The organism is Rhodococcus sp. 06-1474-1B (genome assembly GCF_002258885.1).
Taxonomy (GTDB): Bacteria; Actinomycetota; Actinomycetes; order Mycobacteriales; family Mycobacteriaceae; genus Rhodococcoides; species Rhodococcoides fascians.
Genome location: NZ_NOYR01000019.1, coordinates 228496 through 285091 on the forward strand (window position 1 = coordinate 228496; position 56596 = coordinate 285091).

Genomic DNA, 56596 nt, shown 5'->3' on the forward strand with positions numbered 1-56596 from the left:
GCTCGTCGCTGTTGCCCTCCTCGGCGGCGCGGCACTGTTCGCCGCACTGGCGTTGATCACGTCTGCCTTCACCCGTAATGCGGAAGCAGCGCAGATCACCAGTCTGCCGGTCATTCTGGTCGCGATGGCAGGGTCGTCACTGCTCCGCGGTGTTCTTCCGGATTCGCTGAGCAACGTCATCGACCTGACTCCCATGGCCGCGGTGTCGGACCTGTTGAATCTGGGCTGGTTCGGTACCACCACCCCCGGCGACGCGTCGGTCGGGTTCGCCGCCACCTTCGGCGAGGCCGCCATGCCGGTGGCGGTGATGCTGGCCTGGATTCTCGGCAGCCTGCTGATCGCTCGCACCCACTTCCGCTGGGAACCGCGGTCCTGATCGCACTGTCGTCGTCCGTCTGCAAGGCTGGAGATCATGAAGCTGTACGAGTACCTCAATCCACTGCACGGCTGGAACGACAGCAGTGCAGTGGAGAAGGTACGCGTCTACACCCGCCAATCGTTCCTGCTGATCACCGTCGGTGTCGCCGTCGGCGCGATGCTGACGACGCTTCAGTACGACGACTATCGATCGACGGTGGCGGCAACGGTGTGTGCCGCCGCCGCTTTCGTGGTCGTTCAGCGCACCCCGGCACTCGGCGGCGAGTCGACGGCCAACCCTCGAATCCCGTTGGCGATCATGGCCGTCGCCGCTGTGGTGCTGGTTGCCGGAGGGACGACGAGCAACGCACTCTGGGCCGCGGTACTCGTCACCACCGCGGTCGCGACCCTGATTCGATTGCGCTGGTCTCTCGCGGCAGCCGTGGCCGCCGCCGCGATTGCCGCGGCCGTGGGAACCCCGGCGCTGGAAACGGTCGTACTCGGCGTCTTCATCGCTTTCATGGCCTTCACCGTGCAACTGTCGGCGTGGCTGCTGCGCATCGTGACCGAACTCGACGCCACCCGCGACGCAGCCGCAGCTCTCTCCGTCGCCGAGGAGCGCCTGAGGTTCTCGCGCGATCTGCACGACGTCGTCGGACGCGCGCTCTCGGCCATCGCGGTCAAGAGCGAACTTGCCGCAACGCTGGCCCGTCGGGGTGACGACCGCGCCGCGACGCAGATGGACGAGGTGCGCGCGTTGGCGCAGGAATCGATGACCGACGCCCGAAAGCTGGTGCGCGGCTATCGATCGGTGGATGTCGCAGGCGAACTCGACGGTGCCCGCTCGCTCCTGTCGGCGGCCGGGATATCCACCGAGCTCACCGGCGAGACCTCGGCACTGTCCGAGCGCGCGGCCGAGGCGGCCGCCTGGGTGGTTCGCGAAGGCGTGACGAACATACTGCGTCACTCCGCGGCCACCTATTGCCGAATCGAACTGACCGACAGCAGTATTCGACTGACCAACGACCACCCCGGTGCGCCGAACGGCCGCAACGACGGCACGGGTCTGAGCGGCCTGCGGGAACGCTTGGTCGCGGTCGGAGGGGAACTGCGCACGGAGCAGACAACCGAGAAATTCACCCTCATCGCAGTGTTGCCCACATCGCCCCAGAACCCGAGGACCACACCATGATTCGAGTTCTACTGGCCGACGACGAGAACCTGATTCGATCGGCGCTGGCGACAATGCTGGATCTGGAGGACGACATCGAGATCGTCGGACAGGCCGATTCGGGCGAGAAGGCCCTGACGGTTGCCGCGGCCCTGGCACCCGATGTGGCAGTGCTGGACCTGCAGATGGGCGGGATCGACGGCATCGAGACGGCGCAGAAAATTGCCGAGACACTGCCCACCTGCGCGTCGATCATCGTCACCAGCCACGGTCGGCCGGGCTACCTGAAGAAGGCGCTCGAGGCCGGCGTGCGCGGGTTCCTCCCCAAGACCACCTCGGCCGCCACCCTGGCCGAGGTGGTGCGCACCGTGCACGGCGGCGGGCGGTACGTCGACCCGACGCTCGCCGCGGAAGCCATCGGGGCCGGGGACTCACCGCTCACACCGCGGGAAGCCGATGTGCTCGAGTTCGCCGCCGACGGCGCATCGATCGCGGAGATCGCGCAGCGCGCGCACCTGTCACCCGGGACCACCCGCAACTATCTGTCTGCGGCGGCAGCGAAACTCGGGGCGGCGAACCGGCACGAGGCCTGCGCACTGGCCCGACGCCACGGGTGGATCTGAGGAGCGTCAGACCTTGGCGGCTGCGGCCACCGTGTCGAGGGTGGGCAGCCGGTGCCCGTCGGCGGGCGGCACCACGGTGATCCGCAAGTTGTTGTGCCGCAGCAGATACACGGCAGCGAAGAGTCCCGTCGCCAATGAGATGACACCGCCGAACAACAGCGGTGCGCGTGGATCGAGGGCGTCGGCGAGCCAGCCGAGCACCGGGCTGCCCAGCGGAGTTCCGCCCAGGAAGCACAGCATGTAGATGCCCATCACGCGGCCGCGCATGTCGGACGGCACCGACATCTGCAGAATGTTCATCGCCGACGTCGTGAACGTCAGCGTCAATGCGCCGGTGGGCACCAACAGCACTGCCACGAGAACGTAATTGGGCATCAATCCCACGAGTAACTCGAACAGACCGAACGCGATGACCGCACCGATGAAGAGCCGCAATCGAGGGGCGGTGGCGCGCCGGGCCGCCAGGGTCGCTCCCGCGAGCGTGCCGACCGCGAGGGTGGTCGACAGCAACCCGTATGCGTCGGCTCCGCTGCCGAACGTGTTGCGCGCCAGCACCGACAGACTCAGCGGAAAATTGAGACCGAACGTCGAGACCATGAACACCGTCGCCAGCAACACTCGTAGGTCTCCCCGCCCCCAGACGTAGCGAAAGCCCTCCCGTACCTGCCCTTTGGCGCGCGGTGCCGGTTCGACACGGAAGAGTTGACCGACGTTCATCGCCAGGAGAGCACCGAACACCGCGGCGAACGACACCGCGTTGATCAGGAACACCCAGCCGGTACCGACGAGGGTGATGAGCACTCCCGACACCGCAGGCCCGACGATCCGCGCCATGTTGAACGTCATCGAGTTCAACGCGATCGCGTTGGACAGAGTTTCCTTGCCCACCATCTCGATCGTGAACGATTGCCGCACCGGCGCGTCGATGGCAGACGAGCAGCCGAGGATGAAGGCGATGACATAGACGTGCCAGAGCTCGACCATGTTGCCGACATCGAGCACACCCAGCACCAGACCGCAGACTGCGGCGAACACCTGGGTGATCATGAGGAGTTTGCGCTTGTCGTACCGGTCTGCGAGTACTCCGCCCCACACCGACAGAAACAGCGTCGGCCCGAATTGCAGGGCCATGACGATGCCGACGGCAAAGCCGTTGCCGCCGGAGAGCGTCAGCACGAGCCAGTCCTGGGCCACCCGCTGCATCCACGTTCCGACCAGCGAGACGATCTGCCCCGACGCCCACAATCGGTAGTTGCGAGTCTTCAGAGCAGCGAACATCGTCGCGCCGGACGTACGTGAAACTGGAGCCACAGGTCAAATAATAAACCTAGGTAACTACTCGGAGTCGCTGACCAATGCGCTGATGATGCTCACCGCATCTCGCAGCGTCGCGAGCTGCTCGGGTCCGAGGCCTGCCAGCTGTGCGGTCATCCACGCCTCGCGAGCACTCGCCTCGTCCGCGATCAGTTCCTTGCCGGCCGCCGACAACGACACGATCACCTGACGGCCATCGGTGGGATGCGGCGTGCGCTCCACCAGACCCAGCTCGGCCAACGACGCGATCACCCGCGTCATCGACGGGGGTTGAACCCGCTCCCGAGCCGCCAACGCGCCAGGCGTCATGTCGCCCTCCCTACTCAGCGTGGCCAGAGCCGACAGCTGAGTGAGCGACACTTGCGAGTCCACTCGCCTACCTCGAAGGTGGCGAGTCAACCTCACCACCGCAAGCGACAGGTCGCTTGCCAATTCCCGATTGTCTTTCACACTGTTTCCCGACGTCACAGCGCAGAGAATACGCCCTGGTACCGACCCAGCATCAGGTAACCGCATCCGTGATGGGACCGACTGCGAAGAACGCCACGAACAGCAACGCGACGACCCATAACAGGGGATGTACCGTCTTCGCCCGGCCCGAACCGACGGCGAGCACGACCCAGGTGATGAAACCGACGCCGATACCGTTCGCGATGGAGTACGTGAACGGCATCACCAGGATGGTGAGGAAGGCCGGCAGCGCGTAATCGAAGCGCTTGAAGTCGATGTGGAGCACCTGACCGATCATCAGTGCACCCACCACCACCAGCGCCGGAGCAGCCGCCTCGATGGGGACGACAGCCGTGAGCGGGGTGAAGAACATTGCCAGCAGGAACAGCAGGCCGGTGACGACGTTGGCCAGTCCGGTGCGTGCGCCTTCCGCGATTCCCGAGGCCGACTCGACGAACACCGTGTTCGACGATGCGGACGCGCCGCCGCCCGCAATTGCTCCGGCACCTTCGACGACCAACGCCTTGCCGATGTTGGGCAGCGTGCCGTCCTTGTCGAGATTCGCTTCTTTACCCAGACCCGTCATCGTTCCCATCGCGTCGAAGAAGTTCGCGAGGACGAGCGTGAACACCAACAGACTCGCGGCCAGCACACCGATGCGGGTGAACGCACCGAACAGGTCGACGTTGCCCACCAGCGACAGGTCCGGCGACTGTACGAGAACGCTGGGCAGCTGCGGCACGGACAGGTTCCAGCCCTTGGGGTCGACGCCGTTCGACGGCCCCACGTCGGTGACCGCCTCGATGATGGCCGCCAACACCGTCGTGACCACGATGCCGATCAGCAGACCGCCACGAACCTTGCGCACCACGAGCACACCCATCAGCAACAACCCGAACACGAAGATCACCGTCGGCCACGACGCGATGGACCCGTCGATGCCGAGGCCGACGGGAACCGTCGTGCCTGCGGCGTCGGGGATCCGGCGTACGAAGCCGGAATCGACCAAGCCGATGAACGCGATGAAGGCACCGATGCCTGCGGCGATCGCGGCCTTCAGTTCGGGCGGAATCGCGTTGAACACCGCCGTCCGGAAGCCGGTGACGGCCAACAGAACGATGATGATGCCGTCGATGACGACCAGGCCCATGGCCTCGGGCCAACTGACCTGAGGAGCGATGGTGACGGCCAAGAGAGTGTTGATGCCGAGGCCGGCCGCGATACCGAAGGGGTAGTTCGCGATGATGCCGAACGCGATGCTCATGAAGCCGGCGACCAGTGCCGTCACGGCGGCAACCTGGGCGACGGGCAGGATGTTGCCGAGCACGTCGGTCTTGGCAGCCGCGTCGTCGGCGGAGAAGCTACCGAGGATGAGCGGGTTGAGCACGACGATGTAGGCCATCGCCACGAAAGTGACGACACCGCCGCGAACCTCGGAACCCACACTCGAGCCGCGCTCGGTGATCTTGAAGTAGTTGTCGAGTAATCGCGACGACATAGGCATGAGTGAAAGATAAAGCACACCGCGAGGGTTGGCGAAATATGGTGGCGTAGCGTGAATTCGTGGCCGACGTCCCGCAGATCCCGCCCCGCCTCACCGATCCGGTGCCGGTGTTGACGATCGGCATCCTCGGTTGGATCGTCGCGCTGTTCGTGTTCACGGCCACCGGCGACCGCAGCGACGACGCGGTGGCGACGTGTTGGTCCGGTATCGCGGTCGGCGCTGTCGGGTTCGCTCTGTTCCTCGCGCAGAGAGCCGCGTCACGACGCGGCAGCAGAACCGCCCAACGCGGCCTCGATTGAGATCAGGATCACGTTAGCCCGATCACGAAAACCCTTCTGACGTGGGCAAACTAACCCCTCAGCCGGTTGAGTAACACAGAGTTAACGTGGAGCATAGGTTATGTCAGTTTCGATAACCTTTGATCCACGAAAGCACAGGCCATGAAGTTCGTCGCTCAGTACCGCAACCGCCGCAACCACGTCCGCTCGCTCCGCGCCCTTTACGCACGCGCCAACGCTGTCTCCAGCCCGGCCATGCGTGACGAGCTCCTCGTCATCGCGCAGCGCTCGGATTTCTCGCGCTGATCGCTTTTTCGGCGTAGATCCAACCCAGCCCCCACAGGGCACCGAACACCCAGCCGGCCAGCACGTCCGTCGTCCAGTGCGCACCCAGATAGATCCGAGAGAATCCGATCAGCAGGGCCGCGACCACAGGCAACGTCAGTAGCACCGGCCGATGCAGCCACGGAGTGGACGATCGCAGCATCACCGCGATCGCCACCGTGGCAAGCAACATCGACATCGTCGCGTGGCCGGACGGAAACGAATGGCTCGAAATCTCCACCAGCCGTTCGGGAATCGGTGGACGTTCCCGCGCGAACGCGAACTTCAGCGCATTCATCAGCCCCCACCCGGTGAGCATCGAACCCGCGACCATCCACGCGTCGACAGTCCTCTTGGACGTCAGCAACGCGCCCCACGCCCCCGCGGACAACACGAACATCATGAAGGTGTTCCCCACCGTGGTGATGATCCAGAACATCGTCGTGACCCAGCCGACTCGATGCTCGACCATCCACTCCAACACGGCATGGTCAGGCCCCACGAGGTCGCTCCCAACTTTCCACACAATGCACTGTTCCGTCCGGTGTCACCCACCACGGCACAGCGCGGTCACCGCTGACAGCTCCCGACAACCGCACCACCAGTTCGCGGTGCACCACCACCGAACCTGTCGGCAGCGGTAGCCCGAGCACCGCACAGGCCAGCACGGCCCCGGGCTCTCGATCCCACGAACTGACGCGTCCGACTCCGCGAACCTCGCCGGTGATGGCCTCCGACGCCCGCCTGATGTCGAGGACGTCGGCCAGCGCGGCTGCCGTGGTCATGTCCGAGAGCACCGCCACCTCCGGTGGCACGACCGGTGCCAGCCACGGCGCATCGACGACCAACCCGTCCGACGCATCGGCCACGGTGCCGCCGAGAGTGCGCACGCGATCCGGTGGATCGAGATCCGCCACGTCGATGCGTCGATCCAGGACGGCACTGGCGATCAGCGTGTGCGTGCGCGCGATCACCGCCGCCGTCGGATGTCGCTGCGGGTCCTCGAGTGCACGCAACAACACCCGCGCGCTCTCGACGCTCTCACAGGTCGACGCGGCGAGCACCGCGTGCAGTTCGTCGGCGCGCGGATGATCCAACGGATCGAGCAGACCGGCGAACGTCTCGTCCGACGGCGCCCGGAACGTGATGGGCGAGCGGTTGTCGATCAGCGCATGACGTCGCAGCCACCATGCCGTGTAGCCGTCCCGGTCGGTCAAGGCTGCACGGGTACTCGGTTCGTCGAGCAGAATCGTCAGAGCTTCGGCCCAGGCATCCGACCGGACCAGGTCGAGATCACGAACCGCAACAAGGGTTTCCGGCTCCGTGGCCAGACTCGACCACCAGGCGGGCTCGTCGTCCAGGTCGTGATCCGGCCCCGTCGGACACTCGTCGCGCACCACCGAGAACCCCCAGCCGACGCCCACCGCGCGCAGGGCCCGCTTCCCGAACCTGGCCACGGAGGCCGCCGACAGAACACCGAACGGCGAACCCCGAACCAACAGCCTCGCCAACGGTGCACCGGGCAGCAACAGTTCGTCCGCACTGCGCAATTCGCCCTCGTCGTCTTCGAGTGGCAGACTCCCGAGCCACCCCGGAAGCGCTCCCGCCTCCCCCGCCAGCGCCAGCACTGCAGACACCAGGCCATCCACCTCGTCGCCGTCCCAATCGAGATCGTCGAGGGCCGCTTCGAGGGCGGGATCCGACAACAGCTCGGCCGCAGTGGCCTCCCGCGCACCCAGCCGAATCAACAACGGACTCACCGCATCCGGATGCACCAGGCGTACCCACGTGACCTCGGCCGACGCGTCCGACCCGACGACGGTAGTCCGTGGACCGGTGATCGTACGACCGTCCGCAAGCGGAACCGGCAGCGCAGCAAGTTCTTCCGCTGCGACCCCGTCGACGACGAGCGGAGTCAACGCGTCGTAGAGTCGCCGCCACCAGGCCGGCTCACGGGCCTGCCCGCCGAGCATCTCGGCCAACCGCGCCAACCCGATGCGGTGCACTCCCACCGCCGACAACGCCGACGCGTGCCGCGCGCCCGACAGAGTGGCGTCCACCAGATTCGGGACCACATCGAGCAACACCGCGGCGAGTTCCTCGGTGGCATCGGCCAGAACATGGGCACGTTCGGGTACGAGATCGGGCCCATCGGCAGCGGGAAGCCATGGTGCGGTGGACAATCGGCGAAAGATCAGCTCACGTAGCTCTCCGTCGATCGCACTGCGCGCGAACCCGACCTCGGGTACGAACGACACTCGCGCGGACGCAGGCAACGACGCCACGAAATCGGGATAACCGTGGGCCACCTCGGCGACAGAGACGCCGGGCAACACTCGTCGACGATCCGGCTGCATGGGTACATCGGCAACGACCAACGCGGGCAACGACAACAGCTCGTCCGACCGCGTCGGGGCCCGCAACACATCCGGCGCTGCGGGAACGGGTAGACCGTCGACCATCGGAACGATCCACCGCGCAGCCGAGGTGGTGTACTGCAGCCACGTTCGCGAACCGATGGCGATCTCGACGCGTGCATCGTCGAGTTCCGTTCTCACACAGTCGACGACGACACCATCGATCTCGATGGAATCCAACGCGTCGAGCTCGAGCAACAAGTCGACGGCCTCGTCGAGGAACCCCCCGGCAAAGGATTCCGCTTGCACATCGGGTCGCGGCGTCAACACGATCTCGGTATCGAACCCGGCAGCGGGCGGTGTGGAAGTAGGCCACGCCAACCGAAGCACCGGCACACCCGACTCCGGCACTGTCATGTCCCGCTCGCGCAACGCGGTCAGAGTGCGCTCGGCGCTGAAGATCACCCCGCCACCGCGCGAGCGGACCTCGATCTCGTCGGACGCCGATCGCACCGCGGTGAAGCCGACCCCGAACTGTCCGACACCCGGATCGGCCGCAGCCTTCGCCGACGCCCGCAGCGCGGTGAGAGCATGCACACCCGACACATCCAGCGCGGCACCGGTGTTGGCGACATGCAACGCATCCGCCTCGTCGGTCCACACCGATAGCCGACCCGGGACGCCGGCTCGCTGCGCAGCATCAGCCGCGTTCTGTGCCAACTCGGTCAACAAACGATCGCGGTATCCCCCGCGCACCAGATCTGCCTCGGATGCCGAATCTTCCCGCAGCCGCGTGGGCGAGGAACCCCAGGACGCGAGAATCGACTCGCGAAGCGACCCGGTACCGAAAGGATCGATCAGCTCGGCGATGCCGAATCCTCCTGCTGCACACCATCGTCGACACTGGAATCGGCGACGAGATCGACACCGGCATCGGCATCGACTGCGGGAGACGCGTCGTCAGTAGAAGAGGCGTCGCCAGTGGAAGGGGCTGCATCAATGGAAGGCGCTGCGTCAGCTGCATCGTTCCCGGTCTCGACCACCTCTGGCTCTGCCGGTGCGGAGTCTGCCGACTCGGGTGCTGCCGATTCCGGTGCTGCCGCGTCGGGCTGGGGCTCCTCGGACTCCGCCACCGCTACCGTCTCGGCCGACGAGACGATCGCTTCCGAATCATCCTCTGCAACAGCGTCGTTCGCGGTAGGCTCGTTCGACTGTGCGGCACCGGTCGGCGACGGAGTGACGTCGAGTGCTGCGTCGTCGTACGGCTCGAACTGCGGCGAGCCCGCTCCGGTGGGCAGCTCGGTATCGGAGTGCGCGCCGCAACCGTATTCGACGTGCACCACATGACCGTCGGCGGCGAACTCGTTGCCACACACTCCGAACGCTGCGGAGAGCGATCCCGCGAGGGGTAGGTAGAAACCGCAGAGTCCACACGTGGACGGCGCGGCCTTGGCCATCTCGCTGTCCGGGCCGAAGTCGCCGTCGTGCCATCGTTCGGCGGCATCGAGCCGTCCCTCGAGGCTGGTGACCTGAGTGCGGCCGAGCCCGATCTCGCCGGCCACCTCGTCGATGGCGGGGTCACCGGACGCGACGTATCCCGGCACCAGCCGCGGGTCGTCTCGACGTGGAGAGAGCAGATCGCCCGGCCCGAGATCACCGGGTCGGATGCGCTCGTCCCAGGGCACCCAGGACGGTGCCACGAGAGCATCGGGACCGGGTAGCAGCACGAGTTCGCTGACGGTGGCGTGATCGGCGTCGTCGGGAGCAGCGACGACAACGGCCCACTGCCATCCGCGATAGCCGTCCAGATCGCTAGCGAAGCGGTGGGTGGCAGCACTGTCGTCCTCCACGGTCACGCCGAGGTACTCGCCGACACCGCCCTCTCCCAGCTCGAGCAGAGCCTGCCGCGCGAGGTCCACGGCATCGGCCAAGACGGGGCGGATGGATCCGAGCTCTGGAGAAGATACGACACTCACACATTCAGTTTGCCGCATCAACTCGGTGACGCCCAGTTCGGGCTGCCATCATGGATGCAATGACCGTCCGCGCTCGCACCTTCGCTGCACTCGTGACGTCCCTGTTGACCGTCACCGCCTGCTCGTCGACGTCGGGTCCAGGCGACTCGGCCCCCATCACGTCGGACTCGGTACCCACGCTGGGCGCCGAGGTTCTACGTTCCTACGACCGCGCCGACGACGCCTTCACTCAGGGGTTCGAGATCGACGGTGATGTGCTCTACGAGGGCACCGGGCTGGAGGGCTCCTCCTTCGTCCGCCGCACGTCGCTCGAGAACATGACCGAGCTGGAGCGGGTCGATCTGCCGTCCGACCTGTTCGGCGAGGGCATCACCGTCGACGGCGACACCCTGTGGCAGATCACCTGGCAAGACGGAGTCGCCATCGCCCGCGACCGGGACACCCTGGCCGAACAGCGCCGAGTGAACTACGGCGGCGAAGGATGGGGGCTGTGCACGCAGGGTGAAGGAACCCCGGACGACCGACTGGTCATGAGCGACGGCACGTCCACCCTGACCTTCCGTGACCCCACATCCTTCGACGCCGTGAACACCGTCGACGTCACACTCGACGGCAATCCGGTGGAACGACTCAACGAACTCGAATGCGCCGAGGACGGCTCGATCTACGCCAACGTCTGGCAGACCTTCGACATCATGCGCATCGACCCCACCACCGGCCGCGTCACCGCCGTCGTCGACGGCAAGCCGATGTGGGATTCGATGTCGGCCACCGAGCGAAACGGAGCCGACGTCTTCAACGGCATCGCCCAGATCCCCGGGACCGACAGATTCCTCGTGACCGGCAAATTCTGGCCCAAGATCTTCGAGGTGCGATTCACCGATCCCGCGGCCGTAGGACAGAATTGATCACGTGACCGATCCGCGACTGCCCCACCCCACGCCAGGTGCGGAAAACTCGGGCGCTGGCAACGAAACCGGTCACTCCACTGCTGACGAACAGAGCTCGGAGCATCCCGGTTTCGTCAACTATCCACCGGCCGACCCCCGTGCTGTCCAATCCAGCGCCGGCGGCCACGTTCCGAGCCGCCGCCAACCGTTGCCGCCGCTGCACCCGGCGCGCACGCAGCAGATCACCGCGGCGCGTGGCCGAACCGGCGGGCGTAAGCCACCACCGATGCCCAAGAAGCTCACCGTCACCCGTGTCGCGGCGATGCGTGGGCGTGAGCTGACCGGCAAAGGAATCGCGTCGTTCCAGCGGGCTGCGAAAGCCGATGGGGCGGACAAGTCCGGGCTGACCGCGCTGACCTACGCGACGATGGCGAACTTCGCATCGGACGCTGCCCTGGCGATTGCACTGGCCAACACGCTGTTCTTCTCCGCGGCGACCGGTGAGGACAAGACGAAGGTTGCGCTGTACCTGGTCATCACCATCGCCCCGTTCGCGCTGATCGCGCCGCTGATCGGCCCGTTGCTCGACCGGTTGCAGCACGGCCGACGCATCGCGCTGGCCACCTCGTTCGGCCTGCGTACCGTGCTGGCGGTGGTGTTGGTGTTCAACTTCGACAGTTGGGTGCTCTATCCAGCGGCGCTGGGCATGCTCGTCCTGAGCAAATCGTTTGCGGTACTCAAGAGTGCGGTGACGCCGCGGGTGCTGCCACCGGAGATCGACCTCGTCCGCGTCAACTCGAGGCTCACCGTCTTCGGACTGCTCGGGGGCACCATCGCCGCAGGCGCTGTCGCCGGCGGTATCGCCTTCGTCGCCGATTCGCCCGGCGCACTGTGGTTCGTCGCCGCGATCACCGTGCTCGGCGCATACCTGAGCATGCGCATCCCGTCCTGGGTGGAAGTGACCGAGGGCGAGGTTCCGGCCACCCTCGGCTATCACGCCGACCAGCATCACGGCAGCGATTACCCCGGCAGCGGTGCCCCGACCGAGAAGCTGAGGCGCACTCCGCCGCCTGCCACCGCCGCCAAGAACCGCAGGCAGCCACTGGGCCGTGCGGTGATCGTCGGACTCTGGGGCAACGGCACGATCAGAATTCTCACCGGCTTCCTCACGCTGTACATCGCGTTCGTCGCAAAATCCCGCACCGAACACGAGCCGCTGCAGCAGGCCGCGATGCTCGGACTGGTCGGAGCCGCCGCCGGTCTCGGCAACTTCGCCGGCAACGCACTCGGTGCCAGGATCAAGCTCGGCCGACCATCGGTGGTCGTCCTGCGGTGCACGGTCGCGGTGACGGTCGTCGCCGTCGTCGCAGCCGTCACGGACAGTTTGCTCACTGCCGCCGTGGCCGCCCTGGTCGCGTCGAGCGCGAGCGCACTGGCCAAGGTCTCGCTCGACGCGTCTCTGCAGTCCGACCTGCCTCCGGAGTCCATTGCATCCGGATTCGGCCGCTCGGAAACCGTCATGCAGCTGTGCTGGGTTCTCGGCGGAACGCTCGGGGTGTTGCTTCCCACCGAGTACTGGCTCGGTTTCACGGTCGTGTCGGTGTTGCTTACGATCGGCCTCGTGCAGACCTTCCTGACGTACCGCGGTCGATCATTGCTACCCGGGTTCGGTGGCAACCGGCCCGACCATGTCGAACAAGAAGTATCCGACAGCTCCTACGGCGAAAACGTGACCAAGTGAACCTGGCTCCCCGCACCAAGAAGATCGCGTCGCTGATCGCCGCCGGCCTGTTCGTCATCGCCGTCGCGTTCGTCGGTGTACTCGCCGTCCTGATCGGCAATGCTCCCGACAAGGAACCGGTCGTCACGGCGTACTCCAACGGTCGAGCCGTACAAGTCGAGCCGTACCTGTACTGCGCCGTGAGCGACCCGCTGTGCACCAACGTCGGCGAGACTGCCGAGATCCAGGTGGGTTCTGCCCCGACGGTGCAGTTGTCGATGCCCGAGGCCGTCTACTCCGCGCCGTGGGAACTGGCGTTGGTCTACGGCGACGACAGCGGGGCGGTCGTGGAGAGCAGCCAGTTCAATCAGCCGGGAACCCGGCTGAGCGTCACCGTCCCGACGACGGACGACGGCGGCCGAACCTTGCTCGGAATCGAGGTTCGGCTACCCACGGGAATCATCGACACCGACACCAATACCGAGAGCTTCGTCAGCCACGCGATCTGGTCCATCGGCACGCGTCCGTAACGATCAGCTGTCGAGCTCGCGAGCGACTGCGCGCACCACCTCGGAGATGCGCTGAGCGATCTTGCGGTCCGGGTACTTGCCTTTGCGGAGTTCCGGCTGCACCGTCGCTTCGAGCAGCGTGATCATGTCCTCGACCATGCCGTGCAGTTCGTCGGGTGTGTGCTTGCGCTCGACGGGCTCGCGGCGGGTGCTGCCGCTGTTCTGGCGAATCGACGGGGCAGGCTCGAGAACCTTCAGGCTCAGTGCCTGCGGGCCACGACGGCCCGCGGCCATGCCGAATTCGACGCGCTGGCCGGCTTTGAGGCCGTCGACGCCTTCGGGCAGCGCTGACGAACGCACATACACGTCCTCGCCTTCCTCCTGCGAGAGGAATCCGAATCCCTTGTCGACGTCGTACCACTTCACCTTGCCGGTCGGCACTGAGCTCACCCGTTCATCTGTTGCTGTCGTTGGTTTCGTATCCGCACGCCCGATGTCGGGACCCTGCGGTGTGCACAAGTTTCGCGCCCCACGAAAACGCAGGACGCGAATACGCCAGTCTAGCGCGCAGGCCCCGAATAGGGCATTCCGGTTTTTCGCACGACGCACCGCCGCGCACTACCGTGGTGGTGTGGACTCATCAACTCGCAAGCGAAGTACTGCACTGCTGCGCATCGCGCTGGTGCTGTTCGCGATCGGCCTCGTCGCCATCGTCGCGATCCTGTTCTTCCCGGTCTTCTCCGACGCCAAGCCGCCACTGGGCCTGTACCTGACGGCGATGTTCTCGGCACCCGCCGGATTCGTGCTCGCTCTGGTGTACGCGCTGCTCTCCGGCCGACGGGCGCGATAGATCATGCGACTGCTCCTGAACGTCATCTGGCTCGTGTTCGGTGGACTGTGGCTCGCACTCGGCTACTTCTTCGCGGGACTCCTGCTGTGCATCCTGATCGTGACCATTCCGTTCGGGATCGCGTCGTTCCGCATCGGCGTCTACGCCCTGTGGCCGTTCGGGTCGACGATCGTCGACAAGCCCGGCGCGGGTTCGGGTGCCCTCGTGGGCAACGTGCTGTGGCTCGTCCTCGCCGGGTGGTGGCTGGCGCTGACACACGTCGTCACGGCGATCGCGATGGCCATCACGATCATCGGTATTCCGCTCGCGATCGCGAACCTCAAGTTGATTCCGGTCTCGCTGATGCCGCTGGGAAAAGACATCGTTGCGGTTCGGTGACCTTTCGAGGCCCCCTAGCGTGATGTGACTTCCGTCACATCACGCTTCGGTAACAGACCGGCAACAGCACGGGGTCGATCACCGAGAACAGCCACTAGCTGGGCCTATTCGAGCGACCGGAATCAGACCGTCGGGACGGTCGCTGACACACGAAAAAATCGACAGTTACCAAATAGTGACGTAACCCGGGAATTTCAGTACGGTCAGCAGCGGCCGGAAAGTTCGGCCGAATTCCGGCCCGCAGCGCCAAACCTCGTCCCGCGGGAACCGGAACAACCCTCGACGATCACCCAGGGGACGAGGACGGGGGACCCACGTCCTCCACGGACAACCGGGAACTTGTAGCGACTCACGAAGCCGCACCGAGTTCCCTTGGGGTGAAGCCCAATTGCTCATCCGATATGGAAGAGCAAGAAGGCCGGGCTACCTCTCAGCCCGAACCCGACAGCTGACCTCGCAGGCGCGTGTGGAGAGGATTTCAACTCGTATGAGCGGACGTCATCGCAAGCCGAGCACCACTGGCAAGACCGTCGCAAAGGTCGCCGTCACCGGTGCCATCATGGGCACCGCGGGCATCGCCTTCACCGGTACCGCCAACGCGGCACCGGATTCCGACTGGGATCGCCTTGCACAGTGTGAAGCAGGCGGCAACTGGGGCATCAACACCGGCAACGGCTTCCAGGGCGGATTGCAGTTCTCCCCCAGCACCTGGAACGCACACGGTGGACAGCAGTACGCGGCAACGGCCAACCAGGCCAGCCGTGAAGAGCAGATCGCAGTCGCCGAGAAGGTCCTCGACTCGCAGGGCTGGGGCGCATGGCCCTCCTGCTCCTCGAGCCTCGGTCTGAGCAGCGCACCCACCGAGCGCAGCGTTCCGGCCACTCCCAAGGCACCGGAAGTTCCCGCCCTCCCCGATCTGACGTCGATCCCGTCGATCGATGCGTCGGCCGAGGTCGTCAACGGCATCGTCACCGCCGTCCAGAACATCACCAACGATCCCCAGATCGCGTCGTTCGTCCAGAACGCCGCTCAGGGCATCCAGCTCGATCCGCAGGTCGTCAGCTTCTACCAGGCGAACAAGGCGTTCCTGCCCCAGTAGCAAGAACCGCCGCTATACGAGAAAAGCCCCCGACATCGCGAAGATGTCGGGGGCTTTCTCGTGTTCGGGCGCCGTTGTCAGCGATTGACGACGGTCACCGGATGGGCGTAGGGCAGGTCTTCGACGGGCAGCGGGAACTCGGTGTCCTCACCGAAGGGCGACAAGCCACCCGATCGAGCGGACGAGAGTTCGGTCACCGCGTGGTCACCGCGAGCGGTTTCCGGCCAGCCTGGATCGACATAGGGCTTCTTCGACTTGTTCACCATGGGCCCATTTTGACACCTGCCCTGCGGCGAGCACCAGCCCAGGTCTCTAATCTGATAGACGATGACCGACACGACTGCGCCCCGACACACCGACATGCCTCCCGATCTGCCTCAGTGGATCGCAGCTCGCACCGACGCGGAGCTGATCAAGGCCATGTCGTTGCGTCCGGATCTGACTGCGCCGCCGCCCGCCTCGCTGGCAGTGCTGGCCGGCCGGGCCGAGCAACGCCGGTCGATCCTGCACACTGCGGACACCCTCGACACCCTGGCCCTGACCGTGCTCGAGATCCTGGCCATCGAAGAGGCCTACGAGCGTCCGGTCACCAGGGCCACGCTGCTGTCCGTCATCGCCAAGCGCGCCCCGGCCAAAGCCGTGGACAAAGCGCTGTCCCAACTGCGCGAACGCTTTCTCGTCTGGGGCGACGCCGCCGGGTTCCGGATCAGCGCAACCGCTGCGGACGCCGTGCCGTGGCGCATCGGCCGCGCACTCGACCCGGTGGACACCCTCACCGAAACCCACATCACCACAGCGCTGGCCGCACTCGAGGACGGCGAACGCAATCTTCTCGACACCCTGGCCAGGTCTTCGCCCACCGGCCGTACCCGAGACGCCGCGCCGGGCACCCCACCCGATCGGCCCGTGCAGAAACTGCTCGCCGCAGGCCTGCTGATCTGGTTGGACGAGCAAACCGTCGAACTCCCCGTCCAGGTCGGTCAGATATTGCGCGGCGAGCCCATGACCGATCCCCGCTCACTCGCCGAACCGAAGCTGACGACCACTGCACATGCGCTCGCCGACGTCGACGCTGCCGCGGCGGGCGAGGCACTGGAGCTCGGGCGGCACTGTGTGGCCATCATCGAGGCGCTGTCCGCGTCACCGGCTCCCGCCCTCAAGGCCGGCGGGCTCGGAGTGCGCGAGCTGCGCAAGATCACCAAGGCCACCGGACTCGACGACGACCGCGTGAGCATCCTCGTCGAACTGCTCGCCGCCGCCCATCTGATCTCCAGCGGAACCCCGGACCCTGTCCCCTCCGCCGACACCGGCGACGACTACTGGGCACCGACGCCCGCCGTCGACGCGTGGCTCGCCGCGGCCCCGGCCGCCCGCTGGCACACCCTCGCCTCCGCCTGGCTCGAGACGCCGCGAGCCCCGTGGGTGATCGGCATGCGTGACCCCAACGACAAGCCCATCGCTGCGTTGTCCGACGAAGTCCGCTCGCCTGCCGCGCCCCGCGACCGTCGCATGATCCTGGAGCTGCTCGCCGAGCTCGGCAGTGGACACGCCGCGACGCCCACCGACCTCACCCGCACACTGACGTGGCGTCGACCCCGGTGGTCCGGACGGTTCGGCGTGACACCCGTCGGGCACGTGATCGCCGAGGCGACCGCGCTGGGAGTGGTCGCGCGCGGCGCGATGTCGACGCCGGGACGCTCGCTGCTGCACGACGGTAATGCCGAGGCCGACATGCGCGCGGCACTCCCCGAGCCGATCGACTACGTGTTGGTGCAGGCCGACCTGACGCTGGTGGCACCGGGACCGCTCGAACCGGATCTGCAGGATCGGATCGCGCTCGTCGCCGACGTCGAGTCGGCGGGTGCCGCGACGATGTATCGCATCAGCGACACGAGCCTGCGCCGGGCCCTCGACGTGGGCCTGACGGCCTCGGAGTTGCATTCGTTGTTCGCGACCCATTCCCGCACTCCGGTTCCGCAGGCCCTGACGTATCTGATCGACGACGTGGCCAGGCGTCACGGCCGGCTACGCGCCGGCGTGGCCGCGTCGTTCGTCCGGTGCGAGGATCCGGCGTTGCTCGCCGAGGTGATGGCCTCTCCGGCCGCCGAGTCGCTGGCCCTGCGCGCCCTCGCCCCGACCGTCGCGATCTCCCAGGCACCGCTGGCCGAGGTGCTGTCGGTACTCGCCGGGGCCGGATTCGCGCCCGCGGGTGAAGACTCGTCCGGCACCATCGTCGATCTTCGAGCCCGCGGCTCCCGGGTGTCGGCGCGGCGGCCGCGCCAGACCTTCCGTACCCCGGCCGTTCCCACCGACGAGCAGCTCGGGTCGTTGGTACGCGGAATGCGAGCCGCCGACCGCGCTGCGGGCAACGGCGGTGCGGTGGTGCGCGCCGACGGATCTCGCGCGAGCAGCACCGCGACGATGACGCTGCTGCAGACAGCAGCGAAGGTCAAGCGCAGCGTCAGCATCGGGTACGTCGACGCACAGGGCGTCGCGACCCACCGCATCGTCGATCCGATCAGCATCGGCGGCGGTCAACTCGACGCATTCGACCCCGCCACCGGGGGCGTGAGGCGGTTCACTCTGCACCGCATCACCTCCGTCGCCTTGGTGGACTGAGTCACTGCTCACGTGCACGCGGGCCCCTACCTGTGGACAATGGAGAAGTTGCGCTCTTTCGGGCGCAGCAGAAGTCTCTAGGAGGAACCGTGACCGACGGCCCGCTGATCGTCCAGTCCGACAAAACGCTGTTGCTCGAGGTCGATCACGAACTCGCGGGCGCAGCGCGGGCGGCGATCGCACCGTTCGCCGAGCTCGAACGTGCGCCCGAGCACGTGCACACCTACCGCATCACCCCGCTGGCGCTGTGGAACGCGCGCGCTGCCGGTCACGATGCCGAGCAGGTGGTCGACGCGTTGGTCAACTTCTCGCGCTATGCGGTACCGCAGCCGTTGCTGGTCGACATCGTCGACACGATGGCCCGATACGGCCGGTTGCAGTTGGTCAAGAGCCCGGTCCACGGTCTGGTGCTGATCAGCCTGGACCGCGCCGTGCTCACCGAAGTGATGCGGCACAAGAAGATTGCGCCCATGCTCGGCGCGATGGTGGACGAGGACACGGTCATCGTGCATCCGAGCGAACGCGGCCACGTGAAGCAGATGTTGCTCAAGATCGGCTGGCCCGCCGAGGACCTCGCCGGCTACGTCGACGGCGAAGCGCACCCGATCGAGCTCGATACCGAGGGTGGCAAGTGGACGCTGCGCGACTACCAGGAGATGGCCGCGGATTCGTTCTGGGCCGGCGGCTCCGGCGTCGTCGTGCTGCCGTGTGGTGCGGGTAAGACCATGGTCGGTGCGGCGGCGATGGCCAGAGCCAAGGCCACCACGCTGATCCTGGTCACCAACACCGTCGCCGGCAGGCAGTGGAAGCGCGAGCTCATCGCTCGCACGTCGCTCACCGAGGAGGAAATCGGCGAGTATTCGGGCGAGCGCAAAGAGATCCGCCCTGTGACAATCGCCACGTACCAGGTCATCACCCGTCGAACCAAGGGTGAGTACAAGCACCTGGAGCTGTTCGATTCCCGCGACTGGGGATTGGTGATCTACGACGAGGTACACCTGCTTCCCGCACCGGTGTTCCGCATGACAGCCGACCTGCAGTCACGGCGTCGACTCGGCTTGACGGCCACGCTCGTCCGCGAGGACGGACGCGAGGGCGACGTCTTCTCGCTGATCGGCCCGAAGCGCTACGACGCGCCCTGGAAGGACATCGAGGCGCAGGGGTGGATCGCACCGGCCGAGTGCATCGAGGTGCGCGTCACCCTCACCGACGCCGAGCGCATGTCGTACGCGGTCGCCGAACCCGAGGAGCGCTACAAGCTCTGCTCGACGGCGCACACCAAGATCGCCGTCGTGAAATCGATCCTTGCCAAACACCAGGACGCTCCGACGTTGGTGATCGGCGCGTACCTCGATCAGCTGAACGAACTCGGTGAAGCCCTGAACGCGCCGGTGATCCAGGGCTCGACCAAGAACAAGGAACGCGAGGTGCTGTTCGACGCCTTCCGCAAGGGTGAGATCCAGACTCTGGTGGTGAGCAAGGTGGCCAACTTCTCGATCGACCTTCCCGAAGCGTCGGTGGCAGTCCAGGTTTCGGGAACGTTCGGCTCCCGACAGGAAGAAGCCCAGCGACTGGGCCGATTGCTTCGGCCGAAACACGACGGTGGTCAGGCGCACTTCTACTCGGTGGTCTCGCGCGATACCCTCGACGCCGAATACGCCGCGCACCGACAGCGGTTCCTCGCCGAACAGGGGTACGCGTACCGCATCACCGACGCCGACGACCTGCTCGGCCCGGCAATCTGACGCTTCGTGTCGGGTTCGGCGGCATGCTAGGAATAGCAGTGTGCGCCGATTCGAGTTCCCTGTAGACGTAGCCCACGCGAAGTCGGTCAACGAGACGTTCACCGAACTTCGCCGGCTGCGGATGTCCGCGGCGCTCACGGCAGCGGTCCTGCTGGCACTGGGGATCTGGTTCTTCTGGATCGCGACGCCGTGGTCGTACATCCTCGGCGGCGTGTTCTGCATCGGGGCGGCGACGTCCCTGTGGGTCATGGTGTGGGCACCGAAGAAGATGGGGTCCATCGAATCGCTCTACACCCGGGGCGATCTGGTTCCGGCGGTGGTGGCCGAGACGATGCCGAGCGGCGCGACGTTGCTGTCGCTGGTCGATGTCGCGAAACCAGGAGTCGACGAGCCGCACTACGTCCTGATCACGCGCGTCGTCCGTGCGCTGCCCGGCCACGCCGTCGAACGCGGTGCCGAGGTGCCTGCGGTGTCGGTGCTCGCCGATCGCGGCCGTAACACCGGTGGACGCACCTGGCAGCTGGTGTCGGCGATGCCGATCGCCTGGGGCACCACCGACGCGGCCGTCCTGGCGCGCGCCGCCGCCGAGATCACCGAGGGCGAATGGGCACTGCTGCACGCCAACATCGGACTGTCGGAGAAGGTACGCAAGGCCAAGAACCAGCAGCTGCTCGTGGACCCCGCCGATCTACCCGAGGACCTGACGCGGCCTACCGAAGAGCCGGGAGTGGAGCCTGCGGAACGACCTACCGAAGAGCCGGGATGACCTCGCGCTCGAAGAGTTCGATGCCGGAGCGGTCGTAGGCGGCTTCCGGGAAGTAGAAGATTCCGTACGTCATGCCCTGCTGCTGCAGTTCGGTGAGGTTCTCGACGATCTGCTCGGGTGTTCCGACGCCGGGCATTCCGCGGTATGCGCCCAATGCCTCGTGTGCCTTCTCGGCTCCGACGTGTTCGGTCAGTCGAGCCTCGAGAGCGCGTAGCCGCTCCTGCACCTCGGCCTCCGTGGAGCCGATGGCCACGTTGTAGTTGGCCGAGCGGACGATGGCGTCGAAGTCCGTGCCGACGGTTGCGCAATGATCGCGCAGCAGAGCCGATTTGGAGGCGAATCCGGTAGGGGTTCCATCGAAGTTGGTGTAGTTCGCGTATTTCGCTGCGATCTTCAGTGTCACTTTTTCGCCGCCACCGGCGATCCACAGTGGGATGCCGCCCTCCTGCAGGGGCAAAGGGCGCACCACGGCACCGTCGATCTCGTAGTGCTTGCCGTCGAGATACACCTCGCCGGTGGTCCACGCCTGTTTGAAGATCTGCACGCCCTCGTCGAGGCGGCCCAATCGTTCACCGGCAGAGGGAAATCCGTAGCCGTAGGCGCGGAACTCGTGCTCGTGCCAACCGCCGCCGATACCCATCTCGACCCGACCGCCGGAGATGATGTCCACTGTCGCAGCAACTTTCGCCATATAGGCGGGGTTGCGATAGGACATCGCCGTGCACATCTGACCCAGTCGGATACGCGAGGTGGACGCGGCGAGTGCGGACATCAGCGACCAGGCCTCGTGCGTCGCCTCGTCCGTCGCGACGGGAACGGTGTGGAAGTGGTCGTAGACCCACAGTGATTCCCACGGTCCGGCTTCGGCGGCAACGGCATGCTCGCGCAGCACACTCCACTGCTGGGCCGGATCGATCCCGACCAGATCCAGCCGCCAACCCTGAGGCACGAACATTCCGAATCGCATGACAGGCACAGTACAGACGCAGGCCCGACGCTCGCGCCGGCTGTGTGAACTACGCTGCAGGAATGTCCGAGATGTTGCCGTCGCGCACAGTGACCCGGTTGCGCCCGTTCGCATCGACCATTTTCGCCGAGATGACCGCACTCGCGGTGGCGAAGAACGCCGTCAATCTGGGGCAGGGATTCCCGGACACGGACGGACCGTCGGCCATGCTCGAGGCCGCGCGGGACGCCATCGCGAACGGCCTCAACCAGTACTCCCCCGGCCCGGGAATGCCGGTCCTGCGCGCAGCCATCTCCGACGACCGGCTCGCCCGGTTCGGACTTCGGTACGACCCCGATTCGCAGGTTCTCGTCACCGTGGGTGCCACCGAGGCCATCTCGGCGACGCTGCTCGGCTTGATCGAGGCGGGCGACGACGTGCTGTTGATCGAGCCGTTCTACGACTCCTATGCGGCCGCTGTGGCGTTGGCCGGAGCCACTCGCACGGCCGTTCCCCTGGTCACCGACGGCAACGGATGGACCGTCGACACCGACGCCCTCGAACGGGCCGTGAGCCCACGAACGCGCATGCTGATCGTCAACTCGCCGCACAATCCCACCGGCACCGTGTTCGATCGCGAGACGATGATCCGTATCTCCGAGATCGCGATCGCCCACGACCTGCTCGTGCTCACCGACGAGGTGTACGAGCATCTGATCTTCGACGACGGTGTGCACACCCCGATCGCGACGCTGCCGGGCATGTTCGAGCGAACCGTCACCGTGTCCAGTGCCGCGAAGACGTTCAACGCCACCGGCTGGAAAACCGGGTGGGCGCTCGGACCGAAAGAGCTGATCGATGCGGTGCGCGCCGCCAAGCAGTTCATGAGCTTCGTCGGCGGTACCCCGTTCCAGCCCGCCGTCGCGTACGCACTCGGTCACGAGCAGGCGTGGATCGCCGCCATGCGCGACGGTCTGCAGCGCAAGCGAGACACGCTGTCCGCGGCATTGACCGAGGCGGGTGCGGACGTCAAGCACAGTGCCGGAACGTATTTCGTGTGCGCCGATATCGCACCGATCGGCCGCGGTGATGCGTACGAGTTCTGTCGCACCCTGCCCGATCTCGTGGGCGTCGCCGCGGTACCGGTGACTGCCTTCGTCGACGAGCCTGCGCCGTGGAATTCGTTGGTGCGCTTCGCTTTCTGCAAGCAGGACCACGTGCTCGCCGATGCCGCCGAGAGGTTACGGCGATTGTGACTGCGCAACCGACGATTCCGGCGTACTTCGTCAGGCAAGCCGTCGACCTCGCGGCCAACGGCGGAGTGGACCTGACGTACCCGTTGTCGATGGCCGGGATCGGAACCACCATTCTCGACGACCCGGCGGAGCGGCTCACCACCCGACAGGTCACCGCGTTCACCCAGGCCGTCTGGGCGATGACCGGCGACGAACTCTTCGGACTCGCCGCAGTTCCCGTGCGGCGCGGCAGTTTTCGGGTGGTGTGTCAGACGTTGATACACACGGAGAATCTGTGGGCAGCGCTGATTCGAATGTCCGAGACCATGCGCGTGCTCATTCCGGTGAAACCGATGACGCTGGATCGAACCGAGCAGTCGACGGTCCTGACGGTGCACGTCGAAGCCACGACCGATCTCAGCCCCGAAGCGAACGAGCTCGCCGAGCGATTGCTGACCGACTTCCTGTTGATTCTGCTGCATCGGTTCGCGGCGTGGCTGATCGGTAACCGGGTCAAACTCCTGTCGGTTCAGTTGCCCTATGCACTGCCCGGGCCCGAGGCCGGGAAGATGTACGACACCATATTCGGAACTCATGTGCAGTTCGGATCCGACCGCGCCGCACTGGAATTCGACACCGCGCTCATGCGCGCCCCGATAGTGCAGACCGAGGCCACACTGGCCGAGTACCTCGCGGAGTCACCCAACCTGCTGTTCTCGTCGAGGGACTACGACAGCACTGCGTCGAGTCAGGTCCGAAGGGCCCTGGAGACCGGATTCAGAGGCGGTACGCCGGCTACCGAAGAGATTGCGGCCATGCTCAACATCAGCCCGCCGCATCTGCGCCGCGTCCTTCGCCAGGAAGGCACCTCCATCAATCAGCTCCGCGAGGAGGTTCTGCGCGACGCGGCCATCTCGGGGTTGAGCCGCGGCGACAGCGTGGACGACATCTCGGCCCGCCTGGGCTTCTCCGAACCGAGCGCATTCCGCCGGGCCTTCAAGCGCTGGACCGGGCAAACTCCCGGCGCGTATCGATAGAGCTCAGCGCGATCAGCTGACGCAGAACTCGTTGCCCTCGGGATCGGTCATGGTGATCCAGGTGCTGGGCCCTTGCTGCCCGCGATGCAGTACCGACGCGCCTCGACCTTCGAGTGCGGTCACCACCGCCTCGCGTCCGTCACCGACGCGAACGTCGAGATGGAGTCGGTTCTTCACGGACTTCGATTCGGGTACCGCCTGAAACAGCACCCGCGGGGTGCCCGGAGATTCCGGATCGGTGATGCCCTGGCCTGCTCGCCACACCAGAACGCCGTCGAACACGGTTGCGTCCTCCTCTCGGGCGTGGCCTGCCGCAACCATCTCGCGAATGAACTCCTCGTTGCTGGGTTCGACCTGCCAGCCGAGAGTCTGTGCCCACCATGCCGCGAGCGCATGCGGGTCGACGCTGTCCACGACGACCTGAAATCGGTAACCCATGCGAGAACGATACCGCCGGGAGCTGGCAATGGGAACACCTGTTCGATACAGTCGAGTCATGTCGCTCGCGATGCAAGGTTCGCTGTTCGGTGACGACGACGGTGGCGTCGGGTCGCTGCAGTCCGTCACCCGCCGCGAGCTGACGCTCGGTGCCTGGGTCGATGTGCGGCCGGGCTGGTTGTCCGACAGCGACCTCTTCGATTCGCTGGTCACCGACGTCGACTGGCGCGCCGAACGCAGGCAGATGTACGACCGCGTGGTCGATGTGCCGCGCCTGGTTCGGTACTACGCCGAGCGGGAGCACTGGCCGCATGCGGCACTGTACGAGGCCCGCGATGCACTGGACGACCACTACCGAAGAGAGCTCGGAGAGTCGTTCGCGACCGCGGGACTGTGTTACTACCGCGACGGGTCCGACAGCGTCGCCTGGCACGGCGACAACATCGGCCGCAGCGCCACCGAGGACACGATGGTGGCGATCGTATCGCTCGGTGCGACAAGACAACTCATGCTCCGTCCCCGCGGCGGCGGGACCTCTCTGAAATTCACCCTCGGTCACGGCGACCTGGTGGTGATGGGCGGGTCCTGTCAACGCACCTGGGAGCATGCAATTCCCAAATCGACCCGCGCGGTCGGCCCACGCATCAGCGTGCAATTTCGACCGCGCGGGGTTCGCTAGCGCACGACGCGTCAGCGCGCGGCGTTCGAGGCCCGACGCGTCTCTACGGCCGCCGCGAGAGTGGCCAATTGCGTTGCCGTCGTGTCCCAGTCGAGGCATGCATCGGTGATGGACTGGCCGTACACGAGCTCGTCCCGGTGGCCGAGTTCGAGGTCCTGACGCCCCGCGACGAGGAAGCTCTCGAGCATCAGCCCGACAATTCCGTGCTCGCCGGCCGCGACCCTGGCGGCCACGTCGGTGACGACGTCCACCTGCTTGTTGTGATCCTTACGGCTGTTGCCGTGGCTGGCATCGATGACGACTCGCTCCGGCAGACCCGACTTACGCAGGCGGGCAACGGTATCGGCCACGGACGCGGCGTCGTAGTTCGGTCCGTCGACGCCGCCGCGCAGGATGACGTGGCAATCGGGGTTTCCGACGGTCCTGATCAAGGCCGCCTTGCCGTCGAGATCGGTTCCGGGGAAGACGTGGCTCGCCGCGGCGGCGCGGGTTCCGTCCACGGCGACCTGGATGTCACCTTCGGTCGAGTTCTTGATGCCGACCGGCATCGACAAGGCGCTGCACAGCTGCCGGTGCACCTGGCTGGCTGCGGTCCGTGCTCCGATGGCACCGTAGCTGACCAGGTCCGCAATGTACTGCGGGGTGATCGGGTCGAGGAATTCACAGCCGACGGGCAGGCCGAGCGCCGAGATGTCCAGCAGCAGCTGGCGTCCCACTCGAAGACCTTCGTTGATGTCGAAGCTGCCGTCGAGGTGCGGATCGTTGATCAGACCCTTCCAGCCGAGCGTCGTCCGCGGCTTCTCGAAGTAGACCCGCATGACGATGTGCAGTCGATCGCCCAGCTCGGCTGCCGTGGCGGCGAGGCGTCGGGCGTAGTCGAGAGCAGCGTCGGTGTCGTGCACCGAACACGGGCCGACCACGACGATCAGACGGTCGTCACGGCCGTCGAGAATGTCGACGACACCGGAGCGTCCGGTACGAACACTCGCCGAGATCGCGTCGTCCACCGCGTGCTCGCGGCGTACGACCGACGGCGCGACCAGCGGACTGATGCTGATCGTGCGCTGATCGTCGAGTGACGGGGTGTCGAGGGAGAGCGTCATGAGAGGGTTTCCTGTTCCCAGGCCGGCTCCGCATGCTCCACGCGCACTTCGAGCCGGTCTGTATCCGGCTCGTGGGGTGGAGGGTCAGCGCATGGCGTCGCTGGCTGACCCACCCGGGGCCGGCCTGCTAAACCAGAAATACGTGCGCTGCATGAAGAGCACCGTAACAGACTCTCCCGTGATGCATCTATGCTCGTCCCTGCAGTCGGTTCGCCAGGTGGTCATGAGGAGCCCCGAAGTTCACCTCGGCGTCGAGCGGTGCGTGCAGTCACGGCGCATCGCGAGAGGGAACCCGGTGAGAATCCGGGACTGTCCCGCAGCGGTATGCAGGAACGACCGCCGTCATCACGCACTGAAGAAGCCTCTTCGGGAAGCGACGGCCAGTAGGAGTGGGCTCTTCGTCCGCGCGCCTGCAAGTCCGAATACCTGCCCTCTGTGCTGTGCACGCCGTGTGCAGCGGTTCACCGCCTCGTGGAATGGGCGCGTAAGCCTGGTACGGCTGTGGTCAGGGCTCACCGGGATCTGCGCGCCCGTGAAGACGGTGCACCACCCACGTGTAGTCACCCTGGAGATCAACTGTGAACAACGATTTCACCGCCACCGTGCTCGGTTCGGCTCGCATCGGACCCAACCGAGAACTGAAGAAAGCCGTCGAATCCTATTGGGCCGGAAAGCTCGATGCCGAGGCCCTCGAATCGGTCGCGAAGAATCTTCGCGAGAACGACTGGCGCACACTCGCAGCCGGGCTCGATTCCGTTCCCGTGAACACCTTTTCGTACTACGACCAGATGCTCGACACTGCGGCCCTCCTCGGAGCGTTGCCACCGCGAGTCGAGGCGGTCGAAGGCGAACTCGATCGGTACTTCGCCGCGGCCCGCGGCACCGAGACCATCGTCCCGCTCGAAATGACCAAATGGTTCGACACCAATTACCACTACCTCGTGCCCGAGATCTCGCCGGAGACCACGTTCTCCCTGCACCCGAACAAGGTGCTCGGCGAGGTGAACGAGGCTCGCGCACTGGGCATCCCGGCACGTCCGGTGATCATCGGACCGATCACCTTCCTGCTGCTGTCCAAGTCCGTCGGCTCCTCCGATTCGCTGCTGGGACGAGTGGACGAACTGATACCGCTCTACGCCCGTCTGCTCGAACTCCTCGCCGCAGCCGGAGCCGAGTGGGTCCAGATCGACGAACCGGCGCTGGTGCGCGATCTCGACGACGAGACCGTCGCAGCGGCGACCCGATGCTTCCAGCAACTCGCAGCCTCGCAGACCCGCCCGGCCATTCTGCTGGCGTCCTACTTCGGCGACCTGGGCGACGCACTGCCCGCAGTGGCGTCCACCGGGATCGAGGGCCTGGCCGTCGATCTGACCGTTCCTGTTGTGGCCGAGCAACTTGCAGCTACTCGCGCTACCTCGACGATGCTCGTCGTGGCCGGCGTCGTCGACGGACGCAATGTCTGGCGCACCGATCTCGACGCCGCGCTCGAAACACTGCACGAGGTCGGCAGACATGCACGCGCAGTGGCGGTGTCGTCGTCGTGCTCACTGCTCCACGTTCCCTATTCGTTGGACGCCGAACCTCAGCTCGAGCCGACACTGCGGTCGTGGCTGGCGTTCGGGAACGAGAAGATCACCGAGGTCTCGGTGCTCGCGCGCGCACTCCAGGACGGAACAGCCGGGGAGACCGATCGCTTCGTGTCGGACCGATTCGAGTCGGCCCGCGCGGCTCTGGAGTCGCGGAGACACGATGCACGGCTGCACGATCCGACAATCCGTGCGCGCGTGACCAGCGCTGTCGGCCGTGAACGCAGCCCGGGAGACGTCCGCCGCGTCGTGCAGGCCGAGCATCTCTCGCTCCCTGTTCTGCCGACGACGACCATCGGCTCCTTCCCACAGACGAGCACGATCCGCCGCGCGCGGGCGGCGCTGCGCAGCGGCACCGTCGACGAGCCGGAGTACGTGCGGCAGATGCGCGCGGAGATCGCCGATGTCGTTGCACTGCAGGAGCGTCTGGGGTTGGACGTGCTCGTCCACGGCGAGCCCGAACGAAACGACATGGTGCAGTACTTCGCCGAGCAACTCGACGGTTTCGTCGTGACCGCCAACGGCTGGGTGCAGTCGTACGGGTCACGGTGCGTGCGACCACCGATCCTGTACGGCGACGTCTCCCGCCCGGCACCGATGACGGTGGAATGGGCGACGTACGCGCAGTCACTGACCGACAAACCGGTCAAGGGCATGCTGACCGGTCCGGTGACCATTCTCGCGTGGTCGTTCGTCCGAGACGACATCCCGGCGGCCGAGTCGGCAGCTCAGATCGCCTCGGCGATTCGAGACGAGACGATCGACCTGGAGTCGGCGGGGATCCGCATCGTCCAGGTGGACGAGCCCGCGCTCCGCGAACTGCTACCGCTGCGCTCGGAAGACACTGCAGCGTATCTGGATTGGGCCGTCCGCTCGTTCCGGATCGCGACGTCCGGCGTCGACGACGCGACACAGATCCACACGCACCTGTGCTACTCCGAGTTCGGTGAGGTCATCGACGCCATCGTCGCCCTCGACGCCGACGTGACGTCCATCGAGGCCGCACGCTCGCGCATGGAGGTGCTCGACGACCTCACTGCGGTCGGCTTCGCACTCGACGTGGGACCCGGTGTCTACGACATCCATTCGCCGCGAGTTCCGACGGTCGCCGAGATCACCGAGTCGCTCCGCGCGGCGGCCGAGGCAGTTCCCCTCGAACGGCTCTGGGTCAATCCGGACTGCGGACTGAAGACACGGGGCCCGGCCGAGGTCGAGCAGTCGTTGAGAAACATGGTGCTGGCCGCGGCAGCGCTGCGCTGACCCCATGTGAGCGGAACTTCGACCCCTGCTACGAAGTTCCGCTCACGTGGTCGCCAGGCTAGGGTTACCTATCCATGCCCGCTCGGTGAAAGAGATCGAAGTGAAACGTCTGCTCGTCGTCACTGCCCTCGTCGCAGTCGCAGCTCTGACCACCGTCGCGTGCGGCGACAGCGGCGGGCAGACACCGAGCACCGCCACCCCTCCCACCTCCAGCACCGACGCGGCATCGGACGCACCAGGCCCCACCGGCATTCCCGACGGGATGGGTTCGGGTGCCGCCGACGGCGAGTTCCCGCGCACCGTCGGGCATTTCGGCGGATCCACCGACATCCCCACCGAGCCGAAGAAGATCGTGGTGATAGCCACCGGCCAGCTCGACGCCGCATTGACCCTGGGCGTGATCCCCACCGGTGCCGCCTACGGCGACGGAGCCGATCTGGTGCCCGACTACATCAGCTTCTCGTTCCCCCAGTACGCGGACCAACTGACGCAGATGGCAGATCTGGGTAACCGCCAGAGCGTCGACATCGAGGCCATCGCCGCCGCCGAACCCGACCTCATCCTGGCCAACAAGACCGGCTCGGAAGACATCTACCCGACGCTGTCGGCCATCGCGCCGACCGTATTGACCGAGGGCACCGGCGTGAACTGGAAGCAGGACTTCCTTCTTCTGGCGGATGCACTGGGACGCACCGAGCAGGCGCAGGGGTTCCTGGACACATTCGCGTCCGAGGCTCGCGCACTGGGTGATTCGGTCTCCAGCGGCGGCGGGTCCGAGGGTGCTCCGACGGTGTCGTTCGTCCGCTTCACCGCAGACCGTGCACGCGTGTTCGGCGTCGCGTCCTTCGCGGGATTCATCGCCTCGGACGCCGGTCTGGCGCGCCCACCCAGCCAGCAATTCGACAAGACCTCGCAGGACTTCAGCGAGGAAGAGATCCAGTTGGCGAACGCCGACTGGGTATTCGTCTCCAGCCAGGACGCGAGAGCCGATTCGAGCGCCGCGTCGTACACCACCAACCCACTGTGGACCGGGATGAGCGCGGCAACGCAGAACCACATCGTGCGCGTCGACGACGACCCGTGGTACCTCAACGCCGGCCCCACGGCGGCGACCATCGTGCTCGACGGCCTGAAAAACGCCCTGCAGAGCTGACCCCATGTGAGTGGCACTTCGTAGCAGGCTACGAAGTTCCACTCACATCGGGCGGATAGGTTGCGCACAACTTAACCGTGCGCTACGGTTCTTCTCGTGACCAACGAACTCGCACTCGATCGTCAGGTGTGCTTCGCGCTGTACTCCGCTTCGCGGGCTACTACCGCGGTGTATCGCCCGATGCTCGACAAGTTGGGCGTCACGTATCCGCAGTACCTGGTTCTGCTGGTGCTGTGGGAGAAGGACGGGCGCGGCGTCAAGGACATCTGTGCCGAACTCGATCTCGACACCGGCACGCTCTCGCCGATGCTCAAGCGACTCGAAGGGCTCGGCTTCATCGAGCGTCGACGCCTGAGCAGCGACGAGCGCCGCGTCGAGATCCATCTCACCGAGACCGGAAGCGACTTACGCGCTGAGGCACTCGACATCCCGCGCAAGTTGGCCGAGAAGACCGGCATGGACGTCGGCGATCTCGTCAAGCTCAAAGAATCGCTCGACGCGTTGACGAGCGCTTTGCATCACACCGATTCGAGCACGACAGAAGGAGAATCATGAAAACCATCTACACCGCAGAGGCACTCGCCACCGGCGAAGGCCGTAACGGCCACGCCCGCACCTCCGACGGACGTCTCGACCTCGATCTCGCCATCCCGGAGGCCATGGGCGGCAGCGGAAACGGCACCAACCCCGAGCAGCTGTTCGCAGCCGGCTACGCCGCGTGCTTCCACTCCGCACTGCAGATGGTGGCGCGTCAGGACAAGGCCGACGTCACCGATTCGGCCGTCGGCGCTCGCGTCGACATCGGCCCGAACGACCAAGGCGGCTTCCAGCTCGCAGTCACCCTCGAGGTGACTCTGCCCAACCTCAGCCGCGAGAACGCACAGGCACTGGCCGACAAGGCACATCAGGTCTGCCCGTACTCCAACGCCACCCGCGGCAACATCGACGTCACCGTCACCGTCACCGAAGACGAGTAAGAGGAAACACCATGAAGGCACACGAAATTCACCTCGCGTCCCGCCCAGAAGGCTGGCCGACCGAAGACAACTTTCGCGCGGAGGTCGTCGACCTCCCCGAACTGCAGGACGGGCAGATCCTCGTTCGCAACATCGTGATGTCGGTGGATCCGTACATGCGTGGCCGGATGAACGACGTGAAGTCGTACGTCCCGCCGTTCCAGATCGATGCGCCGCTCGACGGCGGTGCCGTGGGCGAGGTCGTCGAGTCCAAGGCCGACGGTTTCGCAGTCGGCGACGCTGTTGTGCACGGCAAGGGATGGCGCGATCTCGCCATCGTCCCGGCACAGGGAGCCAGCAAGGTCGACCTCGGCGCAGCCAAGGCATCGGCATACCTGAGCGCACTCGGAATGACCGGCACCACAGCGTATGCGGGCCTGACGGCCGTGGCGTCGTTCCAGAAGGGCGACGTCGTGTTCGTCTCCGGCGCCGCCGGAGCCGTCGGCTCGCTCGTCGGACAGATCGCCAAGGCGCTCGGCGCATCTCGCGTCATCGGTAGCGCCGGATCCCCCGCCAAGGTTGCGCGCTTGCTCGAGCTCGGGTTCGACGCGGCATTCGACTACCACGACGGCCCTGTCGCCGAACAGCTCCGACAGGCAGCTCCCGACGGCATCGACGTGTACTTCGACAACGTCGGCGGTGACCATCTCGAAGCTGCTATCGGGTCGATGAACAAGCACGGCCGAATCGCCATGTGCGGAGCCATCGCTCAGTACAACTCGACCGAACCGACCCCGGCCCCGCGCAACCTCGCCCTCGCCATCGGCAAGGAGCTGACGTTGAAGGGATTCATCGTCGGCTCGTACGCGCACCTCACCGAGGAATTCCGCGCGAAGATGACGGATTGGCTCGCCAGCGGCGCAATCGAATTCGACGAAACGATCGTCGAAGGCCTCGACAATGCCCCGGCCGCCTTCATCGGACTGATGAAGGGCGAGAACACCGGCAAGATGGTCGTCACCATCTAGGTCGGGCCGGCACGGCGCGTCACCGCAGTCCACACCCCGGTCGGGAATTCCGACCGGGGTGTTTCCATGCGTGCACCGATTACAGTCGTTGCATGCCTGCCGCCCCACTTCCGTTGCGCGACGGCCTCGACCCCACCAGGGTGCGGATGCCCGACGTCGCGACCGGCGCAACGGTGCTCGAATATCTGTGTGCCCGCTTCCCGCATGATGCGGCCAGGCTGACCGAGAAGGTGTCCGGCGGGGAGGTCGTCGATGCAGCGGGCGTACCGATCGACCCGTCGACGATCGCCGGCCCGCGTGCGGACATCTACCTCTACCGTGACCCGCCGGTGGAATCGGCCGTGCCGTTCTCCCTCGATGTGCTGCACCGCGACGAGAACCTGCTCGTGGTGGACAAGCCGCACTTCCTCGCCACGACGCCGCGAGGCGCGTACATCGCACGCTCGGCGTTGGTTCTGCTGCGACGACAATTCGATCTCCCCGAGTTGAGCCCTGCTCACCGACTGGATCGACTCACCGCGGGTGTCCTGGTGTTCACCGTGCAGCGGCAGGCGCGCCGGCCGTATCAGGAGATGTTCGCTCAGCGCACGGTCACCAAGCAGTACGAGGCAATTGCCCCACTGTCCCAGAATGTCGACTTCCCACTGACAGTGCACAGTCGAATCGTCAAGGAACGCGGCGTTCTTCAGGCACGGGAGGTACCGGGCGAGCCCAATGCCGAGACACGCATCGAACTGGTCGACACTCTCGGGTCGTACGGTCGATATCGGCTGCACCCGCGCACGGGGAAGACGCATCAACTTCGGGTTCATCTGTGCTCGTTGGGAATCCCGATCGTGGGCGACAACTTCTATCCGTCGTTCCGCGAGGTCGCCGACGACGACTACTCCGATCCGCTCCGCCTACTTGCTCGCTCCATCGAGTTCGTCGATCCGCTCAGCGGCGTGGTTCGACGGTTCGAGAGCAATCGGAGTCTCGATCCTCCTGCAGCGCAACCGATTCCGTAGTACCGGCTATTTCGTCGGCTCGGACGGTGATGCGGTGCGAGATGACCGCGAGCGCGAACAGACCGACCGCTACATTTCCCAGCGCAGCGAACCCCTCCTGGGCGAAATCCACGAGCGCGTTGAGCAACGTGAACACCAGTGCGGACACGCGGAGAGTGCGCAACGGCCACACGGGACCGTCCGTTCGCAACCGCAGCATCGCCGGCAGCGCCGTGGCGAAAGTGATGCAGGCACTGACGAACAGGATGCCGCTGGCGATGCCCATCCTGTCGACGTCGATCGTCAGGTCTCGGCGATCGATGAGCAGGTCACCCAGGACGAGCTCGACGATCCCGAACACGACTCCCGCCCCGGAGATCAGGACCAGTCCCCAGCCGACGACGGGAACCCAACGGGGACTGGTGAAGAACGCGGGAATCAGCCGTGGAACGAACTGGCGCATCGAGTGGGTACGCGATGTCGACCGGCGGCAGGTGCCGAGCAACAATCTGATTCCGGCTACGGTGTCCGGGTCGGCTCCGTCCGACTCCGCTCGCGCAACCATCCGCAGCGCCCAGTCGCGCCGATGCTCGGGAAGACCGTGCGCGACGCCATCCGCGGCGATCGCGGCCGCATTCGCCAGCGACTCGTCCCGCGACGGCCTGCGGAACTCCCGCACGATCCTGCTGAACACCAACAGCAGCACCACCAGGACGTACATGATCTCCGACGACGGGCCGTAGAAGTAATCGTTGTCCTTGGTGACGAACTTGCCGACCTCGTCGAGAAACAACCCGAACCCGATTCCGCCGAGCACCACGGTGAAGACCCGAACGCCGAACCCGATGAACATCCACCCGATCAGCAGAGCCAGCATCATCGCCGCCCCGCCGTACAGAGCGTGCGCGATGTGCAGCGACTTGCCACCGACCTGCGGGTAGTGCGTGAGCTCCAAATACGCCCTGGTGACCAGAATCGTGGCAATGGCCACCACCATGAAGGCCTCGGACGCGGAACTGCCGTAGGCATCGCGGACCACGCCGGTACGTTGCGGGTGCCCCGGACGAGCGATCATGAACCGAGTATGAGCTTCCCGCCGTCGCCTCCGGGCTGTTTTCGCCTCTGCATTCCCGCGCGCCGCATGGGGCGACTTGACAAATTCGTTTGCCGAAACTGCAATGGATCGATGACGGACGCAGAAACCACCCTCGACGAGCTCATCGCCGGCCTCGGCCCCCGCCTCAAGCGCATCCGAATGGAGAAGAACACCACCCTCGCCGCACTGTCCGAGACCACCGGCATCTCGATCAGTACGCTCTCGCGGCTCGAATCCGGTGACCGCAAACCCAGTCTCGAATTACTGTGGCCGATCGCCCGCGCGCATCAGATGGCACTCGACGATCTGGTGACGACTCCCCCCGTCGCCGATCCCCGAGTACGCACCACAGCCACGGTGCGCGAGAACGTCACCATCCTTCCGCTGACGCTCCGCCCGGGTGGCCTGCAGGCCTTCAAACTGCTGATTCGTCCCGACGACAAGGAGCCACGCCCGCGGGTGCACGAGGGGTACGAGTGGTTCTACGTTCTCGACGGCACCCTGAGACTTATTCTCGGCGAACACGATCTGACGATGAAGGCCGGTGAGGCCGCCGAATTCGACACCCGGGTACCGCACTGGTTCGGCGCTGTCGGCAACCGACCGGTCGAGCTGCTGAGCTTGTTCGGACCTCAGGGCGAGCGCATGCACGTCCGCGCGAAACCGACTGTATGAAAAGTCATGTCGGTGTGAGACAGTGAAGCCCGCTCGACGCAGAATCCACTCGGTCATCCGCACCGACAACACCATCTCGAGGAAAAAGATGACCGACAGACTGCCCGATTCACCCGCCTCTCGTACCGACGTCGACATCGCGACCGGAGTGCTCATCGGGATCCACGGCGGCTCGGTGGCCGACGCCATCGACGAGTTGTTCACCACGGCGAAGAATCACCGGGTAAGTCTGTTCGAGCTCTCCCGCACGCTGATCACTGTCGCCGAGGGGCGCGACGTCGAGCCGTCCACGACAACGGACGCGGTGTACTCGGTGTGGGGTTCGGCGCTGGGCCGGCGTGGAGCCGAGACCACGTTCGGCTTGGTCACCGGTTCCGCCGCAGTCTGATTCGGGCGCTCGCTATCCGCGGACTGCCGGGTCGGTCCGCAGTTCCGGGAATCGAGCCGTCATCGCGTCGATGTGCCGATACATCTCGTAGAGCTCGGTGCGAAGAGTGGATGCCTCGGACTCGAATTGCCTCGCGCGAGATTCGGCACGATCGGCGCGAGCCCGAAATGCTTTGGATTGCGCTATTTCGATGGCCGCCGAACACGTCCGAATGTGTTCGGCCAGTCCTCGCGCGAACACTCTCGCCTGGGCAAGATTGACGTCGTAATTGTCGTCGCGCGGTAACGGTGCGCCGTTCGCTGTGCCCATGAAATGAAGTCGCCCTCGGTCGTCGGCCTCGATATCCTCCGACGAACTCTACGCTCGGATTCGAGCGACCCGTTCGAGAACCGCCCCTCCGAGAATCGCCATCACCCGAAGACGAGTGCCAACACCACCGACGCAGAGGTGGCAACGATGGCTAGGACAATGGTTGCTGCGATCGCACGTTGCCGGACGGTGCGGTAACCAGACGTCTTCAACCCGTCGTCGGCATCGTCCTCGTCGGCGGTACGCGCGGCATAGAAGTCGTCGGAGTCGACTCCGTCCTCGTCGAAATACACGACATCGCGCGGTGGGATCCAGCTCTGCCCATTGGCTGCGATTGCGGCTCCCAGTCGCTCCAGGCGCATCTGAGCCCGCACCGGATACCAATCCGAGGGCGCATGGATGGGGAGGGCTCGGGCGAGCATCAGCGGCGACCGGTACTGCTTCTGCAGTGCCGCGAACGCAGCCGACGCCGTCGGATCGTCGTCGGCCTTGTCGGTCAGAAACCACACGGCACCGGCCGCCGCACGATCACCGAGAAGGAGATACGTGTACGCGAGCAATTCCAGAACCGCAGGCGACGACGGGTTGCGGGGCAAGGCGTCGAGGAGCCCGTTTCGTGCGGCGTTGGTGTCTCCACGTGCGAGATCGGCTTGCGCGCGAGCGATCACATCCACCTGCCGAGCCTAACGTTGCAATCGAGCGCCGTCACGGGACAGTGGGTACTCCGCAGACGACAAAGCCCCTCCCGATCGAAGTCGAAAGGGGCTTTGCAGTGCTTGTCGATCACAACCGTGGTGGCCAGGGCCGGGATCGAACCGGCGACCTTCCGCTTTTCAGGCGGACGCTCGTACCAACTGAGCTACCTGGCCGGGCGGCACCGGTGAAACAATGCCATCGCAATGCCGGTGCTTTCACACCGATTCTGCGACCCTGACGGGACTCGAACCCGCGACCTCCGCCGTGACAGGGCGGCGCGCTAACCAACTGCGCCACAGGGCCTTGCTGTTGTTGCCGCGCTATTTCTAGCGCACCAACTCTCCGAACTGCAAATCTGCTTCTCGCCGGAGCGAGATGAAGAATGCTGTACTGCACATCGGATTGTCAATCCGATGCTTTCCTGCGTACCCCCTACGGGATTCGAACCCGCGCTACCGCCTTGAAAGGGCGGCGTCCTAGGCCGCTAGACGAAGGGGGCCCGCCGAATTGCTTCGACGCTACCCTCAACGGCGTTCCGTTGGGAGCTGGGATAGCTTAGGACACTTTCGCGGTAAATCTCAAACCGGCAGGTCAGAGGCAGTTTTTGCCTCGTTTTCGCCGAACTGCTCCCACCCGTGGAGTTCGAACTCGGCCAACCAACTATCCGACGCCATGGCAAGGAGCACGATCTCGACGGACTCCTCGAACCGTTCGCGTAGATCTGCGTTGTCGGCCACGAGATCCGACATGTAACGCTGACCCGCCATCGACGCAGCGAGTACCCGCACGAACTTGGCCGCGTCGAACTGCGGCTTGAGGTCTCCCATCGCCAGCGCTCTCTCGGCCTGCGCGTACCCCTGAGCGCCCCACACCCGGCCACCACCGGAGTGCACCTCCGCGTAGAACTCGGGCTCGACGATCAGCCGGAATTCTGCACGCACGATCACATCGTTCTGAAAGTTCTGCGCGATATCGTCGACGATTCCCTTGATGACGTAAAAGGGATGCGCGGTCGAATCCGCCCATTTCTCGGAGATTGCGACATAACGGTCGAGTCCGGCCGCGAGCACCGCTCGGGCCAGGTCTTCCTTGGACTGGAAATGGAAGTACATCGCCCCCTTGGTGGCGTTCGATCCTTCCAAGATGGTGTTGACGGACGCAGCCGCATATCCGCGCTTGGCGAATTCCGCCGCCGCTGCCTCGACGATTGCCGCCCGGGTCCGCCGTGCGCGCTCCTGTTGTGCCATTTACTCCGTGCCTCCGAGCCCAAGCGCCCTGCATATCCACAGGTAGTACAAGTAGAGAGTACTTCACCCGAACGACACGCGACTCGACTCACCTGCGGTCCGCTACGACGCGTGCAGCCGACAGAAAATTCGGTTGGGTAACTGAAACAAGCCGAATGGTATTGTTCACCCGGCTCGAGTGCGCTGCAGGGGGTGCGCACTCGAGCCGCTCACGTACGTCCGCTCGGGCCAGGTCGGCACCGCCGTTCGAGCCACAACGCCGATACCGAGCATGCGTACGAACTCCGCCGAATGGCCGCCGGTCTCCCAGAGCCGGAAAGCAGTTGAATATCGAATTACATTCTGCACGAGCATCTCTCGAGGCACCTTCGTTTGCACCGCTCCTTAGCGCATGAAAACTGTTGCTGATCAATCGAATACGGCAAACCCGCTCCGTGAGGTCACCAAAAGCACTGTCTCATAATCGATATCAGCGGCGAAACGGTAACGGTTTCGACACATTCTCGGAATAGCCGAAGGCGTACACCACCTCGGGCATAGCGTGATGCGCATCACACATGTTGCTTCGGCCGATCGGGGACGGGTGCACGCCATGAATCTATCGATCCGCGTATGTCGTTCGATGACAGTACTACTCGTGTCGTCGGCCTTGACGTTGTCGACGGCGCACACCGTCGCCGCCGACCCACTGACGAACTTCCTCGATCCCGTCGCCGATCCCGCCCTCTACCTGCCGACCCCACTCGGCGAGCCGTTCTTCGACCCGCCGGCAGGATTCGAGGAGCTCCCGCCCGGATCGGTTCTCGGCACCCGACGCGTGAGCGTGGGGCCGCTGTTCACCCCGGTCACATCGACCCAGATCCTCTACCGCACAAGCGATTCCAAAGACCGACCCGTCGCAGCGGCGACGACCGTCATCGTGCCCGACGCACCCTGGGCCGGTCCCGGCACGCGTCCCGTCGTCGCGTACAACATGGCCATCAACTCACTGGGCAACACCTGTGCACCGTCGTGGACCCTGCCCCGAGGTATTGCCCGCGAGATTCCAGCGGTGCAGGCGTTCCTCGCCAAGAATTATGCAGTGGTCGTCACCGATCACGAGGGTCCGCGGCAGGCGTACGCGGCCGGGCGCATGGCCGGCCATGCGGTGCTCGACGCGTTGCGCGCGATGGTGCGCCTCCCCGAACTAGGGTTGCCCGCGTCCTCCCCGATTGCCGTCACAGGCTATTCGGGCGGGGCGATCGCCACCGGATGGGCCGCTCAACTCGCCCCGTCGTACGCGCCGGAGGTCAATCTGGTGGGCGCGGCCTTCGGCGGTCCACCGACCGACTACCGGATTCTCCTGACGTCGATGAACGGCAACGTCGCGTCGACGCTGTTCCTGTCCGCAGCGCTCGGGGTTGCCCGCGAGTATCCCGAGATGTTCTCCCTGATGAACGCCAACGGACTGCGCCTGGCCACCGTGGCCAAAGATCTCTGCATCACACTGCTCGCTCCCGGCGGACTGGTGGCACCGATACCGGCCCAGGCCCTCTCGGACGTGCCGAACGTCGACCGGACCGAGATCGCCGAACGCATCATCGCCGCGACCCGGATGGGCGGTGATCTCGCCCCCACCGTGCCCACGATGATCTACCAGGGCCGTCAGGAATTCTGGATCCCCCGGGAAGGTGCGGAAACGCTGTACGACGAGTGGTGCGCACACGGTGCCGACGTACGCCTCGAGGAGTACTTCGGTGAACACCTCGTCGTCGCGATCAGCGGCATTCCCGGTGCGTACTCCTGGATCGACGACCGCCTGGCCGGTATCCCCGCGCCGCAAGGCTGCAGCAGTTTCGGGCGCTGACCCCCGAAACGCGGTGCCGGGGGTGCATGACCGACACGGCTGCACTGCCCATTACACTTTCGATCCGCGCCCCTATAGCTCAGTTGGTAGAGCTACGGACTTTTAATCCGCAGGTCGTAGGTTCGAGTCCTACTGGGGGCACCACACACCCTTCCGCCGAACTGCATTCGGCGGCACCCGGTCCGTACACTCGGGGTAACGATCGGCCCGTCCGCAGCGACGTGCAGGGAGAACTGAAGCAGTCGCGAAGATCCCCACATCGGCCGATGTCGGTCGTCACGACTGCTCGAACAGCAAGTGAACAGCCGCGACACGGTTCACACCGAACCTACGGTGCCGTAAGCTGAACCGGTCGTACGCAATCTATGGAGGCGATCTAATGGCGAGGGATCTGACACAGCTCGAGCTTCTGCAAGAGCTGGTGCCCACTGCCGAGGACAACGTGAACCGTCACATTTCGATGGCGCGCGAATGGCATCCCCACGACTACGTGCCGTGGGACGAAGGCCGCAACTTCGCCGCGCTCGGCGGTAAGGACTACGACCCGGAGCAGTCCAAGCTCTCCGACGTCGCGCAGGCCGCGATGATCACCAACCTGCTCACCGAGGACAACCTGCCGTCCTACCACCGTGAGATCGCCGAGAACTTCTCCCAGGACGGTGCCTGGGGAACCTGGGTCGGCCGGTGGACCGCCGAAGAGAACCGCCACGGCATCGTCATGCGCGACTACCTCGTCGTCACCCGAGGCGTCGATCCCGTCGCCCTCGAAGAAGCCCGCATGATCCACATGACCAACGGCTTCGCCTCGCCCGCAGGTTCGCAGACCGGATTGCTCCACTCGGTGGCGTACGTGACGTTCCAGGAACTCGCGACCCGCGTCTCGCACCGCAACACCGGCAAGGTCTGTGACGACCCGATCGCCGACCGCATGCTCCAGCGCATCGCCGCCGACGAGAACCTGCACATGATCTTCTACCGCAACATCACCGGCGCAGCGATGGACATCGCACCCGACCAGACCCTCGACGCGGTCTCCGACATCGTGACGAACTTCGTCATGCCCGGTGCCGGCATGCCGAACTTCCGCCGCAACGGTGTGCTGATGGCCAAGCACGGCATCTACGACCTGCGCCAACACCTCGAAGACGTCGTCTGGCCCGTCCTGCGCAAGTGGAGCGTGTTCGAGCGCAACGACTTCACCGCCCGCGGTGAGAACAAGCGCGAGGAACTCGCCGCGTTCCTCGAAGACCTCGAACGTCAGGCCACCAAGTTCGAGGAGATGCGAGACCGCTCGCTGGCCCGCGAACGCGCCAAGGCCGAAGCACGCGCGTCCTGAGTTTCGATCGACTGGTGTGCCCGGTACCGACTTCGGTGCCGGGCACCGCCTTTTCTCCTGAAAGTTCTCCCTTCGTTCCAAAGGCTTGTTTTCCATGACATTGCAGATCGGCTCCCTGGAGTTGCGCAGCCCCGTCGTCCTCGCACCGATGGCAGGCGTCACCAATGTGGCGTTCCGCACGTTGTGCCGCGAGCAGGAACTCGAGCGCGCAGGCAGCACCTCCGGTCTGTACGTCTGCGAGATGGTCACCGCACGTGCTCTCGTCGAACGGCAACCCGCCACGATGCACATGACGACGTTCGGGCCCACCGAAACTCCCCGGTCCTTGCAGCTCTACACGGTCGATCCCGACACCACGTACGCCGCGGCAAAAATGATCGTCGACGACAATTTGGCCGATCACATCGACATGAACTTCGGCTGCCCGGTCCCGAAAGTCACCCGCAAGGGCGGCGGCGCCGCATTGCCGTACAAGCGAAACCTGTTCGGCCGCATCGTCGCTGCGGCGGTCAAGGCCACCGAAGGCACCGACATCCCCGTCACGGTCAAGTTCCGTGTCGGAATCGACGAGAACCATCACACCCATCTCGATGCCGGCCGGATCGCCGCCGACGAGGGTGCAGCGGCCGTGGCGTTGCACGCCCGCACCGCCTCCCAGCGTTACTCCGGCACCGCCGACTGGAACGAGATCGCTCGACTCAAGGAGCACGTCACCGGGATTCCCGTCCTGGGCAACGGCGATATCTTCTCGGCGTCCGACGCAGTCCGCATGATGGCGGAAACCGGATGCGACGGCGTCGTCGTCGGACGTGGCTGCCTCGGTCGTCCGTGGCTGTTCGCCGAGCTCAGTGCCCGCCTGAACGGGCGGCCGGAGCCGACGCCGCCGACCCTGGGTGAGGTCGCCACCATCATCGCGCGCCATGCCGAGTTGCTCGCGCAGCACCACGGTGAGGGCAAAGGCCTGCGAGAGTTGCGTAAGCACGTGTCCTGGTACCTGCGCGGCTTTCCCGCCGGCTCGGATCTTCGGGTGTCCATGGCATTGGTGTCGACCCTCGCCGAACTGGACGACCTTCTGGCGCAACTGGATCCGACCGTTCCGTTTCCCAAGGACGCCGAGGGTCCCCGCGGCCGGCAGGGCTCGCCCGGTGCAGTGTCGCTGCCCGACGGATGGCTCGACGATCCGGAGGACCTGTGTGTCCCCGCCGGTGCAGATCTGATGCATTCCGGCGGCTGATCGACCCCCTCACCAGGGCCCGTCTCGCACGAAGTGGACCGCGCCGCTCGAGTCAGTACTATGGCTTGGATTGCCGAGTAGACGGCACATGCGTGTGATGGAAGGCCAGGTTCGAATTCGTGGGAGACGATCGAGAGTCGGGCCCGTCTGTGCCCGAGGGTCGCGCCCCATGGGAGCGCCCGCTGTCCTCAATCGGACGAACCGGCGCAGGCGGACGTTCCGGACAACGTCCCCCTCGGTCCGACGACCCCGCCGCACCCGACCCCGCTGGTTCGGAATCCGACGCACCCGACTCCGATCCTCCGCCGAAGCCGGGTGACAGCGGCCGACTCGGTAAACGCTCCCCCCGCAATGCGGACACGGTGTCGGTCGCCGAACTGGTCGACAAGATGTCTCGTTCGGGAGCGACCCGACGTGATCCCCCCGAACGGCCGGACGTCGAAGAGCCCACCGAGGTCATCTCACCGATCACCGACTCCACTCCCCCGCCGGCTCGGGCGAACCGTCCGATGCCCACCCCGCCGCCGCATGCTGCACCCGAACCCGTCGGCGCACCCGCCGCCGACCGGCCGGCGCTGACGCGTCTGGCGATGAGCCGGGTACGGCGACGACGACGGATACGCATGATCGGCCGAAGCCTGGTCTCGATCGTCGCCATCCTCGCCGTGGCACTCACCGGAGTGGTGTGGGGCTACCTTCGCAACACCGATCAGGGATTCCTCCAAGTCGCCGCGCTCGACCCCGATTCGACCGACGTCGTCGACGCCGCAGGCCAGTACGGAGACGAGACCTATCTGATCGTCGGCACCGATACGCGCGCCGGTGCCAGCGGGCAGGTGGGCGCAGGAACCGTCGCCGATGCCGAGGGGTCGCGCTCGGACACCGTCATGCTCGTCAACATTCCGGCCGACCGCAGCCGCGTCGTCGCCGTGTCGTTCCCACGCGACCTGGACGTGACCCGCCCCGAGTGCGAGCAGTTCGACAACGTCACCAATACCTACACCGGTGAGATGTTCCCGGAGGCGTACGGCGACAAGCTGAACGCCACCTACGCCCTCGGCGGCCCGAAATGCCTGGTCAAGACCATTCAGAAGATCTCAGGACTGCGGATCGGACACTTCGTCGGCATGGACTTCGCCGGGTTCGAGTCCATGGTCGACGAAGTCGGCGGTGTCGAGGTGTGTACCGCGCAGCCTCTCGTCGACTACGAACTCGGAGACGTACTCCCCAACGCCGGTACCCAACGCATCGACGGCCGCACCGCACTGAACTACGTCCGGGCACGCAACATCGAATCGGAGGGCAACGGCGACTACGGCCGCATCAAGCGCCAGCAGCGCTTCCTGTCGTCACTGTTGCGATCGGCGTTGTCGAACAAGGTTCTTCTCGACCCGGGCAAGCTGAACGGATTCGTCAACGCGTTCACCTCCGACACCTTCGTCGAGAACGTCAAGACTCAGGACCTGGTAACGCTCGGCCGTTCGTTGCAGAACGTCGACGCCGGCGCGGTGACCTTCCTGACCATTCCCACCACCGGGACGAACGACTACGGGAACGAGATCCCCAACGAGGACGCGATCGGTGCCATCTTCCAGGCGATCATCGACGACCTGCCCCTGCCCGGCGAAGAACGGGCCGAACCGGTGACACCGGAGCCGACCCCGCCGCCCGCCGCTCCCGACGCCCCGCTGCTGGCCGTCGATCCTGGCACCGTGTCGCTGCAGGTGTCCAACGCATCGGACATCGCGGGAATGGCGCAGACCGCATCCGATCAGCTGGCGACGTACGGGTTCCAGATCCTCACGGTCGGCAACTTCTCCGGCTCCGCCGCTCAGACCGTCGTTCGGTACTCCCAGGATCAGGAAGCCGCTGCGGCGACGGTGGCGTCGGCGATACCCGGCGCTGCGATCGAACTGGCTCCGAGCCTGAACAACGTCGTGGAGGTGGTCCTCGGTTCCAACTACCCGGGCTACACCCAGTACCCGGCCGACGTCGGCGCGCAGATCGACCCCACCCAGGTGGAGGGAACGACCGAAAGTGCACAGTTGCCCGAGGATCTGTCGTTCACCAACGCGGCCGACGACACGTGCGCCTGACTCCATTCATTCCCCGTTAACCCTCGGGACAGAGAACTGGTCGGTGTGACCTACTAAACTGCGCTCATGCGCGTCGCCTACAACGAACAGATGAACGAGCTCGCCGATCTCCTCGGAGAAATGGCGAGCCTGGCTGGTGCGGCCATGGAAAAGGCCACGCAGTCTCTCCTCCAAGCAGACCTGGTTCTCGCCGAGCAGGTCATTTCCGAGCACGACAAGATCACCGAGCTCAGCGCGATCTGCGAGGAGAAGGCATTCACACTTCTTGCGCTGCAGGCTCCGGTCGCGGGCGATCTCCGTTCGGTGGTGGCCGGCATCCAGATCGTCGCCGATATCGACCGGATGGGCGCACTTGCACTCCACGTCGCCAAGATCACCCGTCGCCGGCACCCGAACCACGCCCTCCCCGAGGTCGTCAACGGATACTTCGCCGAGATGGGACGCCTCGCCGTGCAGATCGGTGCCTCGGCCCGCGAGGTGCTCGAGACCCGCGATCCCGAGCGCGCTGCGAAGCTGCAGGAAGAGGACGAGGCGATGGACGACCTGCACCGTCACCTCTTCACGGTGCTGATGGACCGTGAGTGGAGCCACGGCGTCGCCGCCGCAGTGGACGTGACCCTGCTGGGCCGCTTCTACGAACGCTTCGCCGATCACGCCGTCGAGGTGGGCCGCCGAGTCATCTTCCTCGTCACCGGACAGCTTCCCGCCGACCTCCACCAGCAGAACATTCCCAGTTCGTAGCACCCACTTCGCTCGAGGTCGAGTAGCGCTGCGCGACAACGCTACTCGATCTCGACCCCAGGGCAGGCGCACAAAGAAGAACCCCCGTCGAGCTTTCGCTCGGCGGGGGTTCTCTGTGCGGTGTGCGGTTATCCGAAGCGACCGGAGATGTAGTCCTCGGTGGCCTTCTGCGTCGGATTGGAGAAGATCTTCTCGGTGTCGTCGATCTCGATGAGCTTGCCGGGCTTGCCCGTTGCCTCGAGGTTGAAGAAGCCGGTCTGATCGCTCACGCGCGCGGCCTGCTGCATGTTGTGCGTGACGATCACGATCGTGAAGTCCTGCTTGAGTTCCTGAATCAGGTCCTCGATCGCCAGTGTCGAGATGGGGTCCAGGGCCGAGCACGGCTCGTCCATCAGCAACACGTCGGGAGAGACGGCAATGGCGCGGGCGATGCACAGACGCTGCTGCTGACCACCGGAGAGTCCGCCACCGGGCTTGTCGAGGCGATCCTTGACCTCGGTCCACAGGTTGGCACCCTTGAGCGAGCGCTCGGCGATCTCGTCGAGCTCCTTCTTGCCGCGGCCACCCTGCAGCTTCAAACCGGCGACGACGTTGTCCTTGATGGACATGGTCGGGAACGGGTTGGGTCGCTGGAAGACCATGCCGATGGTGCGTCGCACACCGACGGGGTCGACGCCACTGCCGTAGATGTCCTCGCCGTCGAGCAGCACCGAACCTTCGACGCGAGCGCCGGGCGTGACCTCGTGCATACGGTTGAGCGAACGCAGGACGGTCGACTTACCGCAGCCGGACGGTCCGATGAACGCGGTGACGCTGCGCGGCGGGACTGCCAGAGTGACGTCGGAGACGGCATGGAACTTGCCGTAGTAGATGTTGACGTCCTTGAGATCGAGACGCTTTGCCATGTTCTGATTCCTTAGGATTCTCTGGAGTCGGGTGGGTCAGAAGTTCTTGGGCGAGAAGAACTTCGAGACCAACTTCGCGCCGATGTTGAGTATTGCGACGATCAGGATCAGCGTCAGGGCTGCTCCCCACATGCGCTCCGCGGTGAGCACGCCGGTTCCTGCTTTCTGCAGGTCGACCATCATGAGCGGCAGTGACGTCTGCGGCCCCTCGAAAATATTGAAGTTGATAGCAGTGGCAGAGCCGACCAGGATCAGCACCGGAGCCGTCTCACCCATGACTCGGGCCAGCGCCAGCATGATGCCGGTGACGATGCCGGAAAGCGCGGTGGGGATGACGATCTTGGCGATGGTCTTCCACTTCGGCACGCCCAGTGCGTAGGACGCCTCGCGCAGGTCCTGCGGAACGATGCGCAGCATCTCCTCGGCCGACCGCACGATGACCGGAATCATCAGCAGCACGAGGGCGAAGGCAACGGCGACACCGGAGCGCTGGAACCCGAAGGTGGCGATCCACAGCGCGTAGATGAACAGGGCCGCGACGATGGACGGAACACCGGTGAGGATGTCGACCATGAACGTCGTGACCTTGGCCAGTTTGGTACCTGCGCCGTACTCGACGAGGTAGATGGCGACGAAGATGCCGATCGGGATGGAGATGACGGCGCAGAACAGTCCTTGCAGGAGGGTCCCCACGATCGCGTGGTACGCACCACCGCCTGCGATGAACTGGGTGATTCCGGCCTGCGAGTTCTGCCACCAGGCCGGTGCGACCACAGCGGACAGTCCACGTGAGATCACCGTGTAGAGCACCCAGATCAGTGGTACGAGGGCGACGAGCACCGACAGGCTGACGAGAATCGTCGCCGCGAGGTTCGACGCCTTGCGCCGGGCGCTGACGCCCTGGAACGTGGGCTCCTTGACGGGCTTGTCCATGGTTGCGGTCATGGGTCAGTCCTTCTTTCCGGCGATGGCGGCGCGGGCACCGGCGTTGACGACGAAGGTCAGGACGAACAGCACCAGACCGGCGGCGATGTAGGCACCGGCCTGCAGCGGGTTGTTGAACTCGCCCGCTGCCAGCGCGATCTTGGTCGCGAATGTGGAACCGCCGTCGAACAACGTTCCGCCGAAGGTCGCCTGGGTGCTGCGAATGATGATGTAGAGCGCGATGGTCTCACCGAGTGCGCGGCCGAGGCCGAGCATCGAACCGCTGACGAAGCCGGACTTGCCGAACGGAATGACCGTGGTGCGTACGACCTCCCAGCGAGTGGCTCCGAGCGCGAGAGCCGCTTCGACCTGCCCCTTGGGCGTCTGGATGAACACCTCACGGGTGACGGCGGCAATGATCGGCAGGATCATCACGGCCAGGACGATGCCGCCGGTGAAGATGGTGCCGCCGCCTGCGATCGATACCGAGCCGGTGCTGAAGAGCGGGAACCAACTGAGCGACGAGTTCAGCCATTCGGCGAACGGGCTGATCGCCGGGGCCAGGACGTACAGGCCCCACAGGCCGAAGACGATCGACGGGACCGCAGCGAGGAGGTCGATGACGTAGCCGAGCGGTCCGGCAACACGCTTGGGCGCGTAGTTCGTCAGGTAGATCGCGATGCCGAGCGCGACGGGCATCGCCAGGATCAGAGCGAACAACGACACGGTGACGGTGACCAGGAACAGGTCGAGTACACCGAACACCATTGCCGAGGTGTTCGAGGTGTCCCACGCGCCGTTGTAGGTCAGGAAGTTGACCGTGTTGTTGGACAGTGAGGGAATCGCTCGCCAGAGCAGGAAGATGCCGACCGCAGCGATCAAGGCGATGATGAAGATGCCCGAGCCCTTGGCCAGGCCGGAGAAGATCCTGTCACCGGGACGGGTGACCGTCCCCGATGTTTTCGAGTCTGACAATTGTGGTTCTTCCGGTTCGTGGGCGGCACCTGTGGTAGGCACGGTAGCCGCTGAGGGGATGCCGGTGATCGAGTGGGTGTCGCTCATACCGCTCACTGTCTCGTGTCGATGCAGGGTGGTCCGCCTTCGGCCCGCGTCACCGCGAACCGAAGGCGAAACCGGGTTTATCGAGGATCAGGCGATCGCTTCGATGGCGGTGACCAGGCGTTCCTTGAATGCGTCGGGCAGCGGCACGTAACCGGCTTCTTCGAGGCCCTGCTGGCCCTCGTTTGCCGCGCTGAGCAGGAACGACTTGACGGCGGCCGTGGTGTCGGCGTCGTAGCCCTTCGAGCAGACGATCTCGTAGGTCGCGAGGACCAGCGGGTAGGTGTCTGCTTCGTTGCTGGCGTAGAGGCCGTCGATGTCGATGACGAGGTCGTTGCCCTCGCCCTTGAACTTCGCGGCGTCGATTGCCTTGCCCGCGGTCTCGCTGCTCAGCTCGACCGGTCCGTTACCGAAGTCGACAGCGGCCTTGCCCAGCGACTCCTGGTCGGCGAAGCCCTTCTCGACGTAGGTGATGGCACCGGGGGTGGCGGCCACGGCCTGGGCGACGCCCGAGGATCCGTTGGCACCTTCGCCGACGCCGCCGGCCCAATCGGAGCTGTGGTTCAGCGTCCATGCCTCGGGAGCGGATGCGGCGAGGAAGCGCTGGAAGTTGTCGCTGGTGCCCGACGAGTCGGAGCGGTAGACCGGGGTGATCGCGGTCGACGGGAGCGTTGCGCCCTCGTTGAGTGCGGCGATGGCCGGGTCGTTCCAGGCGGTGATCTTGCCGGTGAAGATCTGTGCGATGACGTCGGGGTTCAGCACCAGGTTGTCGACACCGTCGACGTTGTAGGCCACTGCGACCGGGCCGAAGACCAGCGGCAGGTTCCACGCCGGGTTGTTGGCGCAGCGCACGGCGGCCTGTGCGGCCTGGTCGTCCTTGATGGACGAGTCGGAGCCGGCGAAGTCGACGAGGCCCGCGACGAACTGCGTGCGGCCGTTGCCCGAACCACTGGTGGTGTACTCGACGGCCTTGCCAGCGCAGACGCCGGAGTAGATCGAGGTGAAGTTGGACATGGCGTTCTGCTGTGCGGACGAGCCTTCACCGGTCAACGGGGACTTGCCTTCGCACGAAGACGAGGACTGCGATGCACCGTCCGTGGTGGCGACGTTCGCGTCGCTACCGCATGCGGCCAGCAACATGGCACTGACTGCCACTGCACTCATGAGAGCACCGTTGCGCTTGAGGTTCACCTGTTTCCTCCGAGGAATCTTGGGCCGTGATCGCGGCGCGAACTCGAGGTTCGCGCTGCGACTGTGAAGGTGCCGGCTCAGAAGAACCCTCGCACCAGGCAGCGTAGGTTGCCGCCCAGAGAGAAAGGTAAAGGCAGGTGGTAGACGTTTACCCCCGCGTGGGTGAACGGAAGATGAACACCGTGCTGGAAATGTCCGATTACGCGGTCCGCGCGTACGCGGCGTCGACGTGGTAATTCGCGAACCCGAGCTTGGTGTACGTGTGCACCGCCGCGGTGTTGTCGGCCTCGACGTACAGCATGATCTGGTCCAGTTCGCGACCGCGCAGATAATGCAGCCCGGCCAGGGTCAGTACCCGTCCGAGACCGCGACCCTGCGACTGCGGATCGATACCGACCACGTACACCTCACCGATGGCCGGGTCGTTGCCCCCAGGGAGTGGAGCCTGCGGAACGACCCGATCCTCGGCCGCGTGAACTTTCGTCCAGTGGAATCCGAGCAGGTGGTCGCTGCCTTCCTCGAAGGCCAGGAAAAGACCCGCGGGATCGAACCACGGCTCGTCTCGCCGCGACGCGATGTCGCGGTCGGTCCAGCCGCCCTGCTCGGGATGCCAGGAGAATGCCGCGTTGTTCACCCTCAGCAACTCGGCATCGTCCTGGTGCCCACGATAGGTTCGCAGCGAAATACCTTGCGGTACAATCACATCGGGCAGTTCGGGCTCTGCCGCGGCCCGTCGCATCTGCAGCAGTTCCCGGACCACCGTCAGCCCGAGCGCACGCGCCACCGACTGTGCTGCGGGCAGATTTCCGTGCGCCCAGATCCGCGTGTCGGAGCCGAGATCGAGTGCGCTGCTGACCAATCGCCGACCTATGCCGCGACCGCGATACTCCGGATCGACCACTGCCTCGGCCATACCATCGGCGACGCCGACGTACCCGACGACTCGATCTGCGTCGGTGGCAACGAATCGAACGACGCTCTCACCCGCATCGACGGCCTTGACGGCCTGCTCGGACAGCGGTGCCGTACCGTCGACTTCGGTTGCACGCGAAAGGATCCGGTGAATCTCGTCGCTGACGCGCGAGGACGGTGCGTCGCCGTCGAGGGGGTGGACGTCGAACGCAGTATCCGAATTCATCTACGAGAGCGTACTCTCTTGCTCGAACTCGAAATCCGCATCGTCGGAATCGCCGGCCATGGCGTCCGGAGCCGTACCGCCCTTGGAGTTACGCGACGGACGCACGGCCTTGTAGCCCACGTTCCGCACCGTTCCGATCAACGACTCGTACTCGGTGCCGAGCTTGGCGCGGAGGCGTCGAACATGGACGTCGACGGTGCGAGTGCCACCGAAGAAGTCGTAGCCCCATACTTCCTGCAGCAACTGGGCGCGGGTGAAGACGCGGCCCGCATGTTGAGCCAGGTACTTCAGCAGCTCGAATTCCTTGTAGGTCAGATCGAGTGGGCGACCGCGCAACCGGGCGGTGTACGTGCCCTCGTCGATGACCAACTCACCGAGCGTGATCTTGCCCGACGTCTCGGGACTCGCAACCCCGCCGCTCCGGCCGACCAACAGACGTAGCCGAGCGTCCAGTTCCGCGGGACCTGTGCCGGGCAGCAGGATGTCGTCGAGCCCCCAGTCGGAATTGACTGCGACCAGGCCGCCTTCGGTCAGGACCGCGACCACGGGGATGGCCGAGCCGGTACTACCCAGCAGCCGACACAGACCCCGAGCAGCAGCCAGATCGGTACGTGCATCCACCAGCGCGATGTCGGCGGAACCTGCTTCGAGGAGAGAAGACACCTCGGTCGGTACCGGCCGGATGTGGTGGGCCAGCAACGCAAGAGACGGGAGTACGCCCTCCGGATTGGGATCGGAGGTCAGTAACAGGAGCTCCACTGCGTCTCCGTTCTTACCGCTGGCCGGTCCAGCCGACGCTGGAATCGAGTGATCGTCAAGGACACAGACTAGCTTGTCCGTACAACCGGTCGAAGCGGGCAGTACGCGATGCTTCGGTCACAATGGACCGGTGCGCACACTTCTCATCGGACTCGTCAGCCTGTTGGCCCTCGCGCTCGTCGTCGATTTCGGGGCCGCGGCCTACTCCGAATATCGCGTCTCGCGCGCCATCCGCGACGGCGGCGAACTCACCTCGGACCCCCAGGTGATCGTGCACGGTTTTCCGTTCCTCACCCAGGCCGCCGACGGCCGCTATCAGAACATCGAGATCCGGGCCCAGGACGTCCCGACCGAATACGTCGGCTCGACGACCATCGAAGCCAACCTGCGCGGCGTCCACATCGCCCTGTCCGACTTGATCGACAACAACGTCCGCGACATCCCGGTGGACGAGCTCGACGGCCGCGTCCGCATCGAGGCAACCGATCTCGGACGGTTCCTCGGCATCGTCGACCTGCAGGTTTCCGCACCTCCGGCCGACAAGTCCGACGGCACGGGCGGCTCCGGCGGGTCGGGCAAGACCACCGCCGGTGGCGTCGTACTGACGGGAACGGTTCCGGTGGGACCGCTGCAGACCACCGTCAGCGTGCAGGCCGACCTTCTGCTCGAAGGTGACAGTGTCGCCATCGTGGCATCGGACTTCTACTTCGGACCGGAGGGGCAGGCCGACTTCACGATTCCCGATTTCGCCAAGCCCACCGTTCTCGGCCTGTTCACCAAGACCATCGAACGCCAGAGCCTGCCGTTCGGACTGCTGCCGACGGACGTCTACGCGGAGGGTTCACAGATCGTCGTCGAAGGGTCGGGAGAGAACGTGAACATCGACCTCAACGAGATCGAGAAGCCGTGACAGGGATCACAGTTCTGGTTGTCGTGGCGGTCCTTGCCGTTGCTGTCGGACTGATTCTGCGTCGTCGTTCCGGTGCCGTCCGCACCATCGCGTCCACCGATTCCGACGACCTTCTTCCGCTGCTCGTCGATGCGGGCGTCACCTCGGGAACTCCGACGATTTTGCACTTCTCGGCGGACTGGTGTGGTCCGTGCGCTGCCGTGCGTCGTGTGGTGCATCAGGTTCTCGCCGACCGCACCGACGCACGCGAAGTCGAACTCGACATCGATGCTCATCCTGTTCTCGCCCGTGAACTCGGAGTGCTCTCGCTGCCGACGACCTTCGTCCTCGACGGAGAACTGCGTCGGCGTTCGAGAATTGCCGGCGTGCCGTCGGCCGCAGCCCTGCGCGAGGCTCTCGACGCGCTGTAAGGCAAGAGCTACTCAGGTGGGCGGTACGACGCGCCCCTGGTAACGGGTAGGATGCACTTCGTGTTCTCCCGCCGCGAGCTCATGCTCACCAGTCGACGCACGGTTGATCTGTGCCGACTGGGCGGTTGTTGCTGTCGCTGCTGCTGATTTCCGTCTGCCGCCACGCCCATGCGTGATGCCGGCCCGATGATCGAAATCCACATCCGAGCACCGGCGACAAGCCGTGCCCCGGCCTCGCACAGGAGTACCTCTCGATGTCGACATCCGACACCCACACCACCACGATCGACCAGGTCGACGTCCGTGGTCCGCGCTTCGCCGCGTGGATCACCACCGCAGTTCTGGTCGTCGTCCTCCTCGCGAGCACGGTCTCGGTTCCCGCAGCGGCAATCCTGCTGGGGCTCCAGGCGATCGTGTTCGGAATCGGAGCCGTCCGCGGACCCAAGCACAGTCCGTACGGCACGATCTACGCGACATTCGTCGCGCCGCGGCGCTCACCGACCACAGAACGTGAGCCGGTGGCCCCGTTGAAGTTCGCCCAACTGGTGGGCTTCGTGTTCGCCGCCGTCGGAGTCCTCGGATTCGCTCTCGGCGCTCCCGTCGTCGGCACCGTAGCGACAGGCTTCGCGCTCTTCGCGGCGTTTCTCAACGCAGCGTTCGCAGTGTGCCTGGGCTGCATGATCTACCCCCTCGCAGCTCGATTGCGCGGCAACTCGCGCACCGCAGCGTGACAACTACCCCCTGATCCGACAAGAAAGACCGAAAGGAACACCATGGCTCGCTCCGACGTCCTGGTCTCTGCCGACTGGGCCGAGCAGAACCTGAACGCACCGAAGATCGTCTTCGTCGAGGTCGACGAAGACGCCAGCGCCTACGACGGCGGACACATCGAAGGTGCGGTCAAGCTCGACTGGCGCAAGGACCTGCAGGACCCGGTTCGCCGCGACTTCCTCGATCAGGAGCAGTTCTCCGGCTTGCTCTCGGCCAAGGGCATCAGCAACGACGACACCGTCGTGCTCTACGGCGGAAACAACAACTGGTTCGCCGCCTACGCCTACTGGTACTTCAAGCTGTACGGCCACAAGGACGTCAAGCTGATCGACGGCGGCCGCAAGAAGTGGGAACTCGACGGCCGCCCGCTGTCGAAGGACGTCGTCAGCCGGGAGAACACCCAGTACCGCGCCGAGGCACCGGATCTGTCTATCCGCGCGTTCCGCGACGAGGTCATCGACGCCATCGGCAACAAGAACCTGATCGACGTGCGCTCCCCCGACGAGTTCTCCGGCAAGATCCTCGCGCCGGCACACCTCCCGCAGGAGCAGGCTCAGCAGCGTGGCCACGTCCCGTCCGCGATCAACATCCCGTGGAGCACCACCGCCAACGAGGACGGCACGTTCAAGTCCGACGAGGCACTCGAAGAGCTGTACAAGACCAAGGGCTACGACGACAGCAAGGCCACCATCGCCTACTGCCGCATCGGTGAGCGCTCGAGCCACACCTGGTTCGTGCTCAAGGAGCTCCTCGGCAAGGAAGACGTCAAGAACTACGACGGCAGCTGGGTCGAATACGGCTCCCTCGTCGGAGCACCCATCGAATTGGAGGTTCACTGATATGTGTGGAGCACCCGTGCAGGGTCAGACCATCCCCGCAGGCGTCGACGTCGAGAAGGAAACGGTCATCACCGGCCGTGTCCTCGCCGGCGACGGTGAGCCGGTAGCGGGCGCATTCGTCCGTCTCCTCGACGGCACCGGCGAATTCACCGCCGAGGTCGTCGCGTCGGGAACCGGCGATTTCCGCTTCTTCGCTGCCCCCGGACAGTGGACGCTGCGGGCGTTGTCCGCATCGGGCAACGGCGACACCGTCATCACGCCCGAGGGCGCGGGCGTGCACTCGGCCGACGTCACCGTCGGAGTCTGAGTCACCGAACCGATCACGCAGAAGAACCCCGCACCTGGCAACCAGGTGCGGGGTTCTTTCCGTTGCTCTAGCCGACCGCTCGCGCCGGCTCGGGGACCGTGGAGTACTGCGGCGGGAACATGCCGGGAGGTACCGGGATGCCCTGGGATTCGAGGAAGGCTCCGAGGTCGCTGACGCGAGTCTGCGTCCCCGGCTCCGGCAGCACCCGGGATTCCTGGGCGGGCGCGGGCGTCTCGGGTGCCTGGGTCTGGGGTGCCTGGGTCTGGGGTGCCTGGGTCTCGGGGGTGGCCGGGTCGACCGCGGGAGGCGCGTTCTTCTTCTCGCGTTCGGTTCGGGCGAGATCGGTCACCCACGCGACCATCTTTTCGCTTTCCCACTCGACCCCGTCGTTGGGGTCGTTGTACCAGTAGGACAGGTGCTGCAGAAAGCCGATCGCCAAGTAGGGGCCGAGGACGACGTCGACGATGCCCTTGTTGTTCTCCACCAGGCCCTCGCCCTCGGCACGCAACTTCGCCTTCACCGTTTCGGCACCCGGACCGAGGGCCCAGTTGAGATCGGCAAGTAGTTGATCGGGCGACAGCGCTGCTGCAGCCTTCGCGTCGTCCACCTGATACTGCCGGTCGGAGACTTTGACGAGAACCTGCAGGAGCGTCTCGTCCGACTCGAGCCACGACTTGTTCGTGGCGATATCGATGATCGCGCGGGTGGCAATGGAGGCAACCGTCCGACCGAAGTCGGAGACGGTCTGCACCGGGTTGAGCAGCGTCAACCGCATCTGGCCGAGCACACCGAGCGCCAGCTGCAGCAGTTCGATCTTGTCCGGCGAGTCGCAGGCGAGATCGTAGGGACGACACGACCAGGTGACCTTGTCCGTCATCGACCCGTAGTCCCGCGGCGCCTGGTCCATGAAGCCGCCGAGCGACTGGCCCACCTCGTCACCGAAATTAGGCACGCCGGCCGGGCGGTAGGGCGACCCCACCATGACGACACCGACGACGTCGTCGGACGTGACGAGAGCGTTGGGGTCGCGGTGGCCGAGTTCCATCGTCACGCGATCGAGAATTTCGCCGCCGACGCTGTACCCGAGCAGCGCGAACTTGGTCTTCTCGCCGCACTTGGTCTTGTACTCGTCCATCAACCGATTGGTCGACGCGATGCCGTCGGCGATCGACTCCTGGTAGGTCGGCACGTTGTCGAGTACGTCGAAGCCGTAGGTGGAGGAATACGGGACGTAGAGCCAGCCGACGGTGCCGGGGCTGTCCGCGTTCGCCTCACCGACCGGAACGGTGACGTTGCCGACCCAGTTCGACGCGATCGTCTGCGCTTCTTCGTTGAGCGGATTGCGATCGGAGTCCGAGTCGGTGGCTCCGGACACCGCCAACAGCAGTACGTCCGGGCAGTCCTGCGCGTAGTTGTTCGGATCGATATTCGGGCCCTGAGACGAACCGAAGTCGGCCGAACCCGACTCTGCCGAACCCGAATCGGACGATCCCGAGTCGGGCGCGGCCAGCGCAGCAGCGGGAGCTGCAAGGGCCAACGCCACTGTGACAACCGCCGATCGAACCAATACGGAACCGAACGACGATGTCAGAACACGCTTACGACGCAGCATTTCTGCAGAGACCTCCCCAGCCTTACAAGACAACAGCCTTGACGACACACATAGTGAATTCGTCGGCGCTCTCGAAGTCGAGAGCCCGACGCCCCCGGGAAGAAGGTACCTGCTCGCGTCGGTTTCGCCATCACTACGAGTGATCCAGGGCACTGCGGGCCGCAAAAATGATGGTGTGTCACCAATGCCACAGCGCGGAAACGGACCGTTGTCATCGACCGGTCTCGCCGCGGGTTAAACTCGGTTCCGTGGTCATCTTCTTCGAGGTATTGCTGGCGCTTGCGGCAGTAGCCATCATCGCGTTCTCGCTCTATGTCGTCTACCGACTGGTCAACGACGAGTCGTGACGGAACCGGGCGCGGGCAACCCCGACAGCATCGACGACGGACTGGGCACCCCTATCACCAGCGGTGACCAAGCCATTTCGGCTGCCGAGCAGAAGTTCGCCGAGGCGTCGGCGCGCAACATCCCGGTGCTGCCCGACATCCCCCATCCGGACGACACCGCAAACCTCCGGCTCGGCCCCGATCTGCACCCGTCGATGCTGGCGCTGCTGCCACTCGTCGGCGTGTGGCGTGGTCAGGGCGAGGGGCACGATCCGGAAACGGACACCGACTATCCCTTCGGTCAGCAGATCGTCGTCTCCCATGACGGTGGCAGCTACCTCAGCTGGGAATCGCGCTCCTGGAGACTCGATTCCGACGGTAATTACGCGCACCCCGACCTTCGGGAGACCGGGTTCTGGCGCATCAGCGGCGGCGACGGAGTCA

The 56596-nt window shown here is 65.4% G+C and carries 58 protein-coding genes, 4 tRNA genes and 2 riboswitches (2 of these 64 running past the window's edge); of the genes, 37 read left to right on the forward strand and 25 right to left on the reverse strand.

What is annotated here, in order from left to right; genetic code table 11:
• The 3 genes in view from CH266_RS06445 to CH266_RS06455 are tightly spaced (at most 36 nt apart) and all read left to right on the forward strand, a layout consistent with a single transcriptional unit that may run on beyond the window.
• Positions 1 to 376, forward strand: partial view of an ABC transporter permease gene (locus tag CH266_RS06445; protein ID WP_032381661.1) — the final stretch only. 398 nt of this gene lie to the left of the window's left edge; only the last 376 of its 774 coding nucleotides appear in the window; the start codon falls outside the window, past its left edge; its stop codon occupies positions 374 to 376.
• 36 nt (positions 377 to 412) lie between these two features.
• Positions 413 to 1549, forward strand: coding sequence for a sensor histidine kinase (locus CH266_RS06450; protein ID WP_094714968.1), 1137 nt, complete (start codon positions 413 to 415; stop codon positions 1547 to 1549).
• Positions 1546 to 2151: a response regulator transcription factor gene (locus tag CH266_RS06455; protein ID WP_027495906.1), complete on the forward strand. Its 606-nt coding sequence runs from the start codon at positions 1546 to 1548 to the stop codon at positions 2149 to 2151. The genes CH266_RS06450 and CH266_RS06455 overlap by 4 nt, the downstream gene beginning before the upstream one ends.
• Before the next feature lie 6 nt (positions 2152 to 2157).
• Here the strand turns inward: CH266_RS06455 and CH266_RS06460 are convergent, their stop codons facing one another.
• From CH266_RS06460 to CH266_RS06470, 3 genes are read right to left on the reverse strand one after another with little or no spacing between them, the layout of a single operon-like run.
• Complete coding sequence (locus CH266_RS06460; RefSeq protein ID WP_032365881.1) at positions 2158 to 3429, reverse strand: MFS transporter; 1272 nt, start codon at positions 3427 to 3429, stop codon at positions 2158 to 2160.
• A gap of 57 nt (positions 3430 to 3486) precedes the next feature.
• Positions 3487 to 3915, reverse strand: coding sequence for a MarR family winged helix-turn-helix transcriptional regulator (locus CH266_RS06465; protein WP_027495905.1), 429 nt, complete (start codon positions 3913 to 3915; stop codon positions 3487 to 3489).
• 52 nt (positions 3916 to 3967) lie between these two features.
• The gene (locus tag CH266_RS06470) at positions 3968 to 5419 is read right to left on the reverse strand and encodes an NCS2 family permease (protein ID WP_032371311.1); all 1452 of its coding nucleotides are present in this window, start codon (positions 5417 to 5419) and stop codon (positions 3968 to 3970) included.
• A 59-nt stretch (positions 5420 to 5478) separates the two neighbouring features.
• On the opposite strand from CH266_RS06470, the gene CH266_RS06475 reads away from it, so the two are divergent.
• Positions 5479 to 5718, forward strand: coding sequence for a DUF2530 domain-containing protein (locus CH266_RS06475; RefSeq protein WP_094714969.1), 240 nt, complete (start codon positions 5479 to 5481; stop codon positions 5716 to 5718).
• Between the two features lie 141 nt (positions 5719 to 5859).
• The gene (locus CH266_RS25335; RefSeq protein WP_167327272.1) at positions 5860 to 6003 is read left to right on the forward strand and encodes a hypothetical protein; all 144 of its coding nucleotides are present in this window, start codon (positions 5860 to 5862) and stop codon (positions 6001 to 6003) included.
• Here CH266_RS25335 and CH266_RS06480 read toward each other — a convergent pair.
• The 3 genes from CH266_RS06480 to CH266_RS06490 are packed head-to-tail and all read right to left on the reverse strand — an operon-like array spanning position 5972 to position 10372.
• Entirely contained in the window at positions 5972 to 6523 is a 552-nt protein-coding gene (locus tag CH266_RS06480; protein WP_230591092.1) for a phosphatase PAP2 family protein, read from the reverse strand. The genes CH266_RS25335 and CH266_RS06480 overlap by 32 nt on opposite strands.
• Positions 6513 to 9239 (reverse strand): sacsin N-terminal ATP-binding-like domain-containing protein, encoded by a 2727-nt coding sequence (locus CH266_RS06485; protein WP_094714970.1) that lies wholly within the window; start codon positions 9237 to 9239, stop codon positions 6513 to 6515. The genes CH266_RS06480 and CH266_RS06485 overlap by 11 nt, the downstream gene beginning before the upstream one ends.
• Entirely contained in the window at positions 9236 to 10372 is a 1137-nt protein-coding gene (locus CH266_RS06490; protein ID WP_094714971.1) for a DUF3027 domain-containing protein, read from the reverse strand. Before CH266_RS06490 ends, CH266_RS06485 begins: the two co-directional genes overlap by 4 nt.
• 41 nt (positions 10373 to 10413) lie before the next feature.
• On the opposite strand from CH266_RS06490, the gene CH266_RS06495 reads away from it, so the two are divergent.
• Genes CH266_RS06495 through CH266_RS06505 form a run of 3 tightly spaced genes read left to right on the forward strand, consistent with a single transcriptional unit; the run spans position 10414 to position 13494 of the window.
• Positions 10414 to 11262, forward strand: a complete 849-nt coding sequence (locus CH266_RS06495) for a glutaminyl-peptide cyclotransferase (RefSeq protein ID WP_441347039.1) — start codon at positions 10414 to 10416, stop codon at positions 11260 to 11262.
• 4 nt (positions 11263 to 11266) lie between these two features.
• Entirely contained in the window at positions 11267 to 12985 is a 1719-nt protein-coding gene (locus CH266_RS06500) for an MFS transporter (protein WP_179284673.1), read from the forward strand.
• Positions 12982 to 13494, forward strand: coding sequence for a DUF2771 domain-containing protein (locus tag CH266_RS06505; RefSeq protein ID WP_032381659.1), 513 nt, complete (start codon positions 12982 to 12984; stop codon positions 13492 to 13494). The genes CH266_RS06500 and CH266_RS06505 overlap by 4 nt, the downstream gene beginning before the upstream one ends.
• Before the next feature lie 3 nt (positions 13495 to 13497).
• On the opposite strand, the gene CH266_RS06510 is transcribed toward CH266_RS06505, so the two are convergent.
• Positions 13498 to 13914, reverse strand: a complete 417-nt coding sequence (locus CH266_RS06510) for a cold-shock protein (RefSeq protein ID WP_167327283.1) — start codon at positions 13912 to 13914, stop codon at positions 13498 to 13500.
• Between the two features lie 190 nt (positions 13915 to 14104).
• Here CH266_RS06510 and CH266_RS06515 point away from each other — a divergent pair, with 190 nt between their 5' ends.
• From CH266_RS06515 to CH266_RS06525, 3 genes are all read left to right on the forward strand, one after another.
• Positions 14105 to 14323 (forward strand): hypothetical protein, encoded by a 219-nt coding sequence (locus CH266_RS06515; protein ID WP_027495896.1) that lies wholly within the window; start codon positions 14105 to 14107, stop codon positions 14321 to 14323.
• 3 nt (positions 14324 to 14326) lie between these two features.
• Positions 14327 to 14701: a YccF domain-containing protein gene (locus CH266_RS06520; RefSeq protein WP_027495895.1), complete on the forward strand. Its 375-nt coding sequence runs from the start codon at positions 14327 to 14329 to the stop codon at positions 14699 to 14701.
• A gap of 270 nt (positions 14702 to 14971) precedes the next feature.
• Positions 14972 to 15180, forward strand: a riboswitch (cyclic di-AMP (ydaO/yuaA leader).
• 8 nt (positions 15181 to 15188) lie between these two features.
• Positions 15189 to 15800: a transglycosylase family protein gene (locus CH266_RS06525; RefSeq protein ID WP_027495894.1), complete on the forward strand. Its 612-nt coding sequence runs from the start codon at positions 15189 to 15191 to the stop codon at positions 15798 to 15800.
• A gap of 77 nt (positions 15801 to 15877) precedes the next feature.
• On the opposite strand, the gene CH266_RS06530 is transcribed toward CH266_RS06525, so the two are convergent.
• Positions 15878 to 16066 (reverse strand): hypothetical protein, encoded by a 189-nt coding sequence (locus CH266_RS06530; protein ID WP_008719333.1) that lies wholly within the window; start codon positions 16064 to 16066, stop codon positions 15878 to 15880.
• A 61-nt stretch (positions 16067 to 16127) separates the two neighbouring features.
• Between CH266_RS06530 and CH266_RS06535 the strand changes: the two genes are divergently transcribed.
• The 3 genes from CH266_RS06535 (at position 16128) to CH266_RS06545 (ending at position 20930) form a co-directional block, all read left to right on the forward strand.
• Positions 16128 to 18419 (forward strand): helicase-associated domain-containing protein, encoded by a 2292-nt coding sequence (locus CH266_RS06535; protein WP_032365879.1) that lies wholly within the window; start codon positions 16128 to 16130, stop codon positions 18417 to 18419.
• Between the two features lie 89 nt (positions 18420 to 18508).
• A complete protein-coding gene (locus tag CH266_RS06540; protein ID WP_027495892.1) occupies positions 18509 to 20164 on the forward strand; it encodes a DNA repair helicase XPB in 1656 nt (551 codons plus the stop codon).
• Between the two features lie 40 nt (positions 20165 to 20204).
• A complete protein-coding gene (locus CH266_RS06545; RefSeq protein WP_169879424.1) occupies positions 20205 to 20930 on the forward strand; it encodes a DUF3239 domain-containing protein in 726 nt (241 codons plus the stop codon).
• Here the strand turns inward: CH266_RS06545 and CH266_RS06550 are convergent.
• Positions 20911 to 21897, reverse strand: a complete 987-nt coding sequence (locus tag CH266_RS06550; protein WP_094714973.1) for an LLM class F420-dependent oxidoreductase — start codon at positions 21895 to 21897, stop codon at positions 20911 to 20913. The two genes, CH266_RS06545 and CH266_RS06550, sit on opposite strands and share 20 nt — an antisense overlap.
• Before the next feature lie 62 nt (positions 21898 to 21959).
• Here CH266_RS06550 and CH266_RS06555 point away from each other — a divergent pair, with 62 nt between their 5' ends.
• On the forward strand, positions 21960 to 23132 hold the full coding sequence (locus CH266_RS06555) for a pyridoxal phosphate-dependent aminotransferase (protein ID WP_032365974.1): 1173 nt from the start codon (positions 21960 to 21962) through the stop codon (positions 23130 to 23132).
• Entirely contained in the window at positions 23129 to 24148 is a 1020-nt protein-coding gene (locus CH266_RS06560) for an AraC family transcriptional regulator (RefSeq protein WP_027495889.1), read from the forward strand. Before CH266_RS06555 ends, CH266_RS06560 begins: the two co-directional genes overlap by 4 nt.
• Positions 24149 to 24160: 12 nt before the next feature.
• Here the strand turns inward: CH266_RS06560 and CH266_RS06565 are convergent, their stop codons facing one another.
• On the reverse strand, positions 24161 to 24586 hold the full coding sequence (locus CH266_RS06565; protein ID WP_094714974.1) for a VOC family protein: 426 nt from the start codon (positions 24584 to 24586) through the stop codon (positions 24161 to 24163).
• Positions 24587 to 24644: 58 nt separating this feature from the next.
• On the opposite strand from CH266_RS06565, the gene CH266_RS06570 reads away from it, so the two are divergent.
• Entirely contained in the window at positions 24645 to 25265 is a 621-nt protein-coding gene (locus CH266_RS06570; RefSeq protein WP_032385746.1) for an alpha-ketoglutarate-dependent dioxygenase AlkB, read from the forward strand.
• Positions 25266 to 25276: 11 nt separating this feature from the next.
• On the opposite strand, the gene CH266_RS06575 is transcribed toward CH266_RS06570, so the two are convergent.
• Positions 25277 to 26368, reverse strand: a complete 1092-nt coding sequence (locus CH266_RS06575; protein ID WP_048319328.1) for a 3-deoxy-7-phosphoheptulonate synthase — start codon at positions 26366 to 26368, stop codon at positions 25277 to 25279.
• Positions 26369 to 26606: 238 nt separating this feature from the next.
• A riboswitch (cobalamin riboswitch) is annotated at positions 26607 to 26816 on the forward strand.
• Between the two features lie 130 nt (positions 26817 to 26946).
• Between CH266_RS06575 and metE the strand changes: the two genes are divergently transcribed.
• From metE to CH266_RS06605, 6 genes are all read left to right on the forward strand, one after another.
• Complete coding sequence (gene metE / locus CH266_RS06580; protein ID WP_094714975.1) at positions 26947 to 29214, forward strand: 5-methyltetrahydropteroyltriglutamate--homocysteine S-methyltransferase; 2268 nt, start codon at positions 26947 to 26949, stop codon at positions 29212 to 29214.
• A 100-nt stretch (positions 29215 to 29314) separates the two neighbouring features.
• Positions 29315 to 30367 carry an iron-siderophore ABC transporter substrate-binding protein gene (locus CH266_RS06585; RefSeq protein ID WP_094714976.1) on the forward strand — a complete coding sequence of 351 codons (1053 nt, stop codon included), beginning with the start codon at positions 29315 to 29317 and terminating at the stop codon, positions 30365 to 30367.
• A 96-nt stretch (positions 30368 to 30463) separates the two neighbouring features.
• A complete protein-coding gene (locus tag CH266_RS06590) occupies positions 30464 to 30922 on the forward strand; it encodes a MarR family winged helix-turn-helix transcriptional regulator (RefSeq protein ID WP_032373743.1) in 459 nt (152 codons plus the stop codon).
• Entirely contained in the window at positions 30919 to 31344 is a 426-nt protein-coding gene (locus CH266_RS06595) for an organic hydroperoxide resistance protein (RefSeq protein WP_032365872.1), read from the forward strand. The genes CH266_RS06590 and CH266_RS06595 overlap by 4 nt, the downstream gene beginning before the upstream one ends.
• Positions 31345 to 31355: 11 nt before the next feature.
• Positions 31356 to 32351 (forward strand): NADP-dependent oxidoreductase, encoded by a 996-nt coding sequence (locus tag CH266_RS06600; protein ID WP_032365871.1) that lies wholly within the window; start codon positions 31356 to 31358, stop codon positions 32349 to 32351.
• 92 nt (positions 32352 to 32443) lie between these two features.
• A complete protein-coding gene (locus CH266_RS06605) occupies positions 32444 to 33358 on the forward strand; it encodes a pseudouridine synthase (RefSeq protein WP_045842050.1) in 915 nt (304 codons plus the stop codon).
• On the opposite strand, the gene CH266_RS06610 is transcribed toward CH266_RS06605, so the two are convergent.
• Positions 33288 to 34412, reverse strand: coding sequence for a hypothetical protein (locus tag CH266_RS06610; RefSeq protein ID WP_230593516.1), 1125 nt, complete (start codon positions 34410 to 34412; stop codon positions 33288 to 33290). The two genes, CH266_RS06605 and CH266_RS06610, sit on opposite strands and share 71 nt — an antisense overlap.
• A 111-nt stretch (positions 34413 to 34523) precedes the next feature.
• Here CH266_RS06610 and CH266_RS06615 point away from each other — a divergent pair, with 111 nt between their 5' ends.
• Together CH266_RS06615 and CH266_RS06620 are read left to right on the forward strand one after the other, a co-directional pair.
• Positions 34524 to 35108, forward strand: coding sequence for a helix-turn-helix domain-containing protein (locus tag CH266_RS06615; protein ID WP_027495879.1), 585 nt, complete (start codon positions 34524 to 34526; stop codon positions 35106 to 35108).
• 88 nt (positions 35109 to 35196) lie between these two features.
• The gene (locus CH266_RS06620) at positions 35197 to 35496 is read left to right on the forward strand and encodes an ANTAR domain-containing protein (RefSeq protein ID WP_141214503.1); all 300 of its coding nucleotides are present in this window, start codon (positions 35197 to 35199) and stop codon (positions 35494 to 35496) included.
• A 12-nt stretch (positions 35497 to 35508) separates the two neighbouring features.
• Here CH266_RS06620 and CH266_RS06625 read toward each other — a convergent pair whose 3' ends face one another.
• From CH266_RS06625 to CH266_RS06650, 6 genes are all read right to left on the reverse strand, one after another.
• Positions 35509 to 35805: a hypothetical protein gene (locus tag CH266_RS06625; RefSeq protein WP_045842052.1), complete on the reverse strand. Its 297-nt coding sequence runs from the start codon at positions 35803 to 35805 to the stop codon at positions 35509 to 35511.
• 101 nt (positions 35806 to 35906) lie between these two features.
• On the reverse strand, positions 35907 to 36479 hold the full coding sequence (locus tag CH266_RS06630) for a DUF6584 family protein (protein WP_032373747.1): 573 nt from the start codon (positions 36477 to 36479) through the stop codon (positions 35907 to 35909).
• Positions 36480 to 36597: 118 nt separating this feature from the next.
• A tRNA-Phe gene (locus CH266_RS06635) sits at positions 36598 to 36674 on the reverse strand.
• Between the two features lie 56 nt (positions 36675 to 36730).
• Positions 36731 to 36804: transfer RNA gene (locus tag CH266_RS06640), tRNA-Asp, on the reverse strand.
• Positions 36805 to 36927: 123 nt separating this feature from the next.
• Positions 36928 to 37000: transfer RNA gene (locus CH266_RS06645), tRNA-Glu, on the reverse strand.
• A 79-nt stretch (positions 37001 to 37079) separates the two neighbouring features.
• A complete protein-coding gene (locus CH266_RS06650; RefSeq protein ID WP_027495877.1) occupies positions 37080 to 37748 on the reverse strand; it encodes a TetR/AcrR family transcriptional regulator in 669 nt (222 codons plus the stop codon).
• Between the two features lie 622 nt (positions 37749 to 38370).
• Here CH266_RS06650 and CH266_RS06660 point away from each other — a divergent pair.
• From CH266_RS06660 to phoU, 6 genes are all read left to right on the forward strand, one after another.
• Entirely contained in the window at positions 38371 to 39594 is a 1224-nt protein-coding gene (locus tag CH266_RS06660; RefSeq protein ID WP_235580001.1) for a lipase family protein, read from the forward strand.
• Between the two features lie 68 nt (positions 39595 to 39662).
• Positions 39663 to 39738, forward strand: a tRNA-Lys gene (locus CH266_RS06665).
• A 235-nt stretch (positions 39739 to 39973) separates the two neighbouring features.
• On the forward strand, positions 39974 to 40930 hold the full coding sequence (locus CH266_RS06670; RefSeq protein WP_032381649.1) for an acyl-ACP desaturase: 957 nt from the start codon (positions 39974 to 39976) through the stop codon (positions 40928 to 40930).
• A 94-nt stretch (positions 40931 to 41024) separates the two neighbouring features.
• Positions 41025 to 42164, forward strand: a complete 1140-nt coding sequence (gene dusB, locus CH266_RS06675) for a tRNA dihydrouridine synthase DusB (protein ID WP_027495874.1) — start codon at positions 41025 to 41027, stop codon at positions 42162 to 42164.
• 119 nt (positions 42165 to 42283) lie between these two features.
• Positions 42284 to 44260, forward strand: coding sequence for an LCP family protein (locus CH266_RS06680; protein WP_094714978.1), 1977 nt, complete (start codon positions 42284 to 42286; stop codon positions 44258 to 44260).
• A gap of 66 nt (positions 44261 to 44326) precedes the next feature.
• Positions 44327 to 45001 carry a phosphate signaling complex protein PhoU gene (gene phoU / locus CH266_RS06685; RefSeq protein WP_027495872.1) on the forward strand — a complete coding sequence of 225 codons (675 nt, stop codon included), beginning with the start codon at positions 44327 to 44329 and terminating at the stop codon, positions 44999 to 45001.
• A gap of 128 nt (positions 45002 to 45129) precedes the next feature.
• On the opposite strand, the gene pstB is transcribed toward phoU, so the two are convergent.
• The 6 genes from pstB to CH266_RS06715 all read right to left on the reverse strand — a co-directional run bounded on the left by pstB (position 45130) and on the right by CH266_RS06715 (position 50977).
• Entirely contained in the window at positions 45130 to 45906 is a 777-nt protein-coding gene (gene pstB / locus CH266_RS06690; RefSeq protein WP_027495871.1) for a phosphate ABC transporter ATP-binding protein PstB, read from the reverse strand.
• Positions 45907 to 45942: 36 nt separating this feature from the next.
• Positions 45943 to 46851, reverse strand: a complete 909-nt coding sequence (pstA, locus tag CH266_RS06695; protein ID WP_027495870.1) for a phosphate ABC transporter permease PstA — start codon at positions 46849 to 46851, stop codon at positions 45943 to 45945.
• Between the two features lie 3 nt (positions 46852 to 46854).
• Positions 46855 to 47892 (reverse strand): phosphate ABC transporter permease subunit PstC, encoded by a 1038-nt coding sequence (gene pstC, locus CH266_RS06700; protein WP_032381646.1) that lies wholly within the window; start codon positions 47890 to 47892, stop codon positions 46855 to 46857.
• A gap of 87 nt (positions 47893 to 47979) precedes the next feature.
• Positions 47980 to 49080 carry a phosphate ABC transporter substrate-binding protein PstS gene (gene pstS, locus CH266_RS06705; protein ID WP_032381645.1) on the reverse strand — a complete coding sequence of 367 codons (1101 nt, stop codon included), beginning with the start codon at positions 49078 to 49080 and terminating at the stop codon, positions 47980 to 47982.
• 199 nt (positions 49081 to 49279) lie between these two features.
• Positions 49280 to 50218, reverse strand: a complete 939-nt coding sequence (mshD, locus tag CH266_RS06710) for a mycothiol synthase (RefSeq protein ID WP_032381644.1) — start codon at positions 50216 to 50218, stop codon at positions 49280 to 49282.
• Positions 50219 to 50977, reverse strand: a complete 759-nt coding sequence (locus CH266_RS06715; protein ID WP_027495866.1) for a winged helix-turn-helix transcriptional regulator — start codon at positions 50975 to 50977, stop codon at positions 50219 to 50221.
• 130 nt (positions 50978 to 51107) lie between these two features.
• Between CH266_RS06715 and CH266_RS06720 the strand changes: the two genes are divergently transcribed.
• The 5 genes from CH266_RS06720 (at position 51108) to CH266_RS06740 (ending at position 54214) form a co-directional block, all read left to right on the forward strand.
• Positions 51108 to 51887, forward strand: coding sequence for an LmeA family phospholipid-binding protein (locus CH266_RS06720; protein ID WP_027495865.1), 780 nt, complete (start codon positions 51108 to 51110; stop codon positions 51885 to 51887).
• Positions 51884 to 52297 carry a thioredoxin family protein gene (locus CH266_RS06725; RefSeq protein WP_032388884.1) on the forward strand — a complete coding sequence of 138 codons (414 nt, stop codon included), beginning with the start codon at positions 51884 to 51886 and terminating at the stop codon, positions 52295 to 52297. Before CH266_RS06720 ends, CH266_RS06725 begins: the two co-directional genes overlap by 4 nt.
• A gap of 254 nt (positions 52298 to 52551) precedes the next feature.
• Positions 52552 to 53028 carry a DUF4395 domain-containing protein gene (locus tag CH266_RS06730; protein WP_027495863.1) on the forward strand — a complete coding sequence of 159 codons (477 nt, stop codon included), beginning with the start codon at positions 52552 to 52554 and terminating at the stop codon, positions 53026 to 53028.
• A 42-nt stretch (positions 53029 to 53070) separates the two neighbouring features.
• Positions 53071 to 53907: a sulfurtransferase gene (locus CH266_RS06735; RefSeq protein WP_027495862.1), complete on the forward strand. Its 837-nt coding sequence runs from the start codon at positions 53071 to 53073 to the stop codon at positions 53905 to 53907.
• A 1-nt stretch (position 53908) separates the two neighbouring features.
• Positions 53909 to 54214: a DUF1416 domain-containing protein gene (locus CH266_RS06740; protein WP_008719402.1), complete on the forward strand. Its 306-nt coding sequence runs from the start codon at positions 53909 to 53911 to the stop codon at positions 54212 to 54214.
• A gap of 67 nt (positions 54215 to 54281) precedes the next feature.
• On the opposite strand, the gene CH266_RS06745 is transcribed toward CH266_RS06740, so the two are convergent.
• Positions 54282 to 55826 carry a cutinase family protein gene (locus tag CH266_RS06745; RefSeq protein WP_094714979.1) on the reverse strand — a complete coding sequence of 515 codons (1545 nt, stop codon included), beginning with the start codon at positions 55824 to 55826 and terminating at the stop codon, positions 54282 to 54284.
• A 376-nt stretch (positions 55827 to 56202) separates the two neighbouring features.
• Between CH266_RS06745 and CH266_RS06750 the strand changes: the two genes are divergently transcribed.
• A protein-coding gene (locus CH266_RS06750; RefSeq protein ID WP_027495859.1) for an FABP family protein crosses the window boundary here: on the forward strand, positions 56203 to 56596 show its 5' portion. The gene runs 272 nt beyond the window's last position; the window shows 394 of its 666 coding nt (coding positions 1–394); the start codon lies at positions 56203 to 56205; its stop codon lies off the right edge, out of view.

Excerpts from the sequence above, each read along its gene's own strand:
- CH266_RS06450 (WP_094714968.1), top strand. The coding sequence starts at position 413 with ATGAAGCTGTACGAGTACCTCAATCCACTGCACGGCTGGAACGACAGC.
- CH266_RS06455 (WP_027495906.1), top strand. The coding sequence starts at position 1,546 with ATGATTCGAGTTCTACTGGCCGACGACGAGAACCTGATTCGATCGGCG.
- CH266_RS06460 (WP_032365881.1), bottom strand. The coding sequence starts at position 3,429 with ATGTTCGCTGCTCTGAAGACTCGCAACTACCGATTGTGGGCGTCGGGG.
- CH266_RS06470 (WP_032371311.1), bottom strand. The coding sequence starts at position 5,419 with ATGCCTATGTCGTCGCGATTACTCGACAACTACTTCAAGATCACCGAG.
- CH266_RS25335 (WP_167327272.1), top strand. The coding sequence starts at position 5,860 with ATGAAGTTCGTCGCTCAGTACCGCAACCGCCGCAACCACGTCCGCTCG.
- CH266_RS06490 (WP_094714971.1), bottom strand. The coding sequence starts at position 10,372 with ATGCGGCAAACTGAATGTGTGAGTGTCGTATCTTCTCCAGAGCTCGGA.
- CH266_RS06495 (WP_441347039.1), top strand. The coding sequence starts at position 10,414 with ATGACCGTCCGCGCTCGCACCTTCGCTGCACTCGTGACGTCCCTGTTG.
- CH266_RS06520 (WP_027495895.1), top strand. The coding sequence starts at position 14,327 with ATGCGACTGCTCCTGAACGTCATCTGGCTCGTGTTCGGTGGACTGTGG.
- CH266_RS06525 (WP_027495894.1), top strand. The coding sequence starts at position 15,189 with ATGAGCGGACGTCATCGCAAGCCGAGCACCACTGGCAAGACCGTCGCA.
- CH266_RS06530 (WP_008719333.1), bottom strand. The coding sequence starts at position 16,066 with ATGGTGAACAAGTCGAAGAAGCCCTATGTCGATCCAGGCTGGCCGGAA.
- CH266_RS06535 (WP_032365879.1), top strand. The coding sequence starts at position 16,128 with ATGACCGACACGACTGCGCCCCGACACACCGACATGCCTCCCGATCTG.
- CH266_RS06550 (WP_094714973.1), bottom strand. The coding sequence starts at position 21,897 with ATGCGATTCGGAATGTTCGTGCCTCAGGGTTGGCGGCTGGATCTGGTC.
- CH266_RS06555 (WP_032365974.1), top strand. The coding sequence starts at position 21,960 with ATGTCCGAGATGTTGCCGTCGCGCACAGTGACCCGGTTGCGCCCGTTC.
- CH266_RS06565 (WP_094714974.1), bottom strand. The coding sequence starts at position 24,586 with ATGGGTTACCGATTTCAGGTCGTCGTGGACAGCGTCGACCCGCATGCG.
- CH266_RS06570 (WP_032385746.1), top strand. The coding sequence starts at position 24,645 with ATGTCGCTCGCGATGCAAGGTTCGCTGTTCGGTGACGACGACGGTGGC.
- CH266_RS06575 (WP_048319328.1), bottom strand. The coding sequence starts at position 26,368 with ATGACGCTCTCCCTCGACACCCCGTCACTCGACGATCAGCGCACGATC.
- CH266_RS06595 (WP_032365872.1), top strand. The coding sequence starts at position 30,919 with ATGAAAACCATCTACACCGCAGAGGCACTCGCCACCGGCGAAGGCCGT.
- CH266_RS06600 (WP_032365871.1), top strand. The coding sequence starts at position 31,356 with ATGAAGGCACACGAAATTCACCTCGCGTCCCGCCCAGAAGGCTGGCCG.
- CH266_RS06605 (WP_045842050.1), top strand. The coding sequence starts at position 32,444 with ATGCCTGCCGCCCCACTTCCGTTGCGCGACGGCCTCGACCCCACCAGG.
- CH266_RS06610 (WP_230593516.1), bottom strand. The coding sequence starts at position 34,412 with ATGATCGCTCGTCCGGGGCACCCGCAACGTACCGGCGTGGTCCGCGAT.
- CH266_RS06615 (WP_027495879.1), top strand. The coding sequence starts at position 34,524 with ATGACGGACGCAGAAACCACCCTCGACGAGCTCATCGCCGGCCTCGGC.
- CH266_RS06620 (WP_141214503.1), top strand. The coding sequence starts at position 35,197 with ATGACCGACAGACTGCCCGATTCACCCGCCTCTCGTACCGACGTCGAC.
- CH266_RS06625 (WP_045842052.1), bottom strand. The coding sequence starts at position 35,805 with ATGGGCACAGCGAACGGCGCACCGTTACCGCGCGACGACAATTACGAC.
- CH266_RS06650 (WP_027495877.1), bottom strand. The coding sequence starts at position 37,748 with ATGGCACAACAGGAGCGCGCACGGCGGACCCGGGCGGCAATCGTCGAG.
- CH266_RS06660 (WP_235580001.1), top strand. The coding sequence starts at position 38,371 with ATGACAGTACTACTCGTGTCGTCGGCCTTGACGTTGTCGACGGCGCAC.
- CH266_RS06670 (WP_032381649.1), top strand. The coding sequence starts at position 39,974 with ATGGCGAGGGATCTGACACAGCTCGAGCTTCTGCAAGAGCTGGTGCCC.
- dusB (WP_027495874.1), top strand. The coding sequence starts at position 41,025 with ATGACATTGCAGATCGGCTCCCTGGAGTTGCGCAGCCCCGTCGTCCTC.
- phoU (WP_027495872.1), top strand. The coding sequence starts at position 44,327 with ATGCGCGTCGCCTACAACGAACAGATGAACGAGCTCGCCGATCTCCTC.
- pstB (WP_027495871.1), bottom strand. The coding sequence starts at position 45,906 with ATGGCAAAGCGTCTCGATCTCAAGGACGTCAACATCTACTACGGCAAG.
- pstA (WP_027495870.1), bottom strand. The coding sequence starts at position 46,851 with ATGACCGCAACCATGGACAAGCCCGTCAAGGAGCCCACGTTCCAGGGC.
- pstC (WP_032381646.1), bottom strand. The coding sequence starts at position 47,892 with ATGAGCGACACCCACTCGATCACCGGCATCCCCTCAGCGGCTACCGTG.
- mshD (WP_032381644.1), bottom strand. The coding sequence starts at position 50,218 with ATGAATTCGGATACTGCGTTCGACGTCCACCCCCTCGACGGCGACGCA.
- CH266_RS06730 (WP_027495863.1), top strand. The coding sequence starts at position 52,552 with ATGTCGACATCCGACACCCACACCACCACGATCGACCAGGTCGACGTC.
- CH266_RS06735 (WP_027495862.1), top strand. The coding sequence starts at position 53,071 with ATGGCTCGCTCCGACGTCCTGGTCTCTGCCGACTGGGCCGAGCAGAAC.
- CH266_RS06740 (WP_008719402.1), top strand. The coding sequence starts at position 53,909 with ATGTGTGGAGCACCCGTGCAGGGTCAGACCATCCCCGCAGGCGTCGAC.
- CH266_RS06745 (WP_094714979.1), bottom strand. The coding sequence starts at position 55,826 with ATGCTGCGTCGTAAGCGTGTTCTGACATCGTCGTTCGGTTCCGTATTG.